Origin of the sequence: Halopseudomonas salina (assembly GCF_014637955.1) — a bacterium.
Classification (GTDB): Bacteria; Pseudomonadota; Gammaproteobacteria; order Pseudomonadales; family Pseudomonadaceae; genus Halopseudomonas; species Halopseudomonas salina.
This window is the reverse complement of sequence record NZ_BMFF01000003.1, coordinates 563,791-606,476: the sequence shown is the minus strand read 5'-3', so window position 1 is coordinate 606,476 and position 42,686 is coordinate 563,791. Positions and strand designations below refer to the sequence as shown.

At 57.1% G+C, this 42,686-nt stretch carries 32 protein-coding genes; 18 read left to right on the top strand and 14 right to left on the bottom strand.

The features are described from left to right. Positions 1-320: 320 nt before the first annotated feature. Positions 321-1,157, top strand: coding sequence for a helix-turn-helix domain-containing protein (locus IEV54_RS10130; RefSeq protein ID WP_188434408.1), 837 nt, complete (start codon positions 321-323; stop codon positions 1,155-1,157). A gap of 19 nt (positions 1,158-1,176) precedes the next feature. Here IEV54_RS10130 and IEV54_RS10125 read toward each other — a convergent pair whose 3' ends face one another. After that, positions 1,177-2,280 carry a DUF2855 family protein gene (locus IEV54_RS10125; protein ID WP_150278217.1) on the bottom strand — a complete coding sequence of 368 codons (1,104 nt, stop codon included), beginning with the start codon at positions 2,278-2,280 and terminating at the stop codon, positions 1,177-1,179. 224 nt (positions 2,281-2,504) lie between these two features. Between IEV54_RS10125 and IEV54_RS10120 the strand changes: the two genes are divergently transcribed. The 4 genes from IEV54_RS10120 to IEV54_RS10105 all read left to right on the top strand — a co-directional run bounded on the left by IEV54_RS10120 (position 2,505) and on the right by IEV54_RS10105 (position 8,193). After that, a complete protein-coding gene (locus tag IEV54_RS10120) occupies positions 2,505-3,587 on the top strand; it encodes a calcium/sodium antiporter (protein ID WP_150278218.1) in 1,083 nt (360 codons plus the stop codon). Positions 3,588-4,026: 439 nt separating this feature from the next. Continuing rightward, positions 4,027-5,805, top strand: coding sequence for a wax ester/triacylglycerol synthase family O-acyltransferase (locus IEV54_RS10115; protein ID WP_188434407.1), 1,779 nt, complete (start codon positions 4,027-4,029; stop codon positions 5,803-5,805). A 53-nt stretch (positions 5,806-5,858) separates the two neighbouring features. Further along, positions 5,859-7,313, top strand: coding sequence for a DUF3336 domain-containing protein (locus IEV54_RS10110; RefSeq protein WP_150278220.1), 1,455 nt, complete (start codon positions 5,859-5,861; stop codon positions 7,311-7,313). 31 nt (positions 7,314-7,344) lie between these two features. Further along, on the top strand, positions 7,345-8,193 hold the full coding sequence (locus IEV54_RS10105; RefSeq protein ID WP_150278221.1) for a uroporphyrinogen-III synthase: 849 nt from the start codon (positions 7,345-7,347) through the stop codon (positions 8,191-8,193). A gap of 10 nt (positions 8,194-8,203) precedes the next feature. On the opposite strand, the gene IEV54_RS10100 is transcribed toward IEV54_RS10105, so the two are convergent. Then, positions 8,204-9,712 (bottom strand): amidase, encoded by a 1,509-nt coding sequence (locus IEV54_RS10100; protein ID WP_150278222.1) that lies wholly within the window; start codon positions 9,710-9,712, stop codon positions 8,204-8,206. 154 nt (positions 9,713-9,866) lie between these two features. Here IEV54_RS10100 and IEV54_RS10095 point away from each other — a divergent pair, with 154 nt between their 5' ends. The 5 genes from IEV54_RS10095 to IEV54_RS10075 all read left to right on the top strand — a co-directional run bounded on the left by IEV54_RS10095 (position 9,867) and on the right by IEV54_RS10075 (position 15,289). Further along, positions 9,867-12,302: a Lon protease family protein gene (locus IEV54_RS10095; RefSeq protein ID WP_150278223.1), complete on the top strand. Its 2,436-nt coding sequence runs from the start codon at positions 9,867-9,869 to the stop codon at positions 12,300-12,302. A 398-nt stretch (positions 12,303-12,700) separates the two neighbouring features. Continuing rightward, entirely contained in the window at positions 12,701-13,222 is a 522-nt protein-coding gene (locus tag IEV54_RS10090; protein ID WP_150278224.1) for a TIGR00645 family protein, read from the top strand. Positions 13,223-13,290: 68 nt separating this feature from the next. Further along, a complete protein-coding gene (locus IEV54_RS10085) occupies positions 13,291-13,605 on the top strand; it encodes a DUF6482 family protein (protein WP_150278225.1) in 315 nt (104 codons plus the stop codon). Next, positions 13,602-15,143, top strand: coding sequence for a cryptochrome/photolyase family protein (locus IEV54_RS10080; protein WP_150278226.1), 1,542 nt, complete (start codon positions 13,602-13,604; stop codon positions 15,141-15,143). Before IEV54_RS10085 ends, IEV54_RS10080 begins: the two co-directional genes overlap by 4 nt. Beyond that, the gene (locus IEV54_RS10075; RefSeq protein WP_150278227.1) at positions 15,140-15,289 is read left to right on the top strand and encodes a DUF2256 domain-containing protein; all 150 of its coding nucleotides are present in this window, start codon (positions 15,140-15,142) and stop codon (positions 15,287-15,289) included. The genes IEV54_RS10080 and IEV54_RS10075 overlap by 4 nt, the downstream gene beginning before the upstream one ends. A 3-nt stretch (positions 15,290-15,292) precedes the next feature. Here IEV54_RS10075 and IEV54_RS10070 read toward each other — a convergent pair whose 3' ends face one another. The 4 genes from IEV54_RS10070 to IEV54_RS10055 form a co-directional block, all read right to left on the bottom strand. Next, positions 15,293-16,426 carry a methyltransferase gene (locus IEV54_RS10070; RefSeq protein ID WP_150278228.1) on the bottom strand — a complete coding sequence of 378 codons (1,134 nt, stop codon included), beginning with the start codon at positions 16,424-16,426 and terminating at the stop codon, positions 15,293-15,295. Between the two features lie 73 nt (positions 16,427-16,499). Next, positions 16,500-16,919 (bottom strand): large-conductance mechanosensitive channel protein MscL, encoded by a 420-nt coding sequence (gene mscL / locus IEV54_RS10065; RefSeq protein WP_150278229.1) that lies wholly within the window; start codon positions 16,917-16,919, stop codon positions 16,500-16,502. Between the two features lie 44 nt (positions 16,920-16,963). Continuing rightward, positions 16,964-18,403 (bottom strand): hypothetical protein, encoded by a 1,440-nt coding sequence (locus tag IEV54_RS10060; RefSeq protein ID WP_150278230.1) that lies wholly within the window; start codon positions 18,401-18,403, stop codon positions 16,964-16,966. Continuing rightward, positions 18,396-19,160: an EAL domain-containing protein gene (locus IEV54_RS10055; protein ID WP_223825484.1), complete on the bottom strand. Its 765-nt coding sequence runs from the start codon at positions 19,158-19,160 to the stop codon at positions 18,396-18,398. The genes IEV54_RS10060 and IEV54_RS10055 overlap by 8 nt, the downstream gene beginning before the upstream one ends. A 136-nt stretch (positions 19,161-19,296) precedes the next feature. Between IEV54_RS10055 and radA the strand changes: the two genes are divergently transcribed. After that, complete coding sequence (gene radA / locus IEV54_RS10050) at positions 19,297-20,676, top strand: DNA repair protein RadA (RefSeq protein ID WP_150278231.1); 1,380 nt, start codon at positions 19,297-19,299, stop codon at positions 20,674-20,676. An 8-nt stretch (positions 20,677-20,684) separates the two neighbouring features. Here the strand turns inward: radA and IEV54_RS10045 are convergent, their stop codons facing one another. From IEV54_RS10045 to ettA, 3 genes are all read right to left on the bottom strand, one after another. Beyond that, the gene (locus IEV54_RS10045; RefSeq protein ID WP_150278232.1) at positions 20,685-21,041 is read right to left on the bottom strand and encodes a PilZ domain-containing protein; all 357 of its coding nucleotides are present in this window, start codon (positions 21,039-21,041) and stop codon (positions 20,685-20,687) included. Between the two features lie 55 nt (positions 21,042-21,096). Further along, the gene (gene gdhA, locus IEV54_RS10040; protein ID WP_150278233.1) at positions 21,097-22,434 is read right to left on the bottom strand and encodes an NADP-specific glutamate dehydrogenase; all 1,338 of its coding nucleotides are present in this window, start codon (positions 22,432-22,434) and stop codon (positions 21,097-21,099) included. Between the two features lie 124 nt (positions 22,435-22,558). Then, entirely contained in the window at positions 22,559-24,223 is a 1,665-nt protein-coding gene (ettA, locus tag IEV54_RS10035) for an energy-dependent translational throttle protein EttA (RefSeq protein WP_150278234.1), read from the bottom strand. A 203-nt stretch (positions 24,224-24,426) separates the two neighbouring features. Between ettA and IEV54_RS10030 the strand changes: the two genes are divergently transcribed. From IEV54_RS10030 to IEV54_RS10020, 3 genes are all read left to right on the top strand, one after another. Then, the gene (locus IEV54_RS10030) at positions 24,427-28,287 is read left to right on the top strand and encodes a bifunctional diguanylate cyclase/phosphodiesterase (RefSeq protein ID WP_150278235.1); all 3,861 of its coding nucleotides are present in this window, start codon (positions 24,427-24,429) and stop codon (positions 28,285-28,287) included. 126 nt (positions 28,288-28,413) lie between these two features. After that, entirely contained in the window at positions 28,414-29,670 is a 1,257-nt protein-coding gene (gene glyA, locus IEV54_RS10025; RefSeq protein ID WP_150278236.1) for a serine hydroxymethyltransferase, read from the top strand. Between the two features lie 197 nt (positions 29,671-29,867). Next, entirely contained in the window at positions 29,868-30,626 is a 759-nt protein-coding gene (locus IEV54_RS10020; protein WP_150278237.1) for a substrate-binding periplasmic protein, read from the top strand. A 57-nt stretch (positions 30,627-30,683) separates the two neighbouring features. On the opposite strand, the gene mqo is transcribed toward IEV54_RS10020, so the two are convergent. After that, the gene (mqo, locus tag IEV54_RS10015) at positions 30,684-32,168 is read right to left on the bottom strand and encodes a malate dehydrogenase (quinone) (RefSeq protein WP_150278238.1); all 1,485 of its coding nucleotides are present in this window, start codon (positions 32,166-32,168) and stop codon (positions 30,684-30,686) included. A gap of 208 nt (positions 32,169-32,376) precedes the next feature. Here mqo and thiO point away from each other — a divergent pair, with 208 nt between their 5' ends. Further along, positions 32,377-33,477: a glycine oxidase ThiO gene (gene thiO, locus IEV54_RS10010; protein WP_150278239.1), complete on the top strand. Its 1,101-nt coding sequence runs from the start codon at positions 32,377-32,379 to the stop codon at positions 33,475-33,477. Positions 33,478-33,479: 2 nt separating this feature from the next. On the opposite strand, the gene IEV54_RS10005 is transcribed toward thiO, so the two are convergent. The 4 genes from IEV54_RS10005 to IEV54_RS09990 all read right to left on the bottom strand — a co-directional run bounded on the left by IEV54_RS10005 (position 33,480) and on the right by IEV54_RS09990 (position 37,858). Further along, entirely contained in the window at positions 33,480-34,838 is a 1,359-nt protein-coding gene (locus IEV54_RS10005) for a sigma-54-dependent transcriptional regulator (RefSeq protein WP_150278240.1), read from the bottom strand. Positions 34,839-34,872: 34 nt separating this feature from the next. After that, positions 34,873-36,453, bottom strand: a complete 1,581-nt coding sequence (locus IEV54_RS10000) for a two-component system sensor histidine kinase NtrB (protein WP_150278241.1) — start codon at positions 36,451-36,453, stop codon at positions 34,873-34,875. After that, positions 36,446-36,682, bottom strand: coding sequence for a PP0621 family protein (locus tag IEV54_RS09995; RefSeq protein WP_150278242.1), 237 nt, complete (start codon positions 36,680-36,682; stop codon positions 36,446-36,448). Before IEV54_RS09995 ends, IEV54_RS10000 begins: the two co-directional genes overlap by 8 nt. Positions 36,683-36,859: 177 nt before the next feature. Next, entirely contained in the window at positions 36,860-37,858 is a 999-nt protein-coding gene (locus tag IEV54_RS09990) for an outer membrane protein assembly factor BamD (RefSeq protein WP_150278243.1), read from the bottom strand. Between the two features lie 195 nt (positions 37,859-38,053). Between IEV54_RS09990 and rluD the strand changes: the two genes are divergently transcribed. The 3 genes from rluD to clpB all read left to right on the top strand — a co-directional run bounded on the left by rluD (position 38,054) and on the right by clpB (position 42,465). Then, positions 38,054-39,013 (top strand): 23S rRNA pseudouridine(1911/1915/1917) synthase RluD, encoded by a 960-nt coding sequence (gene rluD, locus IEV54_RS09985; protein WP_150278244.1) that lies wholly within the window; start codon positions 38,054-38,056, stop codon positions 39,011-39,013. Then, the gene (gene pgeF, locus IEV54_RS09980) at positions 39,010-39,747 is read left to right on the top strand and encodes a peptidoglycan editing factor PgeF (RefSeq protein WP_150278245.1); all 738 of its coding nucleotides are present in this window, start codon (positions 39,010-39,012) and stop codon (positions 39,745-39,747) included. The genes rluD and pgeF overlap by 4 nt, the downstream gene beginning before the upstream one ends. Positions 39,748-39,897: 150 nt before the next feature. Then, positions 39,898-42,465 (top strand): ATP-dependent chaperone ClpB, encoded by a 2,568-nt coding sequence (gene clpB, locus IEV54_RS09975; protein ID WP_150278246.1) that lies wholly within the window; start codon positions 39,898-39,900, stop codon positions 42,463-42,465. Positions 42,466-42,686 lie beyond the last annotated feature (221 nt).

The following is a 42,686-nucleotide window of genomic DNA, read 5'->3' as shown; positions in this document are numbered from 1 at the left end:
TTATTGAGGCCAATACGCTATCACCTGTTACCTATGTGCCCGGTTTGATCTGTAACCCATGTGCCCGGTTAGTACCGGTCAACATGGATCCCCGCGTTCGCGAGGATGACGTTTATGGGTGGCGAGGATGGCTTTTCTGTGGGGGGAAGAATGACTTTTGTGGGTGGGGGAGGATGACTTTTGTGGAGGGGAGGATCCATTGTTGGTTTGAAAAGAAGTAGGGAGCCAGGGGATAGAACTCTACTTTGAATGGTCATTTGTATTGGCCCATTTGCTGGCTTTTTGGCAGGATACCTCGATCAGTTATGGAGATTTCAGGGATGGCAGGGGACGTGAATTACGTGCAATCCCACCACAATCGTGGCCGCGGTACCGCTGAGGAAAACCGGCTGTATATTTTTTCGCAGCAGGTGTTTTTCTATTGCAACCCGCTGGACCGCCCTGTGTGGGTGGAGACTCACTGCTGCGTACTCTTTATCAGCGCTTATGCAGAGCCCTTCAGTGTGGATTTTGGCAATCAGCGTGTGGAGGCCCGAGCTCTGCTGGCGGGGCCATTGTTGCGGCGCAAGATAATCGCTGAGGGTGCGGGTCTGGTGGGTTTTTATATTATGCCCGAGTCGCCCCTTTACGCTTACCTGGTCAATACGCTCCCGCCAAGCGGGTTCAGGCCTGTGTACCGGGGCTTGATGGACGCTGTGAACGCGGAATTAATGGCACTGTATGAAGGGCGGGCAGATGTGGATCAGACCCTGGCGGTATCGGCGCATATGCACAAATTGTTGGCGCCGGGGTCTGCGGTGGGGAGTGCCAAGCCCTCTGCTGCAGAACTGACCGCGTTGATACGCTCGGATCCTGCCATCAGTCTCAGACAGCTGGCCGAGCGCAATGGGGTCAGTTATACACGCATGTCCCGGGTGTTCACGCAGAACGTCGGTTTATCATTTCGCGAGTACAAGAACTGGCTCAAGCATCTGAGGGTGGTTCGGCTCATGGATACTGGTATGTCGTTGACGGAGGTGGCTCAGGAGGCGGGATTTGCCGATCTGGCGCAATTCACACGAATCTACAAACGTTGGTACGGGAATCCCCCTTCCTACGTGCGGCAGCAGAAGAATATCAAGGTTTTCCTGACGTCCAATCTGGCAAGCCCGCCGTAACGGACTTGCCTCTAAGGCCTCATGGCTTGAGGATCAGGCCCTGATCTGGCTGAATATTGCCGTGCAGTGTGTCCAGGTAAGCCTTGCGAACGGCTTCCTGCCCTTCGACAGTGGTGATCTTCATCCAGCTTTCGACTGATGCTACCAGCGGTGCCCAGAGTTCAGCGAAGCGTTGCATCAATGCCGCATTGCCCAGCTCCTTGCCGCGAACTTCCCAATAGCCCGGCGCAAAGAAAACCTCAGGTTTGGCCCCTGGCAGATCCTTGTCCCCACCGCGTTGATCCCAGTGAGCTGCGCCGACCAGCGAGCTGAACAGCATCCTGTCTTTGAAGTGCTTGTGCAGTGCGGTTAACACCTCGCCGTTTCCGGCAAAGTCGACGGAGACCGTGCTCTGGTTGCTGTCCAGTTGATCAATGTCGTCGTAGCTGACAACGCGGTCGTAATATCCCAGGCTTTCGACAAAGGACAGGTTACCCGCTGAAGTCAAAGCGGTAATTGTCAGCGGCTTGCCGCGGGTCTTGCGCTGGTGCGAGAGCATGAATGCCAGTCCTAAAGCGGTCTTGCTCGAAGCGCTGGTGAGAATGATCTGGTCGGCGCCGAAAAAGTCCTTGGTTGCCAGAAAGTCATCCAATAGAAATGAGGTGATCAAGAGTGGGCGAAGCAGCATCTGCAACGCTTCATGTTCGGGCCGATAGGCCGGATCGCTATCGGTGAAAAGATACTGGTTATAGGCCAGAGCAAGATGCTGACGATGTTCGGAGGTATCCACGAAGCTGCTCTTGCTGACTTTGCCTGGCTTGACTACCAGCTGATTGGCCATGGGCAGGTACCCATACACCCGGCTGCCGGTTTTGATTTCAGGGTGCTTGGACGCTGCGACATCCGCGAAACCCCACACCGGTATCTGCCCCCAGGGTGCTTCTGCCGGAAAGAAATCCCAGTATTTGAATCGCTTGCCCAGGGCGGCGTATGTAATGTTGTTGGCAGTAAAGGCGAAGTGGTCGACCGTCAATAGCGCTTCTCCCTCGACGAGTTGATCCGCATTCACCTGTGGCATTTCCAGCGTGGTGCACTGGTCGAGGTTGGCCTGGTCAACGACAAAAGTCTGGTTGCTGGCGGTCATGAAATGGGACTCCCTGCTAGTTTTGGTTTCAGCATAGCTTGCCTGAGCTGGACCGCTGCGTCTGCCCGGAATCACAGGATCAATAGGGAGTAATAACCGGCCCCGAGATTCCGGCCAAAGCGCCCCACGTAATCTTTTGTACCGCCTCTGGCGCGAGACGTGGCGCGTGCTAGATTGATGCGCCCGCAATCGCTGGCGATCGCCCTGCAGGAGGGGCTGCAATCATGACCTTGATGGTAATTGTATTGTTTGTAATCGGACTGGTGTTGCTGGTTGCTGGTGCCGAAGTGCTGGTAAAAGGCGCTTCGCGTCTGGCAGCCGGTTTTCGTATTTCTCCGCTGGTCATTGGCTTGACGGTAGTCGCCTTTGGTACCAGTGCACCCGAACTGGCAGTTTCGACGGGCGCGTCACTAAGCGGGCAGGGCGATATCGCGCTGGGTAACGTGTTGGGTAGCAATATTTTCAACGTGCTGTTCATTCTCGGTCTGTCTGCCTTGATCGCGCCGCTGGTGGTTTCACGCCAGTTGATCAGGCTTGACGTGCCGATCATGGTCGGCGCCAGTCTGCTGGTAATACTGCTCGCACTGGACGGTTCTCTCGGGCGCTTCGATGGCATCCTGCTGTTTGTGTTGATTGTGGCCTATACACTGTTTCTGATTATCAGCAGCCGCCGTGCCAACCGGCCAGATGACGCCAGCGAGTTGGGTGTGCCAGGTCCAGAGCAGAGTGGCTCGGCGCTGATCAATATTCTGCTGGTGCTCGGTGGACTGGTCATGCTGGTGCTGGGAGCGCGCTGGCTGGTAGGTGGCGCGGTAGCCATGGCTACCAGTCTGGGCGTTTCCGAGCGTGTGGTAGCGTTGACCATTGTCGCGGCTGGCACCTCTCTGCCCGAGGTGGCGACCTCGGTTATTGCAAGCATCCGGGGTCAGCGTGATATTGCCGTAGGCAACGTGGTGGGCAGTAATATTTTCAACTTGCTGGCGGTGCTTGGGGTTTCTTCGATGCTCGCGCCGGCAGGCATCGCTGTGTCTGAAGCCGTACTGCGCTTCGATATGCTGGTCATGTTCGCGGTTGCGCTTGCATGTCTGCCGATCTTCATCAGCGGTCTGCGCATCAATCGCTGGGAAGGCCTGTTGTTCATGGCGTACTACATCGTCTACAACGTACATGTTGTGACCACTGACGGGGGCGCTGGTGGTGTACCCGGTCTGTCGAGCGCGATGCTCTACTACGTCATGCCACTTACTGCGGTGACGCTACTGGTTATTCTGTTCCGTGGGTCACGCCAGACAACAATCAACTCCTGATGCCGAGAGCGTGCAGGTCTGAGACCTGCACGCTCCAGCCTGCACTGTTGCAGGGCAGTTAGTCAGTCACTGCGTGCTTCCCCCTGGTGCGTTTGCATAGCGTTCCCATGCCCCTTTTTGCCTTTCCAATCTCGTCTGAACTGAATATTTTTTGCAGTTGCAAAGTCCCGTGCCAGAGCCCTTCTTTTTACTATTCCGACCTTTGACAACTCCCTGAGCTAATCTTTTTATCGGAAAAGTGACTACATGGTCATATAATTGCATTGTTCGGATGTGTCTCATGGTTAGATTGTTCTATTAGAACTGCCGTTTGTCATATGCCTTGCATTTATTGGCGTGTATCTTTGATTGGAGTCAATACACTGCCGGTTGAAAGAGTCAATCATGGAAATTGACCATGAAACTTTTACACCCATCTTGGCGCACGAGGACCATTGCAATGAAGCAACTTACACCCATGGATTCGCATTTCTACTACTTCGAAGCTCCTAACCAGCCAATGATGATTGGCAGCCTCTGGCTCTGCGATCAGAGCACTGCGCCAGACGGTATCGTGCGCCACAAGGAAATTCTGCAGTACATTTCCGACCGCCTGAATACAACCTCCTACTTCCGCCGGCGGCTCGAGCAGGCGCCCTTTCAGCTGGATGATCCCTACTGGCTGGAGGACGAGAATTTTGACCTTGAATATCACGTGCGGCATGTGGGTCTGCCCCAGCCCGGTGACTGGCGGCAGCTGTGCATTTTTACCGCGCGTACGATGTCCCGTAGTGTCGACATGGAACGTGCGCCATGGGAGGTGTACATCATAGAAGGCGTGAACAACGTCGAGGGTGTGCCGCCGAACAGCTTTGCAGTGCTGATCCGTTTTCATCATGCCTACGTTGACGGCAAGTCCAGCCTGGAGCTCAGTACCGCGTTGATGGAAGAAACCTCCGCGCATGAATACGGCCGCCGCGATCGGGTTGAAGTTGCCGAGCGTGCCCCGACCCGCATGGAGATGTGGGCTCGAACAGCACCGCGCATGGTCGGCCAGACATTTCGCAGCATGAAGGCAGGATTCAACTTCTCCCGCAAGAGTCTTGAGCTGGCGAATCGGTTTCGCAAGGAGGGTCTGCCAGAGCAGCGTCGGGTGCCCAAGACCATCTTCAATACCGCCGTATCACCGCACCGTTCCTATGGTGCCTATACCTGGATCATTCCGGAGCTCAAGCGGATGCGTCAGTTGCACAAGGGTGCAAGCCTGAACGACGTATTGCTGGCAATCATCGCGGGCGGGATGCGCCGTTACCTCGCCAAGCATAACCAGTTGCCCGAAAAGGACTCCCTGGTATCCATGTGCCCTGTGTCGATTCGTCCAGAGGACTCGAAGGTTGAGGGAGGCAATCTCATATCGGCGATGTATATCGCCATCGGGACCAATATGGCTGATCCGGTGGAACGCCTGCAGGCTGTTCAGGCGCGCACGGCCAGGGGCATTCCGATCGCCAAGGAAATACTCTGCGAATTGAGTAATTCAGCCGGTGACATGATGCCGCCGGCCATGCGTGCCCTGGGCGCCTGGGTGCAGAACAAGACGCACGTGACCAGCGCAGTACCGCTGATCAATACCGTGATCACCAATGTGCCAGGTATACCCGGGAATACCACCCGTTACTTTGCTGGTGCGGCAATTCGCGAGGTTTTCCCGCTCGTGCCCGTCTGTGATGGTATGGCGATAAGTCATGGCATGACCGGCATCTATGAGCGACTTAATCTGGGCGTGGTCGCTGATCGGGGCGTGGTGCCTGACATGGACTTCTATATTCAATGCATGAAGGAGTCCACCGAGGAATATCTGCAGGCCACCGAGGCACTTGAAGCGAGGGCCTATGAAGCAGCCGCCAGTCAGGTGCAGGCAGCCAAAGCAGCAGAAAAAAACCAACTGGCGACCCCGGCAAAAGCAGATGGCCTGCCCAAGGTCAAAGCCAAATCCGCTACCAAGGCTGCCACCAAACCTGCAGCCAAGACGCCAGCATCCGGAAAGCCCAAGGCAACGCGCAAGAAGGCCGCCCCCAACCCCATTGCTCAAACGGCTGATCCAGCTGTCGAGCCACCAGTGAAAAAGCGTCTTGAGGCGGTGCCAACCAGCAGTGCCGCGTCTTCGAAAGCCGCACAGGCTTTGGTGGTAGAGCCATCGAGCAGCCAGACGGAGCAGAGAAAGCAGGACGGTAGCTGAAACATCAATCGGTGAGCGCCTCGCCAGAGGCGCCAGCCATACCGGAGGTTGCAATGAAACTATTTGAAAAAGTCCGTAGCAAAACCCTGCTGCGAGAAATGGAGCAGGCGGAGACCTATGAACAATGGGCGGGGTTGGCCGCTGCCTGGGATGCACAAAACGGCATGGAGGACTGGAAACAGACGGACGCCTCCGACAGCTATGATTATCTGGGCATTCGTCAGCGTCTGGATCGCCTGCGCGAATTACGCAGCAAGGGCGAATATCACGATCTGCTGTTTGATCTGAACGAGGGCATACACGGCAATATTGGCGGCATGGGCAAGCCGTCGATGTATAACAAGGCCAAGTTCGGCACCAAGGATCTGATAACCGAATTCATCGAGGAAACCTGTGGTGCCCTGAAGGATCTCGATGAGGTGGACGACAGCATCATTTCTCTGGAAGAGAAGCAGGATTTCTTTTTGCGGGCCAGCCACTGCTTTGGTCGATCGGCGTTGATGCTCAGTGGCGGTGCGGTTCTCGGTTTTTTCCACGCGGGCGTGCTGAAAGCCCTGTTTGATCAGGGACTGCTACCGGAAATCATCTCCGGCTCAAGTGCCGGCTCCATCCTGGCTGCGACTGCCTGTACCCACGTGGATGAGGAACTCGAGCACCGCCTGAGTCTGGACAGTCTGCATCACGAGATAGAGGAAACCTCTGCCATTCGGCCTGCATTGTCGTTCTTTGGCAACCCACGACCCAAGATGGACGCCGAGAACCTGACCCAGTATCTGGCCAAGATTATTCCTGATCTGACCTTTCAGGAGGCGTTCGAGCTGACAGGCCGCAAACTGAACATCACCGTGACCGGGTTGGAGCGGCGGCAGGCCCCTCGGCTGCTTAACACGGTGACCTCACCGAACGTGCTTATCCGTTCCGCGGTGATGGCCTCCTGCGCGATCTATGGTATCTATCCCCCTGTCACGCTGATGTGCCGAAACGCCCACGGTGAAACCGTTCCCTATCTGCCGGATATGAAGTGGATTGATGGCTCCTTTGCGGATGATCTGCCAGCCAAGCGTCTGGCGCGTCTATTCGGTGTGAATCACTTTATATCGAGCATGACCAACCCTGCTGCGCTCGCGATAACCCCTGATCCAGACGCGCCGCCCACTGCCTTGCGGGCGATTATCAATTACCAGGCCAACCTGATTAAAAGCACCACGGCTGAAGCCATGAAGTTCGGCCGGGACAATATCCGTATCAAATCGCCGGTGATCAACCTGATGCAGCATCTGGCCTACGGGGTGTTGCGTCAGGAGTACACGGCCGATATCAATATATTCCTGCGTAACCGCTGGGACCATCCCGTTCGACTGCTCGCTGCGCCCTCGCGTGAAGCAATGGATCGGCTACTGTATGAGGGCGAGCGTTCCACCTGGGAGAAAATCGAGATGGTCCGCAACTGCACCGCTATCAGTCGCACCCTGGATGAAATCATTCATCGTCGAGGGTGGGAGAAGTAGGCACAATAGTGCTTTTGCAGGTGGAGTGGACATGAACGAAATCGTCGAGACGCAGCCTCTGGCCGGGCGGCATATTGCGTTACCGGAAAGTCGTGAGCTGGATTTGTTCGCTGACATGCTGGTAATCCGGGGTGCCAGGGTGCTGCGTTGTCCGCTGGTATCCATTCACGACGCACCCGACCAGGACGCTATAGCTGGCTGGCTACAAGGCTTTGTGGACGAGCCATGGGATGATCTTATTCTGCTTACCGGCGAGGGGTTGCGGCGCTTGCTCGGTACGGCGGAGCGCGCGGGGGGCAGCTTGCGTGAGGATTTCATTGCCAGGCTGGGGCAGGTACGCAAACTTACCCGCGGACCCAAGCCTGGCACTGCGCTGCGTAGTGTCGGCCTGAAGGCTGATCTCGTTGCTCTGGAGCCGACGACCGAGGGGGTCATCCGCACATTGCAACAGGAAAATCTGCAAGGCCGGCGCGTAGCGGTGCAGTTGTATGGCACCGAGCCCAACCTGCCCCTGATTGATTTTCTGCGTGAGGCCGGAGCCATCGCCAGTAGCGTGGCTCCCTATATTTATGCGGACGATGTGGAAGACGCGCGGGTGGAGGAGCTGGTGGCAGCGATTCTGGATGGCCAGCTTGATGCGGTTGCCTTTACCAGCGCTACCCAGGTGCGCAGACTCTTTCAGATAGGCCGACGGCAATGCGGTGAGCAGGCGCTGATCAACGGGTTGCGGCAATTGAAGGTCGCTGCAGTGGGCCCCGTGGTGGCTGAAGAGCTGCGTAACCGTGATGTGCGAGTGGACCTGATGCCGGAAAGCAGCTTCTTCATGAAGCCGCTGGTCAGGGAGTTGGTAAAGTCCCTTGGTCCGGTACCAAATTATTAAGGTTCCTGATCTATTGGTTGATCCTGCTCATTTCAGGGCGCCTGTGCGCCCACGGCTGCGCTTGCTCCAACTGGTTGGCCAGCTGCAACAATAGAGGCTCGCTGGCGCTGGGTCCGCAGAACTGGACGCCCAGGGGCAGTCCCTCGGCGGTCCAGTGCAGTGGTACGCTGATTGCCGGCGTGCCTGTCAGGTTGGCAAGCTGGGTAAAGGGTACATAGGTCAGGTTCTTTCGAGCCATATCCTCCACCATGTTATCCATCGCTCCCCAGCGAGCCAGGATGGGCAACAAGCCGCTAGCCAGCAACCAGCGCAGGGCTCGAGTCTGGCCCGCCGGAAGCTCGGCCTGTTCGTGGCGTATTGGCGGATGGGCAATAGTCGGTGTGAGATACAGATCATGTTGCTGATAAAAGGTCCCGAGAGCCTGGCTGAACTGATTCCACTGACGGTGGCTGTTGATATAGCTCGCGCTGGTCATCCCGCGTCCGAATGCGGCCAGGGCGCGGGTCAGTAACTCAAAGTCTTCATCCCGTGCACCCGTTTCCCGCGCTTGATCCAGGGTCGCGGCGACCTGGCCGAAATACATGTTCAGGTAGCACCGGGCCAGGGCCTGTCCGTTGTAATCGGGCTCCGCCTCGACCACTTCATGGCCCAATGACTGCAGCGTCTTTACGGCATTTTCGACGGCGCGCACCGCTTCGGGGTGAACGGGCGTATCTACTGGCGATCGAGTGGTGTAGCCGATACGCAATACCCCAGGGTCACGCGCAGCCAGATCGCGGAAAGAGGTCTGAGGTGAGGTGATTACAAAAGGATCCCCCTGATTCGGGCCCGCCAGAATGTCCATGGACAAGGCAGCATCGCGTACGCTGCGACACACAACAAGATCACTTGAGGCACCCTCCCAAATCTCGCCATGGGCGGGCCCCACCGAGACGCGTCCGCGGCTGGGTCTTAACCCGAGCAGGCCGCAACAGGCAGCGGGAATACGGATCGAACCACCACCATCATTGGCGCCAGCCAGTGGCACCATACCGGCAGCAACCGCCGCTGCCGAGCCGCCACTGGAACCGCCAGGGGTGCGCGTGAAATCCCATGGATTGCGGGTGTGGCCAAAGGCCTGGGGGTCAGTAACGCCCTTGAGGGCCAGTTCGGGGGTGTTGGTTTTGCCGATAATCACCGCGCCGGCATTGAGCAGACGCTGCACAATGTGTGAATGTCGCGTTGCCGGGATCCGGCTGAAAACCTTGCTGCCGTTACCGGTTGGTAGCCCGGCATAGTCCTGGATAGCATCCTTTATCAGGATGGGAACCCCAGCAAGCGGCCCTGTCAGTTGCTGCTGTGTGCGGTCACGCGCGAGCTCGAACATCGGCTGGCAGACGGCGTTGAGTTTTGGGTTGAGGCGATGATACTGCTCCAGCGCGATATCCAGCAGCTCCCCGGCGGAGGTGGTTTCTGTCGCGATCTGCTCTGCAAGACCAGTCGCATCGCTTTCAATGTATTCCTGCACAGTGAAGGGCATGCTTGCGCCACCTTGTTATTGTCTTTGAGTATTTACTCTAATAGAACGCGATTGGACCTTCGGTCGTCAAGTCAAACGCTGCTTTGCCCTTGTCAGCGGAAGCTGACAGGGCAACAATGCCGCTTCGCATGCAAACCACCCCGAAGGACGCTTGATGACCAACAACGCCGATGCTCTTCGCCTGCTGCCCGCTCAGCTTACCGCACCAATCGACCTGGACAGTCTGGGGTTCACTACCACTGACGACCTGGAGCCTTTTCTGGGTATTCTCGGGCAGGATCGTGCGGTAGAGGCTCTGCAGTTTGGGGTAGCAATGCACCGCTCGGGCTACAACGTATTCGTTATGGGTGAGCCTGGTACAGGGCGCTTTTCCTACGTAATGCGTTATCTGAAGGCTGAAGCCAAGCGTCAGATAACGCCCCAGGACTGCCTGTACGTAAATAATTTCGACGAGCCTCGCGAGCCCTGGGCGTTGAATCTTTCGCCTGGCACAGCCAGCGGGCTGCTCGAAGATATAAACAAGCTGATAGATAATCTGTTGGCTACTTTCCCGGCGGTATTCGAGCACCCGGCGTTCCAGCAGAAAAAAAGCGCGATTGATCGGGGCTTTAATCAACGCTATGACCGTGCGATCGATTCGGTTGAACGCAAGGCGCTGGAAAAGAATATTGCGGTGTATCGCGACGCCCAGAATATCGCCTTCACCCCGATGAAAGATGGCAAGGCACTGGACGAAGCCGAGTTTGCGCAGCTCCCCGAGGACGTCCGCGAGCGTTTTCATGTGGACATAGCCACCCTTGAGGAGGTGCTGAACGAAGCACTTTCAAGCTTGCCGCAATGGAAGCGTGAATCCAGTAATCAACTACGCGAGCTCAATGAGCAGACCATCACCGATGCGATCAAGCCGATCCTCGAGCCGCTGCTGGAGCAATACAGTGGCAACGAGGCGGTCTGTGATTACCTGAACCTGGTCCGCCAGAACCTCTTGAAAACCGTTGTCGAGCTGCTGGTTGACGAGCGTGCACTCGAACCCCGCCCCGAGGCCTATAAAAAGCAGCTGCTTACCGAACAGTACTGCCCCAGCCTGATCGTAGGTCATGCCGATACAGGTGGCGCTCCGGTGGTGCATGAGCCCCATCCGTCATACGACAACCTCTTCGGGCGCATCGAATACAGCTCCGAGCAGGGCGCCCTGATTACCAGCTATCGGCATATTCGCCCCGGCGCATTGCACAGGGCCAATGGCGGCTACCTGGTGCTCGAGGCGGAAAAGCTGCTGGGTGAGCCTTTTGTCTGGGACGCTCTCAAGCGCGCTCTGCAGTCACGGCAACTGAAGATGGAATCACCCTGGGCCGATATGGGGCGGTTGACCACTGTGACGCTGACGCCCGAGGTCATCCCGCTGGCCGTCAAGGTCATCATCATTGGCTCGCGTCATCTCTACTACACACTGCAGGACCTGGATCCGGATTTTCAGGAAATGTTTCGCGTTCTGGTGGACTTTGATGAGGATCTGCCCCGAACCCCGGAAAGTATCGAAAGTATGGCTCAGCTGCTCAAGACGCGGACCTCGGAAGAGGGGATCGCGCCGCTTACTGCCGCGGCTGTCGCGCGAGTCATGACCCATAGCGCGCGTCTGGCAGAGCACCAGAAGCGGCTGTCTGCGCGTATCAGCGATATTTTCCAGTTGGTTGCAGAAGCTGATTTTACCCGGCAACTGGCAGGCGATCCGCTCATCGACACTGCGCATATCGAAAGAGCCCTGCAAGCCAAGGAAGCCCGTACCGGGCGCGTCAGCGCGCGAATCCGTGAGGATATGCTCTCCGGCGTCATTCTGATTGATACTGATGGTGCCGAGGTCGGCAAGTGCAACGGCCTCACCGTGCTGGAGGTGGGAGATTCCGTATTCGGTGTGCCAGCGCGAATCAGTGCCACCGTTTACCCCGGCGGCAGTGGCATTGTCGATATCGAGCGAGAGGTGGAGCTCGGGCAGCCCATTCACTCCAAGGGTGTGATGATTCTGACCGGATATCTGGGTAGTCGTTACGCTCAGCATTTTCCCCTGGAAATCTCTGCCAGTATTGCCCTGGAGCAGTCCTACGGTTACGTGGATGGCGACAGTGCCTCCCTGGGAGAGGTGTGTGCACTGATGTCCGCTCTGTCGCGAACGCCCTTGAAGCAGGGGTTTGCCATTACCGGGTCGATAAACCAGTTTGGCGAGGTGCAGGCTGTGGGCGGTGTTAACGAAAAGATCGAAGGATTCTTTCGTCTGTGCCTGGCACGAGGATTGACCGGCACACAGGGTGCTATCATCCCGCGGGCCAACATCCCTAACCTGATGCTCGATCAGAGCGTGCTTGATGCGGTGGAGGCAGGCATGTTCAATATCTACGCGGTCAGTCAGGTAGACCAGGCTATGGGTTTGCTGGCGGGCGAGGAAACCGGCATAGCCGATGATTCAGGCCATTATCCTGAAGGTACCATCAACGCACGAGTGGTTGGTCGGCTGCGAGAGATTGCAGAGTTACAGCGTGACGATGAGTCCGGTTCCAACGAGGCTGAGGTGTCGAAACCAGCCAGTCGAACTTGATCACTCGATGAACAATCGCGCGCATGCCAGCCCAGGCATGCCGCGCAGCATTGTTTCCCATGTTTACTAACAGAGTTATCCACAGATCGTGTGGAGTATATTCAAGTCGCAGACGGATTCCGAAATTGTCAATACCTCAAAACCGTGAGGTGCATCAAGGGGGAGGTGCTTCAGTAAAAATGGTCTTTGTCCAGCTGTAGCCTGCATGAAATGGTGGCCAACAGGTGTTTGAATTTACTAGTCAATTATTCTGGCTGTTTTTTGTACTCTGCCACGGATAGCCGCTCTACTCGGGCTTGCGCACTACTTATATCCGGCTACCCACAGAGTTATCCACAGTATTTGTGAACAACTTGCCCGACACGCGGGCAACCTGACTGAGAAAGGTATCAACGAATATGGAACGTGCACTGGAAACCGTCTTGTATGCTGCCCGCTGGATTCTGGCACCAATTTATCTGGGTCTGTCGCTTGCCCTCTTTGCCCTTGCAGTCAAGTTTTTTCAGGAGGTGGTGCATCTGCTTCCCAATCTGTTTGCCATTGCCGAGGCGGACCTGATTCTGGTGGTGTTGTCGCTGGTCGACATGGCCCTGGTGGGCGGTTTGCTGGTCATGGTGATGATCTCCGGCTACGAGAACTTTGTTTCCCAGCTGGATATCAAGGAAGGTCAGGAAAAGCTGAGCTGGTTGGGAAAAATGGACTCGAGCTCGCTGAAGATGAAAGTGGCCGCCTCGATCGTGGCCATTTCTTCGATTCACCTGCTCAAGGTTTTCATGAACGCGCAGAACATCCCCAACGACAAGATGATGTGGTACGTGATCATTCACATGACCTTCGTTGTGTCGGCATTTGGCATGGGCCTGTTGGACAAGATCGCCAAGGCCGAAGGCACCCTGTCAGTGAAAAAGGACAATATGTAACACCTGCGAATGGAGCATCATCCGGGGCAACGGTATAGTTTTTCAAATGCCTGCCCCGGAGTGATTTGATGACGCTCGACGAACTGCACAAAATGGCCAGTGAAGGTCAGATTATTGAACTGAATGTACTCTCCCATGAGGGTTCCATTTACCTTGTCGAGGCGGTGTTGGAAAGTCGCCAGGAGATTCTCAAAAAAGAGCCCGGTGACAAACGGCCCTGGACATTCCGCTCCTTCGAGGAAGCGCGCAGAACGCTTGTCGAGATACCGCTGGAGACCATTGATCTGATTCACCACAATGTCTACGACGAAATAGGCCCTGCGGGGCAGAGTAACGCACCCAAGGCGCCCCCCATGCGTCTTACGTATCCCTTGCACACATGACGCGTAATCTGATTCTGGTGCTGGGTGATCAGCTCAGCCATGACCTCGTCACCCTGCGTGATGCAGATCCCGAAATTGATCGCATCCTCATGGCGGAGGTTCGGGAGGAGGGGTGCTATGTGCCCCACCATCCCAAGAAGATTCTCTTGATCCTGTCTGCCATGCGGCATTTTGCCGTGGAGTTGGAAGCGCGAGGGTTCTGCGTTGATTACATCAAACTTGATGACAAGGACAACACGGGTTCCCTGCCAGGGGAGTTGGAACGCGCGCGCAAGCGTCTCCAGCCCGCATCCATTTTGCTCTGCGAGCCCGGCGAATGGCGGTTGTTGGATGCGTTTAATGCCCTGAAAGAGACCTGGTCCGAGTTGCAAGTGCTTGAGGATGACCGGTTTCTGTGCAGCCATGCCCGTTTTGCAGATTGGGCTGGGGACCGCAAGCAGCTGCGCATGGAGTTTTTCTATCGCGAAATGCGTAAAGAGCATCAGTTTTTACTGGATGCCGATGGGGGCCCCGAAGGAGGCAGTTGGAATTTTGATTCGGACAATCGCAAGGCGTTGCCCGCAGACGTTCGTATACCGGTCCAGCCGCACTTCCCCCGGGACAAGATAACCTGCGAAGTGGAGGCGTTGGTCGCCGAACACTTTGCAGACCATTATGGGGTGCTGGAGTATTTTGATTATCCAGTTACAGCCAAGGAAGCAGAAAGTCTCTGGGACGCTTTTCTCGAACAGGGCATGCCGCGCTTTGGCGATTTTCAGGACGCGATGGCGGATCACGAGCCGTTTCTGTTCCATGCGCGCATCGCCGCAGCGATGAATATTGGTCTGCTGGATCCCCGCAGGGTATGTCTCGACGTACAGGCAGCCTATCAGGCTGGCGATATACCGCTGAACGCGGCTGAAGGGTTTATTCGGCAGATAATCGGCTGGCGCGAATATGTGCGCGGTATTTATTGGTTACTGATGCCCGATTACGCCGAGAAGAATACGCTGGGCAACACCCGGAATCTGCCGGAGTTCTACTGGACCGGTAAAACGCGCATGCGTTGCATGCAACAAGCCATAGGCCAGACTCTGGAGCATGCTTACGCTCACCATATCCAGCGCCTGATGGTGACCGGCAATTTTGCGCTATTGGCAGGCATCCAGCCAAAACAGATATGCGACTGGTATCTGGCTGTGTACATGGATGCCTTTGACTGGGTCGAGTTGCCCAATACGCTGGGTATGGTTATGCATGCGGACGGTGGCTATCTGGGCTCCAAACCCTATTGCTCCAGTGGCCAGTACATCAAGCGTATGTCCAACCATTGTCAGGGTTGCAGCTACAAGGTCACCGAGAAGACCGGTGAAAAGGCCTGTCCTTTCAACTCCCTGTACTGGCACTTCCTTATGCGCCACCGCGATCAATTCAAGGGCAACCACCGGATGAAAATGATCTATGGCACCCTGGACCGCATGACAGAAAAGAACCAGCAGGCGCTGTGGGATTGGGGCGAGACATTGCTCAAGCGATTGGATCAGGGCGACGCCCTGTGAGGAAAAAGGCAGACCTGCCGAGCAAGGTCTGCGTGCAATGCGGGCTGCCTTTCAGTTGGCGCAAGAAATGGCAACGCTGCTGGGACGACGTCAAATACTGTTCCGAACGTTGCCGCCGCCAGAAGGGTCAACCTCCAGCGGGTTAGGTGTTATCGGCTGGCCTTGAGCACAACAAACTTGGGGTTGGCAGCCAACTGCTCGACCTTGTCGAAATTGGCCCGCAACTTCACATGATATCCCAGGTGCCTGTTGCCTACCACCATCAGGCTGCCCTCGGCATCCAGTGCTTCACTGCTTTGAGTAAACAGTCGCTTGGCCGCCTCGTCACCTACCGCCTGTTGCTGATGGAAGGGCGGATTGCACAGCACCAGCTTCACACTAGCGGGTGGCATATCCTTGAGTCCATCACTGACCAGAAACTCGGCCTGCCGCTCGGGGAATGCGCGAGCAAAATTGAGCCTTGCCGAGGCAACTGCCGCGTGGGACTCATCAATGAACACCAGCTGGGCTTCGGGGTTGAGCTGAGCGGCCTTGATACCTAGCGCGCCATTCCCGCAACCCAGATCGACGATGCGTTGATCGCCTACAGCGGTCGGCAGGCTTTCGAGCAGGAGCCGTGTGCCGTTATCCAGTTTATCCCTGGAGAATACGCCGGGCAGGTTGGTGAGCTCCACTGACACACCCGGCAGGGAATACTCGGTCGTCAGATCAACTTTGGCTGGCGCCAGATTCGCATCGAACGTGGCGGTCAGAAGCCGGGCTTTTTTCCACGCCAGCGACGCCTGATAAGGGCCAATATGTTTTGCCAGCAAGTCACCCGCCGCATGGGGCAGATGCTTGAGCATGGCGCCGGCAGTCACGGTCGCATCATCGGTCAGGTGTTCGCGCAGGCGGGACAATTGATCTTCCATCAGTGCCAGACTTTTCGGCACTCTGATCAGAACCTGCTTGTAGGGTCCCTGCGGCGCCTGCTGACTGTCGATGAAAACCACCGCGTCGGGCTCCAGCTGGTTGTGCGCCAGATTGGCTTCCAGTGCCAGCCTGGCCAGCTCGGAGTCACTCCAGCTATGGGGTTTCAGAGCTGGGTTGGCTTTTGCCAGGGCGCATGCCAGGGTTCCAAAATGATCGTTGATGACCAGCACCGGCAGGTCTGCCCCAGGCTGTTCAGCAAGCGTCTGCAATAGATACACATCTGCAGTATCGAATGCCTGAAGGGTAGGATTTTCGGTGACGGGGTAGCGCTCTAGCTCCAGTGAGCCAAACGCGGTGGTGCAAGTTTGCATGGGGATGCCGCTTTAAATGAAGAGGAACAAACAACTGGGGCCCAGTATACCCCAGTTGGCGTCCTCGGTACTGCTATGGCTCCCGGCGTTGCTGCTGGAGCAGATCGCGAATCTCACCGAGCAGTATTTCCTGCTTGCTCAGTGTTTCCACGGGTGGCGGGGCAGGTTCTTCCACCTCTTCGCGTTTGAGGTTATTCATCACCTTGATGGCAACAAAGATGGCCGCTGCGACGATCAGAAAATCGACGATGCTCTGGATAAACAATCCGTAGCCTAGCGTTACCGCTGGCAGTTCACCCTGGGCGTGCCTTAATACAATGGCCAGATCGGCAAAATCGACCCCGCCGATCAGCAGGCCCAGCGGCGGCATTGCCACGTTGGCGACAAAAGACGAAACGACCTTGCCAAAGGCGGCGCCGATTATGATACCAATCGCCATCTCGACAACATTTCCCCGCATTGCAAACGCTTTGAACTCATGTAGTAAACGCATGGCAACTATTCCTGTGTAGTGCTTCCCTGGAGCGGTAGCAGCATCTATTTGAGCTCGTGTTGCAGGCTTTCGCAAACAATTTTCAATGCCTGTATTCGGCCGTGGCGTTTGTTTTCGCTGGATATCAGGTGCCAGGGTGTTTCAGCGGGGCTGGTGAACTCCAGCATATCGTGCACTGCTTCGCGGTAGGCGGACCATTGCTTGCGATTGCGCCAGTCTTCGTCGGTCAGCTTGTAGCGTTTGAGCGGCGAGTTCTCACGGGCCTTGAACCGATCGAGCTGTTCTTCGGGGGTGATCGCCAGCCAGAACTTGATAACCAGGGTGCCGCTCTGGCGCAACTGGTGCTCGAAATCATTGATCTCGCCGTAGCCGCGCTGCCACTGTGCCGCACTGCAAAAACCTTCGACTCTCTCGACCAGTACCCTGCCATAGTAGCTGCGATCAAATACAACAATGGTCCCGGGGGCGGGAATGCGCCGCCAGAAACGCATCAGATAAGGCTGTTGTCTTTCTTCATCAGTCGGGGCTCGGGTGCCATGCACGCGCAGAAAGCGTGGGTCTAGGCACTCTGTTATGCGTCGTATGGTGCCGCCTTTACCCGCCGCATCCGTGCCTTCGAATACCAGCATCAGGCTGCGGCCGGAAAAGTCGGGGTGTCTCACCAGCTGACGCAGCAGGTCCTGATAATACTCGAGCTGAATGCTGTACTCGTCCTTGGTCAGCGCAGGGCTGTAATCCAGTTCGTCCAGTCGGGCGTGGCTGGAAGAAATCCAGCTATGGGGCCGAGCGCTCTGTTTCTCACCCTGCAATTTTGACTGGATGGCATCAAGAACCAGTTGGCCAATAAACAGGTCCCGTTGCTCTGCATTGTTGCTGCATACGCGGCTCCAGGAAGCGCCCTCGGTGGATGTCAGGTCGATCATCAGTTCTGCGGCGCTATGCACTTTCTGGAACTCTGCAGGTTCAAGATCGCTCCACTCACGCATCGCCACCGTTGTGGTGGGCGGTGAATCACTGGTGCCGGGTTTTGTATCGTCATACTCCAGCCAGACTTTGAGCACGCTCGCACCCTCATGCACCAGCAACTGCTCGAAGCGCAGGATATCCTGCATCTGCTCGGCAAACTGCTCCTCGGAGATCTGGCCCGTGCAAAGCTCCCTCAATGGCTGGTGATACCAGGAGCCCAGATAAAAGCCGATCTCGCCGTCCAGCGGAAGCGTCCGGCAATAGCGCCAGAAGCGCGGCATCTGTTTTTCCAGCCCTCTGGGCAGGGTAAAAGCCCGAGTATTGAGAAAGCGATTATCCAGCCATGCATAGAAGGTATGAATAATCTCTGCCTTGCCGGCATGGTCATTCCCACCGATCAGTAGCAGGATGGGGCCCTTGCCTGCTTTGCGTAATTCGAATTGCGCTTCAAGCAATTGCTCATTCAGCTTGGCGACGGAGTCCTTCCCGGATTTTTTGCTTTTGGCAGTATCAGACATTGGCCGGCCAGCTTATCTCGGGAAGATGCTCGAATCCGGGCTTGGCAAACAGGAAACCCTGAAACAGGAAAACACCCATCGATTGGAGCAAGGTCAGTTCTTCCAGACTCTCGATTCCTTCGGCGATAACGTCGATACTCAGCGCCTCGCAGACGCCGATAATCCCCCGCACAATGGCCTGGCGGACAGGGTCCTGATCGATATCGCGGACAATGTCCATGTCCAGCTTGATGATGTCTGGTTGGAACTCGGCCAGCAGGTTCAGGCCGGAATAACCGGCGCCGAAGTCATCAATCGCAGTTTTGAAGCCCTGGCGCTTGTATTCCTTGATGATACTTTTAAGGTGTTCCTTGTCGACCAGCTTTTCGTTCTCGGTGATCTCGAATATCAACCGATTGGTCGGAAAGTTGTAGCGTCGTGCGGCTTCAAGGGTGGCGCGAATGCAGGTTGCGGCCTGATACACTGCGTTGGGCAGAAAATTGATGCTTATATAGCAGGGAATCTGCAATCTCGAGGCGAGCTCTACGGCCTTGACCCGGCATGACTGGTCGAAGATATAACGATTGTCTTCATTGACTTTGGACAGCATGCTCGCTGCTCCCGCGCCATCAGTGCCACGTATCAAGGCTTCATAGGCAAACACGCTATTGTCGCGGGTGTCGACTATAGGTTGAAATGCCATGGTGAAGTCAAAGCAGAGTGGCTCGTTGTCCTGGCAGGCTTTGCAGGGTTTGGGAATTTCGATCTGGGTCGGCATACAATGGTCTCTTGTTCACATACGGGCAGAGTATAGTCGATAACAATGCTGGCCATTGGCCTGTCAGGCCGGACGGCTTAACGACACGCCCATCTGTTTTGAAAATAGCATCTTTGTTCCGTCCCCGGGGAGCTCTATGGCAAAAAACAAGCGCATATATGGTTGCACCGAGTGTGGCGCGACATTTTCCAAGTGGGCGGGGCAGTGTGGTGAGTGTCAGGCGTGGAATACGCTGGTGGAAACGGTGGTGGACACCACGCCAACAGGTGGAACTGGTCCAGCAACCGGGCGGAGCGGCCACTGGGCTGGGCAGGCTGCGCAGGTGCGGACGCTGGCAGAGGTGTCCACTGAAGAAGTGCCCCGGCAGCCCAGCGGATCCTCCGAGCTTGATCGCGTGCTGGGGGGTGGCCTGGTGTCGGGGTCGGTCGTACTCATAGGCGGCGACCCGGGTATCGGCAAATCGACAATCCTGTTACAAACCTTGTGTCAACTCGCCGAGACTATGCCAGCCTTGTATGTAACCGGTGAGGAGTCGCAGCAGCAGGTGGCTATGCGCGCCAGACGTCTGGGTCTGCCAGAGGAACGTCTGCGGGTAATGACCGAAACCTGTATCGAAAGCATTATTGCCACAGCGCGGGTGGAGAAACCCCGGGTGATGGTGGTGGATTCCATCCAGACGATCTTTACCGAACAGTTGCAATCGGCCCCCGGGGGCGTTGCCCAGGTGCGGGAAAGTGCGGCGCTTCTGGTGCGTTATGCCAAGCAGAGCGGGACGGCGATCTTTCTGGTGGGGCATGTGACCAAGGAGGGCTCCCTGGCGGGGCCGCGGGTACTCGAGCACATGGTAGACACGGTACTGTACTTCGAAGGCGAATCCGATGGGCGCCTGCGCATGCTGCGGGCGGTCAAGAACCGTTTCGGGGCGGTCAACGAGCTGGGCGTATTTGCAATGACCGACAAGGGCCTGAAGGAGGTTTCAAATCCCTCGGCGATTTTTCTCTCGCGCTACGACACGCCCATCCCCGGCAGCGTGGTGATGTCCACATGGGAAGGCTCCCGGCCCATGCTGGTGGAAGTTCAAGCCCTGGTTGACACCTCTCACCTGGGCAACCCGCGGCGGGTGACCCTGGGTCTGGACCAGAACCGGCTGGCCATGCTGCTAGCCGTACTGCATCGGCATGGCGGCGTAGCTACCTATGATCAGGACGTCTTCGTTAATGTGGTGGGCGGCGTCAAGGTGCTGGAGACTGCGGTCGATCTGGCATTGCTGGCTGCGGTCATGTCGAGCCTGCGTAACCGTCCGCTGCCCATGGATCTGATGGTGTTCGGTGAGCTGGGTTTGTCAGGGGAGATTCGGCCGGTGCCCAGTGGGCAGGAACGATTGAAGGAGGCGGCCAAGCACGGTTTCACCCGCGCCATAGTGCCCAAGGCGAATGCACCGAAAGAGAGTCCCAAGGGCATGCAGGTGGTAGCCGTAACGCGGCTTGATGAAGCGTTATCGGCTATTTTCGACTGACAGAGGGGTCAGAGCAGGCCGGCGAGCTCTCTCTCCAGTAGTTTTTCGTCACCCGTATTGAGCGCAACCAGGCGTTTGAGATGGCTGATCGAGTCCAGATCAATGTAATCGCACTCGAATCCCAGCAAGCCTTCCTCTGCGTGGGCCAGGTGCACGTCCATGCGTATCTGGCTCCCTTCTGCCAGCTCGATGACGGCATCGAACTGGCCAGTGTTGCTGAGGCTCGCCCAGTCCTTGGGTTCGAGCACCAGTAGCCCGTGCAGCGACAAATCGACCAATTGAACATCGATATCTACACCGTCCTGGCGCAGACTGGTTTGTGCGTCAAAGGGGACGCGGGTAAAACGGCGGCGGTCGTCACTCATGGCTGTTGCCTTGGCATGATACGTGTACCCTCCACTATAGCTGCAATTTGCATTGTCAGATCACTCCCTGCGCAAGCATTGCCTCAGCTACCTTGGCAAACCCCGCCAGATTGGCGCCTTTCACGTAGTCGATATGATCCTGTTGCTTGCCGTATTCCACGCATGACTCATGAATGCAGCTCATTATTTCCTGCAGGCGTTCATCTATTTTCTTCGCATTCCAGTGCAGGTGCATCGCATTCTGCGCCATTTCCAGTCCGCTCACGGCAACTCCGCCGGCGTTGGCTGCCTTGCCGGGGCCAAACAGGATGCGTGCCTGCTGGAAAGCCTCGACGGCTTCATTGGTCGAGGGCATGTTTGCTCCTTCAGTCACGCACTGGCACCCGTTGTCGAGTAGTGTGCGGGCATCGTCGCCATTCAGCTCGTTCTGCGTAGCGCAGGGAATGGCAATATCGCATTCAAGGTGCCAGGGAGTTTGCTTCTCCAGAAAATGCAGGCCGTTGTGCTGGTCCAGATCCTTGAAACTACCGCCCTTGCTGTTTTTCAGCTCCACGATCGCTTGCCATTGATCGTCCGTCAATCCGTCGGGGCTGTGCAACGTGCCGGTGGAGTCGGACATTGACACAACGATACCGCCGAGCTGCAGCAGTTTGTAAACGACGTGTTGGGCGACGTTCCCTGCACCGGAAACTGCAATGCGTTGCCCCTCGATGCCTATGCTCCTGGTGTTGAGCATCCTTTGCGTGAAATACACGACCCCGTAGCCGGTCGCTTCGGTGCGCAACAGGCTACCGCCGTAGCTCAGGCCCTTGCCAGAGAGTGCGGAGGTGTTGCGATTGCTCAGGCGACGATACTGACCATAGAGATAGCCTATCTCCCGTGGGCCGACGCCGATATCGCCAGCTGGGACATCAAGGTCCTCGCCGATATGGCGTGATAGCTCAGTCATGAACGACTGGCAGAAACGCATGATCTCGCCGTTGCTTCTACCCTTTGGGTCGAAGTCTGCACCGCCCTTGCCGCCGCCAAGCGGCAGAGTGGTAAGCGCATTCTTGAAAACCTGCTCGAAGGCGAGAAACTTCAACACTCCCAGGTCCACCGAAGGATGAAAACGCAGCCCTCCCTTGTATGGGCCGATAGCGCTGTTCATCTGCACCCGATAGCCACGGTTGACCCGCACTTTCCCCGCATCGTCTACCCAGGGAACGCGGAAGATGATGGTGCGCTCGGGCTCTATGAGGCGATCGATAATGCCGTTATCGAAATATTCGGGATTTTCTTCCAGCATGGGCCAGAGACTGGTGAGAACCTCTTCCACTGCCTGATGAAACTCCGGCTGATCCTCATCGCGTTGCTGCATTTCCTTTATGTACTCGCTCAGGGTCTGACTCATGCCGGCCTCTTGGATTTTATGAATGCCAAGACTCTAGCAGAGCAATCGGGGCCATTGGCCGCAGTAAACACCTGGCAACAAAAGGAGGGGGGCTGCCGGCAGAAAGCCGGCAGCCTGCCTGAGCTCAGGCCAGCTTCTTGTAGCGTACCCGATGAGGTTGGGCGGCAGCTTCGCCAAGACGCTTCTTGCGGTCGGCTTCGAACTCGGTGTAGTTACCCTCGAAGAAGGTGACCTTCCCTTCATCCTCGTAGGAGAGGATATGTGTGGCGATACGATCGAGGAACCAGCGATCGTGAGAGATAACTATGGCAGAGCCGGGGAAGTCGAGCAGAGCCTCTTCCAGTGCACGCAGGGTTTCTACGTCAAGATCGTTGGAAGGTTCGTCGAGTAACAACACGTTGGCGCCTTTCTTGAGTGTCAGCGCCATGTGCAGGCGTCCACGCTCACCACCGGACAGATCCTTGACGAACTTCTGTTGATCGGCGCCCTTGAAATTGAAACGCCCTACATAACCCCTGGAGGGCACTTCATAGTTACCCACCTTGATCATGTCGAAGCCGTCGGAGACCTGCTCCCAGACAGTCTTCTTGCCATCCAGTTCGTCTCGACTCTGGTCAACGCTGGCAATCTCGACCGTTTCACCGATATCGATGTTGCCGCTGTCAGGTTGCTCCTTCCCAGTGATCATCCGGAACAGGGTGGACTTGCCGGCGCCGTTACCACCGATCACACCGATAATCGCACCCTTGGGTACTGCAAAACTCAGGTCGTCGATCAAAACGCGATCACCGTACCCCTTGCTCACGCTGTTGAATTCAATGACCTTGTCGCCCAGTCGGGGACCGGCGGGAATGTAGATCTCGTTGGTTTCGCTGCGTTTCTGGAATTCCTGCGACTGCAGCTCCTCGAAGCGCTGCATGCGCGCCTTGGATTTTGCCTGACGGCCCTTGGCCCCCTGACGTACCCACTCCAGCTCGGCCTTCATGGCCTTGGCGTGGGAAGACTCCTGCTTGGATTCCTGGGCCAGGCGGGTTGCCTTGGATTCGAGCCACTGTGAGTAGTTGCCTTCAAAGGGAATGCCATGGCCGCGGTCGAGCTCCAGGATCCAGCCAGCCACGTTGTCGAGGAAGTAGCGATCGTGGGTGACCGCCACTACGGTGCCGGAGAAATTGTGCAGAAACTGCTCCAGCCAGGCGACGGAGTCGGCATCCAGATGGTTGGTTGGCTCGTCGAGCAGCAGCATGTCAGGGGCGGAGAGCAACAACCGGCACAGGGCAACACGGCGTTTCTCGCCACCGGATAGATGCTCGATTTTCGCATCCCATGGTGGCAGACGCAGTGCGTCGGCGGCGACTTCCAGTTGACGGTCAAGGTTGTGGCCGTCACCCGCCTGGAGTACCGCTTCCAGCTTTGCCTGCTCGGCTGCTAGCGCATCGAAATCCGCATCCGGCTCGGCGTAGGCAGCATAAACTTCGTCCAGGCGTGCCTGGGCATCCTTGATTTCGCTGACCGCTTCCTCGACTATTTCACGAACGGTTTTCGCTGGATCAACTTCCGGCTCCTGGGGTAAATAGCCGATCTTGATGCCGGGCATTGGGCGAGCTTCGCCCTCGATTTCGGTATCTACGCCCGCCATGATGCGCAGGAGAGTAGATTTACCGGAGCCGTTCAGACCCAGGACGCCGATCTTGGCGCCGGGGAAAAAGGACAGGGAAATGTCCTTGAGGATGCGGTTTTTCGGCGGGACGACCTTGCCGACCCTATGCATGCTGTATACGTATTGAGCCATGGTGCGCAAAACCTGAATTTGAGAAGTGGATCGGTGCTGGTTCGCAGTAGCCTCTCGGGGCTGCGAAATTGCCCGCAAGGCTAGCCCAACTGGGCTTTCAGGGCAAATTTGCCTCGCTCGTGCGCGCCGCTTTGCACTGCATCTGGGTCTGCTGCCTGTGATAGCATAATTGACGAACACACTGTTGCACAAAGTTGGGCCTTTTGAATAATCACAAAAATATCGTCGAAGGATCCAAGCCCGCAGTTACCGCGGGCCCAGCTCAAGGCTTGCCGGTCAATGCCGGCATCCTGCTGGTGGCGGTGGCTGGCGTCCTGCTGGCGATACTCATGGTTTGGCAAGCCTGGCAGGACTTTCGTCTGCTGCGTCATCAGCACCAGATTCAGGTTGAGGAGTCGGTTTGGCTGACAGCCAGCCAGATAGGCCTTAATCTGGAGGTCAAGTCGCTTGCGCTGTCGGAGTTGCTGGACAATATGTACTCAGACAGCCCAGCTCTGGCTGTAGATTCTGCGGCAAGGCTGCTACCGGGTTTGCGCGGGATTACCCGGGTAACACCGGGTAATCCCGCAGGCGACATAATACCGCCCTGGATGCCTTCGGTACGGGGTCTGAATATGAGCGGCTATTCTTTTGCGCTCGATTCGGATCTGGATCGAGGAGTGCTTTACTGGTCAATCGTGAGCAAGAGCGCCGGTCAGTTCTGGTTGCTCGAGGTTGAGGATCGAGACATATCCTCCCTGGTTTCTGCACAGCCTGCACAAGGTTATTCCTGGCTGCTTGAGGACGCCGGACACGCCCGTGTTCTGGCCCGGCAGGAGGGCGATCATCTAGTCTATCTGGACAACATGGCGATGACTGCTGCTGAGCGCAGCCAAGTTGTTGTCAGTGCTCCGGTAGCGGGCACGCTCTGGCAAGTGCGAGGTCTGATCGAGCCTGGTTATTACCTGCAGAGAATGGGGCAGGTTGTGCGGTTGAAGGTCTTGCTGGTAATCGGGTTCATTCTGGTTCTGCTTGTGGTCGTCTGGACGGTGGCGAGAATGCGCCGGGTCAACCAGGCCCTGCTCGCGCACAACCAGGCCACCTTTGCCCACGTTGAGGATAGCGAGCGGCGTTATCAGGATATTTTCCAGGGTGTCGGCATGGCGCTGTGCCAACTCGACCTGTCAGCGCTGCGGGGCTGGCTGCTTCGCGAGGGGATCTACAATCAGGCGAGTCTGGACGCCTGGCTGGACGCCAATCCCCAGCGTCACTCGGAAATTTTCGGCAACTTGAAAGTGGTTGATGCCAACCAGGTAGCGTTGGATCTGACTGGTCAGAGCTCGGTCGAGGGCGTGGAAAGCGTCCTTCAGCGCGAGGAAAAGGTTCGCTTGGAGTCGGCGCGGTACAAGGTCATTCTGGCAGTCGTCAACCGGACTCCGCGTCTTGAATTCGAAACGCCCATATTGGTGCCCTCAGGCAAGGTACGGCATGCCTGGGTGATAATGCGCTTGCCGGAAAACGCCGAGGATTATCATGCAGTTACCGTTAGTCTGAGCGATATCAGCACACGGCGGCGGGTAGAGTTGTCCATGATAGAGCGCGAGCGCTACTGGGCCGGGGTAGTGAAGGCGGTGCCGGATGTAGTGTTCATCAAGGACATGCAGCGGCAGAAGTTCGTTTACAGCAATCGGTCACTGGCGCAGCTGCTTGGCTACGACGAATCAGATGAACGGGTGCTTGATGCTGATTACCGGGATCGTTTACTGCATCCCGACGATATTGAGCAGATGCAGGTCAGTCGGAATCTGCAGCAGGTGCTGGCAGACGATACGGTGCATGAAACTCGATTGCGCTGGCGGCATATTGATGGCAGCTGGCGCTGGCACAGTTTGCGGGTGAAAGTTCTCTCCCGGCTGCCCGATGGCAAGGTCCGTCAGATTATCGGGGTAGTGCGTGACATACACGAACAGACGATGGCTACCCAGCAGCTTCGCACCAGCGAGCAGCGTTACCGGTTGCTGGCCGAGAATATCAGCGATGTCATCTGGGCAACCGATACCAGCTTTCGACTTGACTACATCAGCCCGTCGGTTACCCGCATGCTTGGCTACAAGCCCGAGGAGCTGATCGAAACCGGTTTCAGTCAGGTGGTCGCGGGGCACTCATACAACCGCTTCATCAGCTCGGTCCTGCGCGAACTGGCACCCCGCCTGGATAGCCCCGAGAAGGCCCAGAGATTGAGGGCCGAGGGATACCATCGCCAGACAACCGTGGATTGCATAAAGGCAGATGGTCATAAATGCCCGACAGAAGTGCGTCTATCCCTGATGTGGGACGGGGAAGGCCGTTTTCTGGGGATACTGGGTATTGCCCGCGACATAACCGAGCAGCGGCGCACGGAAAACCGGCTGCGGATGGCGGCGACGGTTTTCGAGAATACCACCGGCGCCATCCTTGTAATGGATCCGGCCGGCTACGTTGTGCAGGTCAATGAAAACTTCATTCAGATAACCGGTTTCGCAGCAGAGCAGATTATTGATCACACTCCCGAGATGCTCGCTTGGCGCGTTCAGGAAGAGCTGTTCTATCCCGAAGTGCTCGGTATTTTGCGAGAGCAGGGGCGCTGGGAGGGTGAGATATGGATGCGTCGCAAGAGCGGTGAAAAATTCCCATCATGGGCTGGCATAACTGCCGTGCAGGACAATGAAGGCGACCTGGTCAGCTATGTGTGTTTCTTCGTCGATATCAGCGAGCGCAAGGCCAACGAAGCTCGGATTGAAACCCTTGCCTATTATGACGCGCTGACCGGTTTGCCCAACCGTACCCTGTTCCAGGATCGGATAGGAACGGCACTGCAGCTCGCTGAACGCCGTGATGAATGGGTTGTGGTGCTGTTTCTGGATCTGGACCGCTTTAAGCCGATCAACGATACGTTGGGGCATGCTGCCGGTGACCAGATGCTCAGGGAAGTGGCGCGTCGCCTCAGCGACTGTGTGCGTGATAGCGACACGGTAGCTCGCATGGGTGGGGACGAATTTACCATCTTGCTGGTTGGTCAGGAGAATCGGGAAAAAGCCATGGCGGCTGCCATCCACGTGGCAGAGAAAGTGCTTGCTGTGCTGGCACCTGCCTTTGTATTGCAGGAGCGCGAGTTTTTCATCAGCGCCAGTATCGGTCTGGCGCTCTACCCGCAGGATGGGGTTGAGCCCAATGCGCTGCTAAAGAACGCAGACACCGCCATGTACCATGCCAAATCCATCGGCAAGGACACCTTCCAGTTCTATCAGGCAGACATGAACGCCCGTGCCCTGGAGCGGGTCAGTCTGGAAAGTGACCTGCGCCACGCATTACAGGATGACTTGCTGCAACTTTACTATCAGCCCCAGTTCGACTGTGTGAGCGGTCGGCTGACGGGTGCGGAGGCGCTGTTGCGCTGGACACACGCCGAGCGGGGGGCCATTTCACCCGCTGTATTCGTGCCTATAGCCGAGGAAATCGGTTTGATAGGTGCGCTGGGCGACTGGGTGATGGATCGTGCCTGTCGCCAGATGGCTGCCTGGCGGGATGCCGGTTGCCCCCTGCCTCGGCTATCCATCAACCTGTCCGCCCGTCAGTTCACCGACGGCCACCTGGCGACTCAGGTGGGAGAGGTTTTGGAGCGCTACCGGCTTGAACCGTCCTCGATCGAGCTGGAACTGACAGAAAGTGTGCTGCTGCAGGATGTGGAGGAAACCATGCAGACGCTCGCTGCGTTGAAAGCGCTCGGCGTGGCGATTGCGGTGGACGACTTTGGTACAGGCTACTCTTCACTGAATTATCTCAAGGATTTTCCGATCGACACGCTGAAGATTGACCGCTCTTTTATTCAGGCCATGCATGATGACAGCCGTGATACATTGCTGGCCCAGGCCATTGTGGCGATGGGCCGCAGTCTGCAGCTGCGAGTGATTGCTGAGGGTGTCGAAACCCGTGAACAGCTGTCACTGCTGGTGGGCTTTCAGTGTGACGAAGCGCAGGGCTTTCTGCTCGGGCGACCCATGCCAGCCAAAGACCTGGAGTCGCAGTATTTGCATGGGCCGCCTTAGGGCAAATGCGTTCACAACGCTCTTGAAACGATTTTGTTGTGTGCTTGAGCGCTTTTCATGTGCCACGGCTGTCTCCTTGAGTTAAAATGCCGCCCTTATTTGATCTTCCTTGTAGGGGGCTGTGCCATGTTTAGCCGTTCCACCGATATCGCTACCTTCGATCCCGAGCTCTGGGCTGCCATGCAGCAGGAAGTCGTGCGTCAGGAAGACCACATCGAACTGATTGCTTCCGAAAACTACACCAGCCCCGCGGTGATGCAGGCACAGGGTTCTGTGCTGACCAACAAGTACGCAGAGGGCTACCCCGGCAAGCGTTATTACGGTGGTTGCGAGTATGTCGACATCGCCGAGCAACTGGCCATCGATCGTGCCAAGGAGCTGTTTGGTGCGGATTACGCGAACGTCCAACCCCATGCCGGGTCTCAGGCCAATAGCGCCGTGTTCCAGGCATTGCTGACGCCGGGCGACACTGTACTGGGCATGAGTCTTGCCCACGGGGGCCACCTGACCCATGGAGCCTCTGTCAACTTCTCCGGCAAGCATTACAATGCAGTGCAATACGGTATCAATACCGATACGGGCCTGATTGATTATGATGAAGTTGAAGCACTGGCGGTTGAACACAAACCGAAGATGATCATTGCCGGCTTCTCGGCGTATTCCCAGGTGCTTGATTTCCCGCGCTTCCGTGAAATCGCCGACAAGGTGGGTGCCTATCTGTTCGTCGACATGGCACACATTGCTGGTCTTGTGGCCGCGGGCGTTTACCCCAACCCGGTGCCCTTCGCTGACGTGGTGACTACTACTACGCACAAGACACTGCGCGGTCCGCGCGGCGGACTGATTCTGGCGCGTGCCAACGAAGCGCTGGAAAAGAAGTTCAATTCCGCCGTATTCCCCGGTGGCCAGGGCGGCCCGCTGATGCACGTGATTGCCGCCAAGGCGATCTGCTTCAAGGAGGCCATGAGCCCGGAATTCAAGACGTACCAGCAACAGGTAATCAAGAACGCCAAGGCCATGGCTGACGTGTTCATTGGGCGCGGTTTTGATGTTATTTCCGGTGGCACTGAAAACCACTTGTTCCTGTTGTCGCTGATCAAGCAGGACATCACCGGTAAGGATGCAGATGCGGCGCTGGGGCGTGCGCATATTACGGTGAACAAGAACGCGGTGCCTAACGATCCTCGTTCGCCCTTTGTAACCTCTGGCTTGCGGATTGGTACGCCGGCTGTGACAACGCGTGGCTTCCAGGAAGCGGACTGCCGTGAGCTCGCGGGCTGGATCTGTGATGTGCTGGAGAATATCGCTGACGAAAACGTGATTGAACGCGTCAGTGATCAGGTCAAGGCCATCTGCAAGCGACTGCCAGTTTACGGCGACTGATTGCCGACGGATCGAGAAAGCCCCCGGGTCTCTGACTTCGGGGGCTTTTTATTGCGTGCCTTGTCTACCTGAATTGATTGGGTAGCAAATTAATGGCGTTGTTTTTACGGCACACTTTGTTACCATTTCGATAGAGATGCCAGTACAAGTCAACGATTGTTACTGGGCTGTTTGTTGGGGGCGGTGGGGTAAGGTCAATGAAGTTAATGCTGGCCGTCATTTTTGTCCTGGGAGCAGGTATTGGTGACGCACGAGCCCAGGTCGAAATGGGTGAGCTGCAAGAAAAACCTGTGGTCCGGGTCGGCATCATGTCCTTCCCGGGCTTCAGTGAGCTGAACGAGGCGGGCGAAGCTGTTGGCAAGACGGTGGTCCTGACACGCATGCTGCTCGAGCAGGCCGGCTACCGCGCGGACATTCGTATCATGCCCGCTGCGCGTATCTGGCGGGGCCTGGAAAGTGGCGGAGTCCATCTGTGGCCAGGCATTCTCAATAAACCGGCTCTGAAAGAGCACACGTTAATGACCGACAGGGATTTGGGTCAGGTAGGAATCGATCTGTATTATCGACCAGGCGAGTCTGAGCCCGAGTTGCCTGGTGCGCTTGCCGGAAAACGCGTGATCCTGATTACCAACTATACCTACGTGACCTCGTTGCTAGACACATTGCGTGACCCTGAGCTGGGCCTTGAACAGGTGACCAGCATTTCCCACATCGGTGCGGTGCAGATGCTGCTCAAGGGTAGGGGCGATTATCTTCTGGATTACCAGGTACAGGTTGATGCGGCGACACGGCAGTTGGGGATTGCGCCGTTGCCGTCGGTGCAGATGGCTGAACAGCCAATGCGTTTCATTTTGTCGCAAGAGTCAGGCTTTGCGCCGGAACTCAAAGCGGACCTTGATCGTGCCTACGATGAGCTGGCGCTTCAGGGAGTCGATCTTGAAGTGACGCGCCAATAGTCAGCAGGTGTGTGCATACCTTTGCGCCGCTGCCATATGGCGACGGCGCAAGGGGGCTTAGCGTTTCAGCTGCAGCGTACTCAAGGTGCGGTTACGCACCTGTTTGAGCAGGTCCGCGTCATTGATCAGTGATTGACCATATGAGGGCACCAGTTCTTTCATGCGCGCTTGCCATTCGGGACTGACAAGGCGGTCCTTGAAGCAGCGCTCGAGTACGTTGATCATTGCCTGAACGGCCGTGGAGGCTCCCGGAGAAGCACCCAGCAAAGCGGCCAGCGTGCCATCCTTGGCTGCAACTATCTCGGTACCGAATTCCAGCTTGCCATGGCCTTTGGCGTCTTTCTTGATAATCTGCACACGCATACCTGCATCCTGCAGCTTCCAGTCAGCCTGGCTTGCTTGGGGGAAGAAGTTGCGGAGTGATTCGACCCTGTCCTCATGAGACTGGAATGACTCTGCTATCAGGTAGCGGGTCAGATCCATATTGTCCCGGCCTACCGCCATCATCGGCGCCACGTTGTAGCGTTTGACCGAGGAGAACAGATCAAAGACCGAGCCCTTCTTGAGGAACTTGGTGGTAAAGCCGGCGAAGGGGCCAAATAGCAGTGCTGGTTCACCGTTGATGATCCGGGTATCCAGATGCGGGACCGACATCGGCGGTGCGCCAACCGGAGCCTTGCCATACACCTTGGAGCTGTGCTGTTTGACGATTTCCGGCTTTCTGCACACCAGCCATTGGCCGCTGACTGGAAAACCGCCGTAACCCTGGCTTTCGTCGATGTGAGACTTCTGCAGCAGGGGTAGAGAGCCACCGCCTGCGCCAAGGAAAACGAACTTGGCATTGAGGGTTTTTTCTTCACCGGTATTTTCGTCTTCCAGCTCCACCCGCCAGTGACCACGCTTGCTCTTTTTCAGACTCTGTACAGAGTGCTTGAGCAGCAGATCGAAGTTCTCGGTATCTTTGAGATGGCTGATCATGCTGCGAGTAAGGGAGCCGAAATCGACATCCGACCCGTGCTCAACGCGGGTGGCGGCAAAAGTCTGGCCGGACTCACGTTCTTGCATCACCAAGGGCATCCACTGGCTGATTTCCTCGGCCTTATCGCTAAACTGCATTTCGGCGAACAGGTGATGAGCGCTGAGAAGTTTATGGCGCTTGCGCAGATACTCGACATCTTTGTCGCCCCAGACGAAGCTCTGATGCGCGGTTGTGTTGATAAAGCTTGATGGCGCAGGCAAGAGCCCCTGTTCGACAAGGTATGACCAGAACTGCAGAGTCACCTCGAAGGACGCGTTGATATCCAGGGCCCGGTTGATACTTATACTGCCATCCTGATCTTCTGGGGTGTAGTTCAGCTCACAGTATCCGGCATGGCCGGTACCCGCATTGTTCCAGCCATCCGTGCTTTCGTGGGCTACGTGGTCCAGGCGCTCGACCAGGGTAATGGTCATTGCCGGGTCCAGCTGTTTGAGCAACATTCCCAGTGTGGCGCTCATGACGCCACCGCCGACCAGCAATACGTCTACGTTTTTTGCTGTCATTAACATGCCGCCTCATACTAAAAAATCAGCGGTCATAGTACCGTTTTATCGACGCGAGTAACACAAGACCGCCATAGTCAAAAAGTCTCAGAACCAGGTTCTGCAACACCTTGCAGTCAAAGATTCCCTGTCCCGGGTCAAGACTGTGAGTCACCCACTGGTTTAAGCTGCCAGCTTCTTGTCCATTGGCAAACCGGGGGAGTGGTCTATGCAGCAGGTGGTTGTGATTGGCGGCGGGGTGATGGGCTGCCTGACGGCGCTGGAGCTTCTGGATAACGGTAGGCAGGTATGTCTGCTCGAGCGCGGGAGTACAGGCCAGGAGGCCTCATGGGCGGGGGGTGGCATAGTGACGCCGCTTTATCCCTGGCGGTACAGTCAGGCTATTAGCGCGCTGGCCGAGTGGTCTCAGGCGCATTACTCCCGGTTGTGCCAGCAACTGCACCAGCGGACAGGTGTCGACCCCGAATACACCGAATGCGGTCTTATCTGGCTTGACCATGCCGAGCAGGACGCAGCCCTGGCTTGGGCCACCGAACAACGTAGCCCTCTCACGGCTGTCGACAGCGACTTTATCTACCAGCAGGTTTCGGACCTGGCTCCGGGCTTTACCCGAGGCATTTGGCATCCGCAGTTGGCCAACGTGCGCAATCCGCGACTAATGGCGGCGTTGAAAAAACGCTTATTGCAGTTTCCGGAATTCACCTTGTTGGAAGACACTCTGGCTACCGGTCTGAAGGTTGAGGGTGGCAAGGTGAAAGGCGTTGCCCATTCCCGCGGAGAACAGGCAGCAGATGCAGTCGTGGTGGCGGCAGGGGCCTGGAGTGGTGACTGGCTTGGAGATCTGGGCATGGAGCTGGCAGTCGAGCCGGTGAAAGGTCAAATGTTGCTTTACAAGGCTGCGCCTGGCTGGTTGCCAAGCATGGTGTTGAACGAGAGCCGTTATGCCATTCCACGCCGTGATGGCCATATTCTGATAGGCAGTACATTGGAATATGCGGGTTATGACACCAGCACTACTGCGCAGGCGCTGGAATCGCTACGTGCTTCTGCCCATGGCTTGCTGCCGGCTCTGGCCGAGATGCAGCCGGTTGTCCAGTGGGCGGGTTTGCGGCCAGGTTCGCCGGACGGTATTCCGTTTATTGGCGAGGTACCCGGCATCGAAGGCCTCTGGCTCAATACGGGGCATTTCCGTAATGGTCTGGTATTGGCGCCCGCGTCCTGTCGTTTGCTTGTCGATCTGATGACCGGTAAAACGCCGGAGATGTCTGCGGAACCTTACCGCATCGAGGGACGTATCGGCATACGCTGAGATCAGTCGTCCAGACCCAGTTTTTTCAGGCGGTAACGCAGCGAGCGGAATGTCAGGCCCAGGCGTTTTGCCGCTGCGGTCTTGTTCCAGCGTGTTTCTTCAAGTGCCTGGGTGATCGCATTGCGTTCAATATTGTCGAGGTAGTCTTCCAGCGAGCCGATATCCCCCAGTGAAGGCGTGGCCTGTGACGATGCGGCGGTAGGGCAGGCGGAAATATGGATGTCGTCCGTTTCGATAACCGCTCCCTCGCTCAGCGTGAATGCGCGCTCGAGAATGTTCTCCAGTTCTCGCACGTTACCCGGGAAGCGATAGCTGGTCAGCCGCTCCATCGTCGGTGCGCCGATATGCGGAATCGGCATCTGGTTCCGTTTGGCGAGCCGGGCAAGTATGTGCTGGGTCAGTAGGGGAATATCTTCACGCCTCTCGCGCAACGGGGGTACGCTGAGTTCGATCACGTTTATGCGATAGAACAGGTCCTGGCGAAAGCGGCCCTCGGCTACTTCTGCAGCCAGGTCCTTGTGGGTGGCACAGAGCAAACGTACATCGACTGACTCTTCCTGCTGGGTGCCTACAGGCCTGACCGATTTCTCCTGGATTGCGCGCAGTAGTTTGACCTGCATGGCCATGGGCAGGTCTGCCACTTCGTCAAGAAACAGAGTGCCACCTCCTGCAGCCTGAAAAAGCCCTGGCTTGTCTGCGACTGCGCCAGTGAAGCTGCCCTTGCGGTGGCCGAAAAACTCGCTCTCCATCAGCTCGGAGGGAATGGCGCCACAATTGACCGGAACGAAGGGCGCCTGTGAGCGGGAGCTCAGCGCATGGATGCGCCGGGCCACCAGCTCTTTGCCGCTGCCTGATTCGCCACTGATGTATAGCGGTGCCTGGCTACGGGCCAGCTTGGTGATACGTTTGCGCAGTTGCTCGATCGGTGGGGAACAGCCCAGAATCGGATCTGGTGCTTCATCGGACAGCGCGGGGGCCTGGGTCTGGTTGAGGCGCAGCGCACTGTTGACCAGCTCACGCAGGCGCTGCAGGTCCACAGGCTTGGTCAAAAAGTCAAACGCGCCCGCCTTGAGCGCACTGATGGCGGTATCCAGGCTGCCGTAAGCAGTAATCATGGCTACCGGGGTCTGGGGATGATTCTGCTGGATATGCCGCACGACCGTCAGCCCGTCCCCATCAGGCAAGCGCATGTCGGTCAGACACAAATCAAAGTTTGTACTCGCCAGCAGCTGCATGGCCTGCGCCATAGTGGTGGCACTGCGGGTTTCGAGCTGCATGCGTTGCAGCGTCAAATCCAGTAGCTCGAGTATGTCCGGCTCGTCATCGATGATAAGGACCAGGGGGCTTGATGTCTGCACCATTGTTTGAATCCTGATTTCTGGGGCTTGTGATCGATTATAAGAGGCGCTTCGGATGCGCAAAGGTTATTCGCATGCAGCAGCCGCGCGGCAACATGGGTTCAAACTCCAGGCGAGCCTGATTGCTCTCGCACAGTTCTCTGGAGATATACAGGCCCAGTCCGGTGCCGCTGGCGTGGGTGGTGTAGAACGGCTCGAAAATATGCGGAACATGTTCCTCGGCAATGCCCGGACCGTGATCTATTACCTCCAGCGTCGGCAGTTCCGAGTCTGCCTGCAGGTAAAGCCGCAGCCAGATGGTTTTGTACGGGCTCGCGGTATCGGTGTAACGCAGGGCGTTACGGCAAAGGTTATCCAGTACCTGGCTAAGCTGATAGGGGTCTACGCGGGTCTGGATACCTGGTCCGGCAATGTCGAGCTCCAGCCGGTCTTCTTGCGGACTCCCGGCTGAAAAATCGGCAACGAACTGTTCAAGCCACAGCCCCAGATCAACCAGTTGGGGCTCGCTTGGTCGCCTGCGGGAAAGCTCCAGGACCGTCTCGATAACTTTGTTCATACGCTTTGAGTGCTGCTGGATGATTTCAGTCAGCCGGTGGTCGGCGGCTGGGAGCTCCCCGGACTCGCCAAGCAGCTGCGCGGCGTGACTGATAGCCCCCAGTGGGTTACGAATCTCATGGGCGATGCTGGCGGTAAGACGACCCAGCGAGGCGAGCTTCAGCTGCTGAGCCTGCTGTGCTATCTGGGTGTTGTCATCCAGGAATATCAGCACCGTCTCTTCGCTGTCGGTTGCCAGTGGTTTGAAGTTGGCCATTATCTCAGTGCCACCGCTGTGGTTATGAAAAGGCATGGCTCTGATTGACGGTGTCTCCTCCCATTGGCGCAGCCGTTGCGCCAGACCGATAGCCAGTTCCTCTATGTTCATGCCACGAATGATTGGCTTGCCCAGCATCTGCGCAGCCGCTTCATTGGCCTGCAGCACCTTGTTGTGCGTGCCCACCACTATGATCCCGGTACGCATACGGTGGATGATCAGTTGATTGACTTTTTCCAGGCTCGCCAGACTCGCCGCCTGCTGCTGTGCCAGGCTTTCGGATTGACGCAGGCGTCGGCTGAGGCGTTGCACGAACATCGCCACGGCAAAGTAGATGCAGCCCAGTACGCCGACCTGCAAATAGCCCTGGCTGACACCGGGGTAGGACAGCGTCAGATAGAACGTCAGGTAAATGATTGCCAGGCTTGCCAGTGCGGCCAACAGCAGGCCAATACGCCCATGCAGCAGGATATTGCCGATCGCCACTGGAATGAGCAGCAGGTTGCCAAAGCCGCTTCCCGGCCCCCCCGCGGCATAAAAAATGATACCCAGCAGGAAGATGTCCAGCACTGATACCAGGAACAGATGCAGATCGCGGCGGCCCCGATGGAGCAATACTGCGATCAACACATTGACCAGAAGATAGATCCAGCTGGCAATTTCGTAGAGCTGTGGATTACTTAATTGCAGAAGCCCATCGCGGGCAGCTGTATTGGTCAGCAATGCCAGACAGAAGCCCAGAACGACCCGGTAAAGGTTGTAAAGTCGTAATATCCGGGGTCTTTGGGAGTCTGCCTGATCACTCATGGGTATGGGTGTCGCGATGCTCGGCGCAGCAATACCAGTCGTCTTTGCTGCGTAGCGCCTTATCTGCCGGGATGTGCACCCGACACTCTTTGCACCTGACCATTGGCTCGGGTGTGTTAATGCCTGGTGTGCGGGTACTGCGTCCGGCGTTCCTGGCCTGCAAACGACGCCACAGAGTCAGCCCGGCAAAGACGACAATCGCGAGCACCAGCAGTTTGAACAGCCCCATGATCATGCCCCCAGCAAAATGAGGGACTAGTGTAGCTCATGCATGTCCGGCGCCAAAGTATGGGCCGGTTGTTCAAGTTTCAGGCGGGTATGAAGGATGTGCGGAGACTTGCGCAGGTCAATAACGAATCGTGGCCAGGTCCGCATCAGCAGACTCTGGCCGGAGAGGGGATTCTATTTAATCGAACAGACCGAATGTGATGCGGCTCCAGATCGAGCGACCCTGCTTTTCTTCCTCGCTTTGTGCGGGCGCGCGTATTTCACGGGGCAGGGCGTCGAGTGCCTGCAGATACTGCTGCTGCATCTCGCGCTCCATTTGCGTGCCGGCGTTGCGTGAGGGCGGAGTCATGACCTTGCCCATCAGATCTCCAGCCATGGTGGTGAACATGCCGCGTTCACGCTTGGCAGGCTCCACGTGGTGGCGGAAGCTGTCTCCATCAAGGCTGGGGTGTTCCGGGTAGTTGGCCCGCAGCACTTGCAGTGAGGTCTCTGCCAGATCCGGCATGGCAAGGCGTTGATAGGCCTCGACCATGACTGCCAGGCCATCGGCTACGGCTGGGGTCTGCTGGAAATTCTCAACCACGTACCGACCCCGATTTGCGGCGGCTACGTTAGCCTGACGCTTGAGGTAGTAATGCGCCACATTGACGTCGTAGGCAGCCAGCAGGTTACGCAGATAGACCATCCGCAAGCGCGCGTCTGGAGCATAACGGCTGTCCGGATAGCGGCTTACCAACTGAGCGAACTCATTGAAGGAGTCACGCGCCGCGCCAGGATCACGACGGGTCATGTCCAGCGGGAGAAAGCGCTCGAATATGCCCCGGTCACGGGTAAAGGAGGTCATTCCTCGCATGTAATAGGCGTAATCCACATTCGGATGCTGGGGATGCAGGCGGATGAAACGGTCCGCCGATGACTTGGCTGCCTCCGGCTCCATGTTCTCGTAATAGGCGTATATCAATTCCAGCTGCGCCTGCTGGGCAAAGCGGCCGAAAGGATAGCGTGACTCGAGTGCGCGCAGTTTTTCCACTGCCGCGCCATAGCTATTGGCGTCCAGATCCTGTTGGGCCAGCAGGTAGAGCTCTGATTCGCTGAGAGATTCGTCCAGTACCTGGTTGGATGCGCATGCTGAAATGAGCGCGAGCAGACCGACCAGCAGAAAGTGTTTCATCGACATATGTGATACCCGGATGGACGACCGTGCGCTGTTGCCTCGACAGCCGTCCTGTTATAGTTGAATCCTGTATTCAGGTAGCCGGCCAAGCCGGTTGGTACCTGTAAAGAAGCCGTATTTAACCACAGCGCATCGCTGATTCCAAAATAGGATTGCGTCGCCGTCAAAGCGCCCAGTGCGCCCTCCAGTGAGTCCCGAATGTCCGATCGTATCAGCATGACCGCGTCAGTTGCCCCCGAAAGTGGCGGCCAGCGCCTTGACCAGGTGGCTGCCCAGCTGTTTCCCGATTTCTCCCGCTCACGGCTGCAGGCGTGGATCAAGGATGGATGTCTGACCATGGATGGCCGCAGTGTGCGCCCCAGAGATACCGTCTACGGCGGCGAAAAACTGGTCCTGGATGCTGAACGTGAAGTGCAGGGCGACTGGCAACCTGAAGCCATCGCGCTGGACGTCATCTATGAAGATCAGGCGCTGATGGTGATTAACAAGCCAGCCGGGTTGGTGGTTCATCCCGCTGCAGGGCACCAGGACGGTACGCTGTTGAACGCATTGCTGCACCATGCACCGGAACTGGCCAAGGTGCCGCGTGCGGGTATTGTGCATCGCCTGGACAAGGACACTACCGGTTTGATGGTGGTTGCCAAGACACTGGAAGCGCAGACCGACCTGGTAGCGCAACTGCAAGCGCGATCGGTGACGCGCGAATACGAGGCTGTAGTGGTAGGCGTGATGACCGCCGGCGGTAAGGTCGACGAGCCCATTGCCAGGCATGGCACCAACCGGCAGAAGATGGCGGTGATGGTGGGTGGCAAGCAGGCAGTGAGTCATTACCGTGTCATCACGCGCTTTCGAGCGCATACCCATGTGCGGGTGAAGCTGGAGACCGGGCGTACTCACCAAATCCGCGTGCATATGAGTTATATCCATTTCCCACTGATTGGCGATCAGACATATGGCGGGCGCATGCGCATTCCAGCTGGCGCGACTCCGGAGCTGATTGAAACCCTGCGTGGCTTTCCTCGTCAGGCGTTGCATGCACGGCGCCTGGAGCTGCAGCATCCCGACGATGGACGAACCATGAGCTGGGAAGTGCCTTTGCCCGCAGACATGCTGAACTTGCTCGCACTGCTGCGCGAAGATGGTGAGCTTGCCGAATGAGCTTTACTGCGCTTCAGGCCCAATGGCCAGCCCCGGAGCAGGTAAGAACCTGCATCACCACCCGCCGGGGCGGTTGCAGCCAGGGGCCATGGAAAGGCTTCAATCTGGGTGATCACGTAGGTGATGATCCGGCTCACGTAGCGGCCAACCGGGCAGAATTGCAGCGATCGCTGGGTTGTGCGCCTGCCTGGTTGAAGCAGGTGCACGGTACGCTTGTGGTGGAAGCTGATGCCGGGCGGGTCATGGAAGCCGATGCAAGCTGGACCGGGCAGCCGGGGGTGGCCTGCAGCATAATGACGGCCGATTGTTTGCCAGTGCTACTGTGCAATCAGGCTGGTACGCGCGTGGCAGCAGCCCACGCAGGCTGGCGCGGATTGCTAGCTGGTGTTCTGGAGAACACCGTTGGCGCGATGGGTGAAGCTCCAGATAACCTTATGGCCTGGCTTGGACCCGCGATTGGTCCACGGGCATTCGAGGTCGGGCCGGAAGTGTTCGAGGCATTCCGCACTGCTGATGCCAGTGCGATACAGGCCTTCGAGCCCTCCGAGCGTTCTGAACACTATCTGGCTGACATCTACACATTGGCCCGTCAGCGCCTTGAAGCCTGTGGTGTGGAGCGTATTTACGGCGCTGAGCACTGTACCGTTAATGATCCTACCCAGTTCTTTTCCTACCGGCGCGACGGTCAGACGGGGCGGTTCGTATCCATGATCTGGCTGGAAAACGCGTCATAGCGGCAAGTTTTTGCGCTTAATGACAAAAAATTGACTCCGGTCAAGCTTTTACACCTTGAAACGTCGCTTACTGTCCATATTAAAAGTCCATACTCAATAAATGACGCTGCCAGGCATCGCCGGCCGCTTTAAGTAAAGGACGGACATACTATGCGAATCGACCGATTTACCAGCAAATTACAGATGGCACTCTCCGATGCCCAGTCACTGGCCGTCGGCCGTGATAATCCTCAGATCGAGCCGGTGCACCTGATGCTTGCCCTGCTTGATCAGCAGCAAGGCTCAATCAAACCTTTGCTACGCCAGGTAGGTTTTGATACCAACGCCCTGCGTGTGGCGCTGGACGATGCTCTCGACAAGCTTGCGACAGTCAGCAATCCCACCGGTGACATCAATCTTTCCCAGGATATGGCGCGTCTGTTCAATCAGGCCGACCGTCTGGCGCAGCAGCGCAACGACCAGTTCATATCCAGTGAACTGGTACTGCTCGCGGCGATGGAAAGCAATACCACGCTGGGCAAGATTCTGCTGGATCAGGGCGTTTCCAAAAAGGCGCTTGAAACGGCAATCAGCAACCTGCGCGGTGGTGAGTCGGTCAATGACCCGAACGCCGAAGAGTCGCGCCAGGCGTTGGACAAGTACACCGTCGACCTGACCGCCAAGGCCGAAGAAGGCAAGCTTGATCCGGTGATCGGTCGTGATGACGAAATCCGCCGGACCATCCAGGTACTGCAGCGCCGGACCAAGAATAACCCGGTGCTGATCGGTGAGCCCGGCGTGGGCAAGACCGCGATTGTTGAAGGTCTGGCGCAGCGCATCATCAATGGCGAGGTGCCTGACGGTCTGCGCGACAAACGTTTGCTGTCCCTGGATATGGGTTCGCTGATTGCCGGTGCCAAGTTCCGTGGCGAATTCGAGGAGCGGCTCAAGTCTGTGCTCAACGAGTTGTCCAAGCAGGAAGGTCGGGTAATCCTGTTTATCGATGAGCTGCACACCATGGTCGGCGCCGGTAAGGCCGAGGGCTCCATGGATGCGGGCAATATGCTCAAACCCGCCCTGGCCCGCGGTGAACTGCACTGTGTGGGCGCCACCACGCTGGATGAATATCGCAAATATATAGAAAAGGATGCCGCACTGGAGCGCCGCTTCCAGAAAGTGCAGGTGGACGAGCCGAGCGAAGAGGACACCATTGCGATCCTGCGAGGGCTGAAAGAGCGCTATGAGGTGCACCACAAGGTGGCTATCACTGACAGTGCGATCATCGCCGCGGCCAAGTTGAGCCATCGCTATATTACCGACCGGCAGTTGCCGGACAAGGCAATTGATCTGGTCGACGAAGCGGCCAGTCGTATCCGTATGGAAATCGATTCCAAGCCGGAGGTACTCGATCGTCTCGAGCGCCGCCTGATTCAGCTCAAGGTCGAACGTGAAGCCTTGAAGAAGGAGGACGACGAAGCCGCACTCAAGCGCCTGGAAAAACTCAAGGAAGATATTGCCCGGCTGGAGCGTGAATACGCCGATCTGGAAGAGATCTGGAAGTCGGAAAAAGCCGATGTACAGGGCACCGCGCAGATCCAGGAAAAAATCGAGCAGGCCCGGCAGGAACTCGAGGCTGCACGGCGCAAGGGTGAGCTGGCGCGCATGGCGGAACTGCAATACGGCGTGATTCCCGATCTGGAGCGCAGCCAGCAGATGGCCGAGCAGCACGGACCCACCGAGAATCAGTTGCTGCGCAGCAAGGTGACCGAAGAGGAGATTGCCGAGGTCGTCTCCAAGTGGACCGGTATTCCAGTCTCGAAGATGCTCGAAGGCGAGCGCGACAAGTTGCTGCGCATGGAAGAGGGCCTGCACAAGCGGGTGATCGGCCAGCATGAAGCTGTTGTCGCCGTATCCAACGCGGTACGTCGCTCCCGCGCCGGTCTGAGTGATCCGAACCGGCCCAGTGGCTCCTTCATGTTCCTCGGGCCAACCGGCGTGGGCAAGACCGAACTGTGCAAGGCGCTGGCCGAGTTCTTGTTCGACACCGACGAGGCAATGGTGCGTATCGACATGTCCGAATTCATGGAGAAGCATTCCGTGGCTCGACTGATTGGTGCGCCTCCGGGCTATGTCGGTTATGAGGAAGGGGGCTACCTGACCGAGGCAGTGCGCCGCAAGCCGTATTCCGTGATCCTGCTGGACGAGGTCGAGAAAGCTCACCCGGATGTGTTCAACGTATTGCTGCAGGTGCTCGAGGACGGTCGTCTGACAGATAGCCAGGGCCGCACTGTGGATTTCCGCAATACGGTAATCGTCATGACCTCCAACCTGGGCTCCGCGCAGATTCAGGAGCTGGTCGGCGATCCCGAAGGACAGCACGCGGCAGTGATGGACGCGATCGGGCAGCATTTCCGCCCCGAGTTCATCAACCGGATTGATGAAGTGGTGGTGTTCGAGCCTCTGGGCAGGGATCAGATTGCAGGTATTGCGGGCATCCAGATGCAACGCCTTGGCGACCGCCTGGCAGAGCGGGAGTTGAGCCTGGAGCTGACAGACGAAGCCCTGGAAAAGTTGATATCGGTTGGCTACGACCCTGTCTATGGCGCACGGCCGCTCAAGCGGGCGATACAACGCTGGATCGAGAACCCGCTGGCCCAGCGCATATTGGCCGGTGACTTCGAACCGGGCGTGACCATCAAGGCCAAGGTTGAAAACGATGAGTTTGTGTTTACTGGCTGAGCAGTGACCGGGAAGGTCGGTTTCCACCTGAGCAAACGGAGTCTGGGTTAACCCCTTTGTCGAGATGGAACTCGACATTCCCGGGCCGGGAGGCCCAGTTCCACCTGGGCCAGCGGAGTTTGGGCTAACCCTTTTGTCGAGATGGAACTCGACATTCCCGGGCCTGGGAGGGCCCAGTTCCACCTGGGCCAGCGGAGTTTGGGTTGACTCTTTTGTCGAGG

What these genes read in the sequence shown, in the direction of transcription:
- IEV54_RS10070 (WP_150278228.1), bottom strand. Translation starts at nt 16,426, where the DNA reads ATGCAAACTTGCACCACCGCGTTTGGCTCACTGGAGCTAGAGCGCTAC.
- IEV54_RS10090 (WP_150278224.1), top strand. Translation starts at nt 12,701, where the DNA reads ATGGAACGTGCACTGGAAACCGTCTTGTATGCTGCCCGCTGGATTCTG.
- IEV54_RS10000 (WP_150278241.1), bottom strand. Translation starts at nt 36,453, where the DNA reads ATGAGTGATCAGGCAGACTCCCAAAGACCCCGGATATTACGACTTTAC.
- gdhA (WP_150278233.1), bottom strand. Translation starts at nt 22,434, where the DNA reads ATGAGTCAGACCCTGAGCGAGTACATAAAGGAAATGCAGCAACGCGAT.
- pgeF (WP_150278245.1), top strand. Translation starts at nt 39,010, where the DNA reads ATGAGCTTTACTGCGCTTCAGGCCCAATGGCCAGCCCCGGAGCAGGTA.
- IEV54_RS10120 (WP_150278218.1), top strand. Translation starts at nt 2,505, where the DNA reads ATGACCTTGATGGTAATTGTATTGTTTGTAATCGGACTGGTGTTGCTG.
- mscL (WP_150278229.1), bottom strand. Translation starts at nt 16,919, where the DNA reads ATGCGTTTACTACATGAGTTCAAAGCGTTTGCAATGCGGGGAAATGTT.
- IEV54_RS10115 (WP_188434407.1), top strand. Translation starts at nt 4,027, where the DNA reads ATGAAGCAACTTACACCCATGGATTCGCATTTCTACTACTTCGAAGCT.
- IEV54_RS10060 (WP_150278230.1), bottom strand. Translation starts at nt 18,403, where the DNA reads ATGTCTGATACTGCCAAAAGCAAAAAATCCGGGAAGGACTCCGTCGCC.
- ettA (WP_150278234.1), bottom strand. Translation starts at nt 24,223, where the DNA reads ATGGCTCAATACGTATACAGCATGCATAGGGTCGGCAAGGTCGTCCCG.
- IEV54_RS10095 (WP_150278223.1), top strand. Translation starts at nt 9,867, where the DNA reads ATGACCAACAACGCCGATGCTCTTCGCCTGCTGCCCGCTCAGCTTACC.
- IEV54_RS10110 (WP_150278220.1), top strand. Translation starts at nt 5,859, where the DNA reads ATGAAACTATTTGAAAAAGTCCGTAGCAAAACCCTGCTGCGAGAAATG.
- IEV54_RS10080 (WP_150278226.1), top strand. Translation starts at nt 13,602, where the DNA reads ATGACGCGTAATCTGATTCTGGTGCTGGGTGATCAGCTCAGCCATGAC.
- glyA (WP_150278236.1), top strand. Translation starts at nt 28,414, where the DNA reads ATGTTTAGCCGTTCCACCGATATCGCTACCTTCGATCCCGAGCTCTGG.
- IEV54_RS09995 (WP_150278242.1), bottom strand. Translation starts at nt 36,682, where the DNA reads ATGGGGCTGTTCAAACTGCTGGTGCTCGCGATTGTCGTCTTTGCCGGG.
- IEV54_RS10100 (WP_150278222.1), bottom strand. Translation starts at nt 9,712, where the DNA reads ATGCCCTTCACTGTGCAGGAATACATTGAAAGCGATGCGACTGGTCTT.
- IEV54_RS10045 (WP_150278232.1), bottom strand. Translation starts at nt 21,041, where the DNA reads ATGAGTGACGACCGCCGCCGTTTTACCCGCGTCCCCTTTGACGCACAA.
- IEV54_RS10125 (WP_150278217.1), bottom strand. Translation starts at nt 2,280, where the DNA reads ATGACCGCCAGCAACCAGACTTTTGTCGTTGACCAGGCCAACCTCGAC.
- IEV54_RS10005 (WP_150278240.1), bottom strand. Translation starts at nt 34,838, where the DNA reads ATGGTGCAGACATCAAGCCCCCTGGTCCTTATCATCGATGACGAGCCG.
- radA (WP_150278231.1), top strand. Translation starts at nt 19,297, where the DNA reads ATGGCAAAAAACAAGCGCATATATGGTTGCACCGAGTGTGGCGCGACA.
- rluD (WP_150278244.1), top strand. Translation starts at nt 38,054, where the DNA reads ATGTCCGATCGTATCAGCATGACCGCGTCAGTTGCCCCCGAAAGTGGC.
- IEV54_RS10085 (WP_150278225.1), top strand. Translation starts at nt 13,291, where the DNA reads ATGACGCTCGACGAACTGCACAAAATGGCCAGTGAAGGTCAGATTATT.
- IEV54_RS09990 (WP_150278243.1), bottom strand. Translation starts at nt 37,858, where the DNA reads ATGTCGATGAAACACTTTCTGCTGGTCGGTCTGCTCGCGCTCATTTCA.
- IEV54_RS10130 (WP_188434408.1), top strand. Translation starts at nt 321, where the DNA reads ATGGCAGGGGACGTGAATTACGTGCAATCCCACCACAATCGTGGCCGC.
- IEV54_RS10105 (WP_150278221.1), top strand. Translation starts at nt 7,345, where the DNA reads ATGAACGAAATCGTCGAGACGCAGCCTCTGGCCGGGCGGCATATTGCG.
- mqo (WP_150278238.1), bottom strand. Translation starts at nt 32,168, where the DNA reads ATGACAGCAAAAAACGTAGACGTATTGCTGGTCGGCGGTGGCGTCATG.
- thiO (WP_150278239.1), top strand. Translation starts at nt 32,377, where the DNA reads ATGCAGCAGGTGGTTGTGATTGGCGGCGGGGTGATGGGCTGCCTGACG.
- IEV54_RS10055 (WP_223825484.1), bottom strand. Translation starts at nt 19,160, where the DNA reads ATGCCGACCCAGATCGAAATTCCCAAACCCTGCAAAGCCTGCCAGGAC.
- IEV54_RS10020 (WP_150278237.1), top strand. Translation starts at nt 29,868, where the DNA reads ATGAAGTTAATGCTGGCCGTCATTTTTGTCCTGGGAGCAGGTATTGGT.
- clpB (WP_150278246.1), top strand. Translation starts at nt 39,898, where the DNA reads ATGCGAATCGACCGATTTACCAGCAAATTACAGATGGCACTCTCCGAT.